The organism is Pseudoselenomonas ruminantium (assembly GCF_900104055.1).
Classification (GTDB): Bacteria; Bacillota; Negativicutes; order Selenomonadales; family Selenomonadaceae; genus Selenomonas_A; species Selenomonas_A ruminantium_C.
Genome location: NZ_FNJQ01000001.1, coordinates 115344 through 173014 on the forward strand (window position 1 = coordinate 115344; position 57671 = coordinate 173014).

The 57671-nt window shown below is 52.3% G+C and carries 57 protein-coding genes, 1 tRNA gene and 1 other RNA gene (2 of these 59 cut by a window edge); 16 read left to right on the forward strand and 43 right to left on the reverse strand.

Annotated elements, in window-relative coordinates:
- The 3 genes in view from BLQ59_RS00515 to BLQ59_RS00525 are tightly spaced (at most 52 nt apart) and all read right to left on the reverse strand, a layout consistent with a single transcriptional unit that may run on beyond the window.
- Positions 1–347: the 5' portion of a LysR family transcriptional regulator gene (locus BLQ59_RS00515; RefSeq protein WP_074570680.1), read on the reverse strand. Its footprint begins 559 nt before the window's first position; 347 of the gene's 906 nt are visible here — the first part of the coding sequence; its start codon is at positions 345–347; its stop codon lies off the left edge, out of view.
- A 52-nt stretch (positions 348–399) separates the two neighbouring features.
- Positions 400–768, reverse strand: a complete 369-nt coding sequence (locus tag BLQ59_RS00520; RefSeq protein WP_074570683.1) for a Sec-independent protein translocase subunit TatA/TatB — start codon at positions 766–768, stop codon at positions 400–402.
- A gap of 26 nt (positions 769–794) precedes the next feature.
- Positions 795–1754 (reverse strand): polyprenyl synthetase family protein, encoded by a 960-nt coding sequence (locus tag BLQ59_RS00525; RefSeq protein ID WP_256324559.1) that lies wholly within the window; start codon positions 1752–1754, stop codon positions 795–797.
- A gap of 161 nt (positions 1755–1915) precedes the next feature.
- Here BLQ59_RS00525 and nadE point away from each other — a divergent pair, with 161 nt between their 5' ends.
- A complete protein-coding gene (gene nadE, locus BLQ59_RS00530) occupies positions 1916–3808 on the forward strand; it encodes an NAD(+) synthase (protein ID WP_074570686.1) in 1893 nt (630 codons plus the stop codon).
- On the opposite strand, the gene BLQ59_RS00535 is transcribed toward nadE, so the two are convergent.
- Entirely contained in the window at positions 3797–5020 is a 1224-nt protein-coding gene (locus tag BLQ59_RS00535; protein ID WP_074570687.1) for a type II secretion system F family protein, read from the reverse strand. The two genes, nadE and BLQ59_RS00535, sit on opposite strands and share 12 nt — an antisense overlap.
- Positions 5017–6126 carry a type IV pilus twitching motility protein PilT gene (locus BLQ59_RS00540; protein WP_371118262.1) on the reverse strand — a complete coding sequence of 370 codons (1110 nt, stop codon included), beginning with the start codon at positions 6124–6126 and terminating at the stop codon, positions 5017–5019. Before BLQ59_RS00540 ends, BLQ59_RS00535 begins: the two co-directional genes overlap by 4 nt.
- Before the next feature lie 152 nt (positions 6127–6278).
- Here BLQ59_RS00540 and BLQ59_RS00545 point away from each other — a divergent pair, with 152 nt between their 5' ends.
- The 4 genes from BLQ59_RS00545 to BLQ59_RS00560 all read left to right on the forward strand — a co-directional run bounded on the left by BLQ59_RS00545 (position 6279) and on the right by BLQ59_RS00560 (position 12349).
- On the forward strand, positions 6279–7325 hold the full coding sequence (locus tag BLQ59_RS00545) for an HD domain-containing phosphohydrolase (RefSeq protein WP_074570691.1): 1047 nt from the start codon (positions 6279–6281) through the stop codon (positions 7323–7325).
- A complete protein-coding gene (locus BLQ59_RS00550) occupies positions 7322–8440 on the forward strand; it encodes a BMP family ABC transporter substrate-binding protein (protein ID WP_074570694.1) in 1119 nt (372 codons plus the stop codon). The genes BLQ59_RS00545 and BLQ59_RS00550 overlap by 4 nt, the downstream gene beginning before the upstream one ends.
- Entirely contained in the window at positions 8433–10943 is a 2511-nt protein-coding gene (locus BLQ59_RS00555; protein ID WP_074570695.1) for an ATP-binding protein, read from the forward strand. The genes BLQ59_RS00550 and BLQ59_RS00555 overlap by 8 nt, the downstream gene beginning before the upstream one ends.
- 83 nt (positions 10944–11026) lie before the next feature.
- Entirely contained in the window at positions 11027–12349 is a 1323-nt protein-coding gene (locus tag BLQ59_RS00560; RefSeq protein WP_074570698.1) for a Na+/H+ antiporter NhaC family protein, read from the forward strand.
- A 62-nt stretch (positions 12350–12411) separates the two neighbouring features.
- On the opposite strand, the gene BLQ59_RS00565 is transcribed toward BLQ59_RS00560, so the two are convergent.
- Entirely contained in the window at positions 12412–13548 is a 1137-nt protein-coding gene (locus BLQ59_RS00565) for a GspE/PulE family protein (RefSeq protein WP_081342379.1), read from the reverse strand.
- A gap of 147 nt (positions 13549–13695) precedes the next feature.
- Here BLQ59_RS00565 and BLQ59_RS00570 point away from each other — a divergent pair, with 147 nt between their 5' ends.
- From BLQ59_RS00570 to BLQ59_RS00580, 3 genes are read left to right on the forward strand one after another with little or no spacing between them, the layout of a single operon-like run.
- Positions 13696–14544 carry an AraC family transcriptional regulator gene (locus BLQ59_RS00570; RefSeq protein WP_074570702.1) on the forward strand — a complete coding sequence of 283 codons (849 nt, stop codon included), beginning with the start codon at positions 13696–13698 and terminating at the stop codon, positions 14542–14544.
- 30 nt (positions 14545–14574) lie between these two features.
- A complete protein-coding gene (locus BLQ59_RS00575) occupies positions 14575–15270 on the forward strand; it encodes a TVP38/TMEM64 family protein (RefSeq protein ID WP_074570703.1) in 696 nt (231 codons plus the stop codon).
- Between the two features lie 6 nt (positions 15271–15276).
- A complete protein-coding gene (locus tag BLQ59_RS00580; RefSeq protein WP_074570705.1) occupies positions 15277–16536 on the forward strand; it encodes a purple acid phosphatase family protein in 1260 nt (419 codons plus the stop codon).
- 40 nt (positions 16537–16576) lie between these two features.
- Here BLQ59_RS00580 and BLQ59_RS00585 read toward each other — a convergent pair whose 3' ends face one another.
- On the reverse strand, positions 16577–17530 hold the full coding sequence (locus BLQ59_RS00585; protein ID WP_074570707.1) for a magnesium transporter CorA family protein: 954 nt from the start codon (positions 17528–17530) through the stop codon (positions 16577–16579).
- Positions 17531–17765: 235 nt separating this feature from the next.
- On the reverse strand, positions 17766–19751 hold the full coding sequence (locus BLQ59_RS00590; RefSeq protein ID WP_074570709.1) for a methyl-accepting chemotaxis protein: 1986 nt from the start codon (positions 19749–19751) through the stop codon (positions 17766–17768).
- 179 nt (positions 19752–19930) lie between these two features.
- Here BLQ59_RS00590 and ssrA point away from each other — a divergent pair.
- Positions 19931–20269, forward strand: a transfer-messenger RNA (tmRNA) gene (gene ssrA, locus BLQ59_RS00595).
- Positions 20270–20338: 69 nt separating this feature from the next.
- Here ssrA and BLQ59_RS00600 read toward each other — a convergent pair.
- Complete coding sequence (locus BLQ59_RS00600; protein ID WP_305367194.1) at positions 20339–21406, reverse strand: type II asparaginase; 1068 nt, start codon at positions 21404–21406, stop codon at positions 20339–20341.
- Between the two features lie 173 nt (positions 21407–21579).
- Here BLQ59_RS00600 and BLQ59_RS15845 point away from each other — a divergent pair, with 173 nt between their 5' ends.
- Together BLQ59_RS15845 and BLQ59_RS00605 are read left to right on the forward strand one after the other, a co-directional pair.
- The gene (locus tag BLQ59_RS15845) at positions 21580–21726 is read left to right on the forward strand and encodes a hypothetical protein (protein ID WP_176756679.1); all 147 of its coding nucleotides are present in this window, start codon (positions 21580–21582) and stop codon (positions 21724–21726) included.
- Between the two features lie 2 nt (positions 21727–21728).
- A complete protein-coding gene (locus BLQ59_RS00605) occupies positions 21729–21902 on the forward strand; it encodes a hypothetical protein (RefSeq protein WP_218122843.1) in 174 nt (57 codons plus the stop codon).
- A 71-nt stretch (positions 21903–21973) separates the two neighbouring features.
- Here BLQ59_RS00605 and BLQ59_RS00610 read toward each other — a convergent pair whose 3' ends face one another.
- The 10 genes from BLQ59_RS00610 to cpaB form a co-directional block, all read right to left on the reverse strand.
- Positions 21974–23416 (reverse strand): pilus assembly protein TadG-related protein, encoded by a 1443-nt coding sequence (locus BLQ59_RS00610; RefSeq protein WP_074570714.1) that lies wholly within the window; start codon positions 23414–23416, stop codon positions 21974–21976.
- 236 nt (positions 23417–23652) lie between these two features.
- Complete coding sequence (locus BLQ59_RS00615; RefSeq protein WP_074570716.1) at positions 23653–24597, reverse strand: type II secretion system F family protein; 945 nt, start codon at positions 24595–24597, stop codon at positions 23653–23655.
- The gene (locus tag BLQ59_RS00620) at positions 24597–25994 is read right to left on the reverse strand and encodes a TadA family conjugal transfer-associated ATPase (protein WP_074570718.1); all 1398 of its coding nucleotides are present in this window, start codon (positions 25992–25994) and stop codon (positions 24597–24599) included. Before BLQ59_RS00620 ends, BLQ59_RS00615 begins: the two co-directional genes overlap by 1 nt.
- Positions 25995–26008: 14 nt before the next feature.
- Complete coding sequence (locus tag BLQ59_RS00625; RefSeq protein ID WP_074570721.1) at positions 26009–26455, reverse strand: TadE/TadG family type IV pilus assembly protein; 447 nt, start codon at positions 26453–26455, stop codon at positions 26009–26011.
- Between the two features lie 22 nt (positions 26456–26477).
- On the reverse strand, positions 26478–26660 hold the full coding sequence (locus BLQ59_RS00630; RefSeq protein ID WP_074570722.1) for a Flp family type IVb pilin: 183 nt from the start codon (positions 26658–26660) through the stop codon (positions 26478–26480).
- Positions 26661–26730: 70 nt separating this feature from the next.
- The gene (locus BLQ59_RS00635; RefSeq protein WP_074570725.1) at positions 26731–27711 is read right to left on the reverse strand and encodes a type II secretion system F family protein; all 981 of its coding nucleotides are present in this window, start codon (positions 27709–27711) and stop codon (positions 26731–26733) included.
- Positions 27708–28838 carry a CpaE/TadZ family protein gene (locus tag BLQ59_RS00640; RefSeq protein ID WP_074570727.1) on the reverse strand — a complete coding sequence of 377 codons (1131 nt, stop codon included), beginning with the start codon at positions 28836–28838 and terminating at the stop codon, positions 27708–27710. Before BLQ59_RS00640 ends, BLQ59_RS00635 begins: the two co-directional genes overlap by 4 nt.
- Positions 28839–28849: 11 nt before the next feature.
- Complete coding sequence (locus BLQ59_RS00645) at positions 28850–29683, reverse strand: CpaE/TadZ family protein (protein WP_074570729.1); 834 nt, start codon at positions 29681–29683, stop codon at positions 28850–28852.
- 19 nt (positions 29684–29702) lie between these two features.
- Positions 29703–31256, reverse strand: coding sequence for a type II and III secretion system protein family protein (locus BLQ59_RS00650; RefSeq protein WP_074570731.1), 1554 nt, complete (start codon positions 31254–31256; stop codon positions 29703–29705).
- A 1-nt stretch (position 31257) separates the two neighbouring features.
- Entirely contained in the window at positions 31258–32214 is a 957-nt protein-coding gene (gene cpaB, locus BLQ59_RS00655; RefSeq protein WP_081342382.1) for a Flp pilus assembly protein CpaB, read from the reverse strand.
- Positions 32215–32571: 357 nt separating this feature from the next.
- Here cpaB and BLQ59_RS00660 point away from each other — a divergent pair, with 357 nt between their 5' ends.
- Complete coding sequence (locus tag BLQ59_RS00660) at positions 32572–33240, forward strand: C40 family peptidase (protein ID WP_074570862.1); 669 nt, start codon at positions 32572–32574, stop codon at positions 33238–33240.
- A 106-nt stretch (positions 33241–33346) separates the two neighbouring features.
- Entirely contained in the window at positions 33347–34192 is an 846-nt protein-coding gene (locus tag BLQ59_RS00665; RefSeq protein ID WP_074570734.1) for a polysaccharide deacetylase family protein, read from the forward strand.
- A gap of 50 nt (positions 34193–34242) precedes the next feature.
- Here BLQ59_RS00665 and BLQ59_RS00670 read toward each other — a convergent pair whose 3' ends face one another.
- From BLQ59_RS00670 to BLQ59_RS00680, 3 genes are all read right to left on the reverse strand, one after another.
- The gene (locus BLQ59_RS00670) at positions 34243–34512 is read right to left on the reverse strand and encodes a hypothetical protein (protein WP_081342384.1); all 270 of its coding nucleotides are present in this window, start codon (positions 34510–34512) and stop codon (positions 34243–34245) included.
- Between the two features lie 64 nt (positions 34513–34576).
- Complete coding sequence (locus BLQ59_RS00675; protein ID WP_074570735.1) at positions 34577–35179, reverse strand: phosphoribosylanthranilate isomerase; 603 nt, start codon at positions 35177–35179, stop codon at positions 34577–34579.
- Positions 35180–35359: 180 nt separating this feature from the next.
- The gene (locus tag BLQ59_RS00680; protein ID WP_143005231.1) at positions 35360–36109 is read right to left on the reverse strand and encodes a Tat pathway signal sequence domain protein; all 750 of its coding nucleotides are present in this window, start codon (positions 36107–36109) and stop codon (positions 35360–35362) included.
- Positions 36110–36347: 238 nt separating this feature from the next.
- On the opposite strand from BLQ59_RS00680, the gene BLQ59_RS00685 reads away from it, so the two are divergent.
- Positions 36348–36554 (forward strand): hypothetical protein, encoded by a 207-nt coding sequence (locus BLQ59_RS00685; protein WP_074570741.1) that lies wholly within the window; start codon positions 36348–36350, stop codon positions 36552–36554.
- A 51-nt stretch (positions 36555–36605) separates the two neighbouring features.
- Here BLQ59_RS00685 and nadC read toward each other — a convergent pair whose 3' ends face one another.
- The 13 genes from nadC to BLQ59_RS00750 all read right to left on the reverse strand — a co-directional run bounded on the left by nadC (position 36606) and on the right by BLQ59_RS00750 (position 48639).
- Positions 36606–37448, reverse strand: coding sequence for a carboxylating nicotinate-nucleotide diphosphorylase (nadC, locus tag BLQ59_RS00690; protein WP_176756680.1), 843 nt, complete (start codon positions 37446–37448; stop codon positions 36606–36608).
- Positions 37449–37464: 16 nt separating this feature from the next.
- Positions 37465–39108: an L-aspartate oxidase gene (locus BLQ59_RS00695; protein ID WP_074570746.1), complete on the reverse strand. Its 1644-nt coding sequence runs from the start codon at positions 39106–39108 to the stop codon at positions 37465–37467.
- Positions 39093–40022: a quinolinate synthase NadA gene (nadA, locus tag BLQ59_RS00700; protein ID WP_074570748.1), complete on the reverse strand. Its 930-nt coding sequence runs from the start codon at positions 40020–40022 to the stop codon at positions 39093–39095. The genes BLQ59_RS00695 and nadA overlap by 16 nt, the downstream gene beginning before the upstream one ends.
- Before the next feature lie 161 nt (positions 40023–40183).
- Positions 40184–40576, reverse strand: coding sequence for a 30S ribosomal protein S9 (gene rpsI, locus BLQ59_RS00705; RefSeq protein ID WP_073088428.1), 393 nt, complete (start codon positions 40574–40576; stop codon positions 40184–40186).
- Positions 40577–40596: 20 nt separating this feature from the next.
- Entirely contained in the window at positions 40597–41037 is a 441-nt protein-coding gene (gene rplM, locus BLQ59_RS00710; protein WP_014425018.1) for a 50S ribosomal protein L13, read from the reverse strand.
- A gap of 204 nt (positions 41038–41241) precedes the next feature.
- Positions 41242–42384 carry an RNA polymerase sigma factor RpoD gene (gene rpoD / locus BLQ59_RS00715; protein ID WP_073089319.1) on the reverse strand — a complete coding sequence of 381 codons (1143 nt, stop codon included), beginning with the start codon at positions 42382–42384 and terminating at the stop codon, positions 41242–41244.
- Positions 42385–42425: 41 nt separating this feature from the next.
- Positions 42426–44228, reverse strand: a complete 1803-nt coding sequence (gene dnaG / locus BLQ59_RS00720) for a DNA primase (RefSeq protein WP_074570750.1) — start codon at positions 44226–44228, stop codon at positions 42426–42428.
- A gap of 159 nt (positions 44229–44387) precedes the next feature.
- A complete protein-coding gene (locus BLQ59_RS00725) occupies positions 44388–45404 on the reverse strand; it encodes a deoxyguanosinetriphosphate triphosphohydrolase (RefSeq protein WP_074570753.1) in 1017 nt (338 codons plus the stop codon).
- A gap of 100 nt (positions 45405–45504) precedes the next feature.
- Positions 45505–46104 carry a nitroreductase gene (locus BLQ59_RS00730; RefSeq protein ID WP_074570755.1) on the reverse strand — a complete coding sequence of 200 codons (600 nt, stop codon included), beginning with the start codon at positions 46102–46104 and terminating at the stop codon, positions 45505–45507.
- Positions 46105–46112: 8 nt separating this feature from the next.
- A complete protein-coding gene (dhaM, locus tag BLQ59_RS00735) occupies positions 46113–46499 on the reverse strand; it encodes a dihydroxyacetone kinase phosphoryl donor subunit DhaM (protein WP_074570757.1) in 387 nt (128 codons plus the stop codon).
- A gap of 46 nt (positions 46500–46545) precedes the next feature.
- Positions 46546–47169, reverse strand: a complete 624-nt coding sequence (gene dhaL / locus BLQ59_RS00740; RefSeq protein WP_074570759.1) for a dihydroxyacetone kinase subunit DhaL — start codon at positions 47167–47169, stop codon at positions 46546–46548.
- Between the two features lie 15 nt (positions 47170–47184).
- Positions 47185–48174, reverse strand: a complete 990-nt coding sequence (dhaK, locus tag BLQ59_RS00745; protein WP_074570762.1) for a dihydroxyacetone kinase subunit DhaK — start codon at positions 48172–48174, stop codon at positions 47185–47187.
- An 84-nt stretch (positions 48175–48258) separates the two neighbouring features.
- On the reverse strand, positions 48259–48639 hold the full coding sequence (locus BLQ59_RS00750; RefSeq protein WP_014425027.1) for a universal stress protein: 381 nt from the start codon (positions 48637–48639) through the stop codon (positions 48259–48261).
- 190 nt (positions 48640–48829) lie between these two features.
- Between BLQ59_RS00750 and BLQ59_RS00755 the strand changes: the two genes are divergently transcribed.
- A tRNA-Pro gene (locus tag BLQ59_RS00755) sits at positions 48830–48906 on the forward strand.
- 148 nt (positions 48907–49054) lie between these two features.
- The gene (trxA, locus tag BLQ59_RS00760; RefSeq protein WP_074570765.1) at positions 49055–49363 is read left to right on the forward strand and encodes a thioredoxin; all 309 of its coding nucleotides are present in this window, start codon (positions 49055–49057) and stop codon (positions 49361–49363) included.
- Positions 49364–50044: 681 nt separating this feature from the next.
- Here trxA and BLQ59_RS00765 read toward each other — a convergent pair.
- The 8 genes from BLQ59_RS00765 to BLQ59_RS00800 form a co-directional block, all read right to left on the reverse strand.
- Entirely contained in the window at positions 50045–50728 is a 684-nt protein-coding gene (locus BLQ59_RS00765; protein WP_256324560.1) for a Crp/Fnr family transcriptional regulator, read from the reverse strand.
- A 92-nt stretch (positions 50729–50820) separates the two neighbouring features.
- Positions 50821–51768: a ribose-phosphate diphosphokinase gene (locus tag BLQ59_RS00770; protein ID WP_074570771.1), complete on the reverse strand. Its 948-nt coding sequence runs from the start codon at positions 51766–51768 to the stop codon at positions 50821–50823.
- 148 nt (positions 51769–51916) lie between these two features.
- Positions 51917–53281 carry a bifunctional UDP-N-acetylglucosamine diphosphorylase/glucosamine-1-phosphate N-acetyltransferase GlmU gene (gene glmU / locus BLQ59_RS00775; protein WP_074570774.1) on the reverse strand — a complete coding sequence of 455 codons (1365 nt, stop codon included), beginning with the start codon at positions 53279–53281 and terminating at the stop codon, positions 51917–51919.
- Between the two features lie 21 nt (positions 53282–53302).
- Positions 53303–54016, reverse strand: a complete 714-nt coding sequence (locus BLQ59_RS00780; RefSeq protein WP_074570776.1) for a GntR family transcriptional regulator — start codon at positions 54014–54016, stop codon at positions 53303–53305.
- 24 nt (positions 54017–54040) lie between these two features.
- Positions 54041–54910, reverse strand: a complete 870-nt coding sequence (ispE, locus tag BLQ59_RS00785) for a 4-(cytidine 5'-diphospho)-2-C-methyl-D-erythritol kinase (protein WP_074570780.1) — start codon at positions 54908–54910, stop codon at positions 54041–54043.
- Between the two features lie 18 nt (positions 54911–54928).
- Positions 54929–56317 (reverse strand): aminopeptidase, encoded by a 1389-nt coding sequence (locus BLQ59_RS00790; protein ID WP_074570783.1) that lies wholly within the window; start codon positions 56315–56317, stop codon positions 54929–54931.
- Between the two features lie 54 nt (positions 56318–56371).
- The gene (gene dusB / locus BLQ59_RS00795; RefSeq protein WP_074570867.1) at positions 56372–57343 is read right to left on the reverse strand and encodes a tRNA dihydrouridine synthase DusB; all 972 of its coding nucleotides are present in this window, start codon (positions 57341–57343) and stop codon (positions 56372–56374) included.
- Between the two features lie 8 nt (positions 57344–57351).
- A protein-coding gene (locus BLQ59_RS00800; RefSeq protein ID WP_074570786.1) for a type III pantothenate kinase crosses the window boundary here: on the reverse strand, positions 57352–57671 show its end. Its footprint extends 475 nt past the window's final position; only the last 320 of its 795 coding nucleotides appear in the window; its start codon lies beyond the right edge, outside the window; the stop codon is at positions 57352–57354.

Consider the following 57671-nt stretch of genomic DNA (forward strand, 5'->3'; position numbering starts at 1 on the left):
CGATGGAACTCGATGATTGGCTGCGTCAGATAACAGGATGACCGGGTACGGGAACTGCCGATGATGAGTGTCCCCGTCTTCAGCCCCGTGAGATCTGCGGTTTCCTGCATCAGCTCATGATAAATCCGCTGCATCTCCTTGGCCTTGCGCACATAGATTTCTCCGGCCGCCGTCAGCTGCAGCGGCGTCTGGCTGCGGTCAAACAACGGCAGGCCGATTTCCCCCTCGATTTTCTTGATAGACTGCGATAAAGATGGCTGCGATACGAAAAGTCTCTTGGCCGCCGCCGAAAAAGTCCCCTCATTGGCTGCCTGCAAAACATATTTCCACTCGTGTTCGTCTATCAACGCGATTCCTCCTCAAAAAGCCCCCTTGCAAGAAGAAGGGGGCATTTTTTCCTTATGCTTCTGTTTTCTTCGTCTGCTCGGCCAGCTGCTGACGCACACTTTCCTGGGTAGGAGCCGCATAAGCAGGCTGAACCGGCTGCGATGCCGGGGCTGCCTCCGGCTGGGCAGCAGCAGGTTGCTGAGCTGCTGCCTGCTGCTGTACGGGCTGCGCAGGCTGCGGTTGTGCCGGCTGGGTGCTCTGCTGCTGCACCGGCGTTTCCAACGGAGCATTAAGCGCCTGCGAGAAAACACTCGTGGCCTTCTTGAATTCCCTTATCCCTTTCCCCAACGAACGGGCAACTTCCGGCAGTTTGCCGGGGCCGAAAACGATCAGACCTACTACCAATATCAAGATAAGTTCCGGTACACCGATTCCAAACATGGTGAATCTCCTCTCATCTGTTCCTGTCAAAAATCACGGTCGCCGATAAAATCTGCTACCTGTACGAAAGCGTCTTTGATCTCCGCGGGCAAACTTTCCGGAATCACCTGACGCGCCCGCTGCAGATATTCATCTGCCTTGGCCTTGGCCACATCCACACCATCCGTAGCCCGGACAATAGCCAGCGCGCGGTCCACCATCGGACTGGTCATCTCCGGATTGGTGACGATATCCGCCAGTTCTGCCGCATCCTCACTGACATTCAAGGCATGGATGACCGGCAAGGTCACAATGCCCTGACGGATATCATTGCCAGCCGGCTTGCCGATCTTTTCCGATGTCTGCATGATGTCCAGCACATCATCGGTAATCTGGAAGGCCATGCCAATGCAGTGCCCATACTCAGCCAATTTTTTTGTATCTTCCAGAGACATACCGCCTACAAGGCCGCCCAATTCACAGCAGATTTCCAGGAAATCCGCCGTCTTCTTTTGAATGCGTTCATAGTAATTATCCAGATCCTTGACCGCCTGATAAACGGTATGGTCCTGAATGATTTCCCCCACGCTGAGATTGCATACGAGCTCCGCCAGCCGCTTAGACACATAATCACCATAGCCGCCTTCGGCAATCAGCCCGAAAGCCCGTGCAAAGATATAGTCCCCGCCTAAGATTGCGATCTGATTATCCCACTTGGCATTGGCTGTGGGTTCTCCCCGGCGGGTATCCGCCGCATCGATCACATCATCATGTACCAGAGATGCCGTATGAATGAGTTCCAGCGCCTCCGCCAACGGCAGGACACGATCCAGAGAAAAGTCCTTTCCACCTCTGGCAGAAAGCAGGCACAAGGCCGGACGGATTCGCTTGCCGCCAGCCGTCACCAAATGGGTGCCAACTTCATTCACCAATTCCACGGAAGAAGAAACTGCCCCGATCAGTCCCTCATTCAGCACTTCCAAGTCACTCTGTATTACATCAAACATGGGGTTTGACACATCTATCACCTACATTAGTCTTTTTCGCATATCACGCATTTTACTATTGTACTACATTTTTGTCCGTTTGTCATTATTATTTCTCCCTTTGACTTGCTCCCCGTTATGACGTATCATTGTAAGGAAATGAAAATTAAGGAGTGAAGGCTTTGCTGAAAATCACCATGGCCCAGATGGAAGTCATCCCTGGGCATCCCGATAAAAATGCCGCCACCATGCTGCGCATGATCAAGCAGGCAAAAGAAGAACAGTCCGCTGTCATCATCTTCCCGGAGATGGCTATTCCGGGTTACCTTTTGGGAGATACCTGGGAGCAGACCAGCTTCCTGGCCGACTGCGAGCATTATGGCCAGGAAATCATTGCCGCCGCACAGGGAATCACCGTCATGTTCGGCAACATCGCCATGGATTGGGATAAGACCAACAACGATGGCCGGGTGCGCAAATACAATGCCTTCTTCACGGCCCAGGACGGGCGGCTGATTACGCCTGCCGGGCAGGATTACCCCTATGTCATCAAGACTCTGATGCCCAACTACCGCGAATTTGACGACACCCGCCATTTCTACAGCCTGCAGCAGTTGGCCCTGGAACAGGGCAAGAGCCCGGCTGATCTGATTGCTCCGGTCCATATCACCATCGAAGGAAGGGAATACCGCGTTGGCTGCCTGCTCTGCGAGGATGGCTGGAGCGACAACTATGCATTAGAACCGTTTGAAGTCCTGCGTGAAGGCGGCACGATCGACTTTTTCGTCAATATCTCTGCCTCCCCCTATACGCTGGGCAAAAACGGCAAGCGCAACCGCGTTTTCGGCGAACAGGCCCAGCGGGCAGGCAAGCCACTCTTCTACGTCAATGCCATCGGCCTGCAGAACAACGGCAAGACCGTCTACACCTTCGACGGGGCCAGCACGGCATACAATGGCAAGGGCATGGTCTGCGCCATGAGCCAGGAATATCAGGAAGAGCTCACCAGCGTTAATCTCGATGAACTAAGTACTCTCCCGTCTCTGCCCGAGGACTCGGAGCCGGATATCGCCCATATTTACCGCGCCCTGAATTACGGCGTGCGCCGCTTCCTCGAAAATATCCATATGAAAAAAGTGGTCATCGGCATTTCCGGCGGCATTGACTCTGCTGTTGCCGCTGCACTATATGCAAAAATCGTAGGCCCGGAAAACCTGCTGCTCGTCAATATGCCCAGCGTCTTCAACTCCGCCACGACCAAAGGACTCAGCAAGCAGCTGGCTGATAACCTCGGCTGTCAATATGCCGTAGTTCCCATCCAGCACTCCGTGGACCACACGGTGGAACAGCTTTCCACCACGCCCATCACCTATCTGACCGATGGTTCCACGCAGAACCTCACCGTGTCTTCCTTCGTCACGGAAAACATCCAGGCCCGCGACCGCAGTGCCCGTGTGCTGGCCGGTGCCGCAGCAGCTTTTGGCGGCGGCTTCACCTGCAACGCCAACAAGGCCGAGACCACGGTGGGCTACTCGACGCTCTATGGTGACCAGTCCGGCTTTCTCGCCGCTCTGGCTGACCTTTGGAAACATCAGGTCTATGCCCTGGCCCACTATATGAATGATGTGATCTATGGGCGGGAAGTCGTGCCACAGGGCATCATCGATATCGTGCCCAGTGCGGAACTCTCCTCGGCACAGAATGTCGATGAGGGCAAGGGCGATCCCATCAAATACCCCTACCACGATCATCTCTTCCGCTCCTTTATCGAACGTTGGCAGAAAGCCGCACCGGAAGATATACTCGAATGGTATGCCACCGGCACGCTTGAAGAAAACCTCGGCTGCGAAGCAGGACTCGTCGCAAAATACTTCCCCACGGCACAGGAATTCATCGCGGACCTTGAGCGCTGGTGGAACCTCTTCACAGGCATGGCCGTGGCCAAGCGCATCCAGGCCCCGCCAATTCTCGCTATCAGCCGCCGGGCCTATGGTTTTGACCATCGCGAAGCCCAGAACGGCCCTTACTATACCTTGAAATACCGTCAGCTGAAAGAAAGATTATTACAGGCTTAAGGCATCCATGGTGCTTAATAGTGGCATGATCACGGCCAGCACCAAAAAGAACACCAGGCCGCCCACGATAAAGATGGCGGCTGGTTCAGCCAACGCCTGCAGGCGAGCGGATTCATTTTCAGCCTGTACCTGACAGAAGGCTGCGGCCTTTGCCAGCATAACTTCCAAATGTCCGGCCCTTTCTCCCGCCTCCAGCATTTCCGTGAGGATGACAGGAAAGGCCGGACATTTTGCCAGTACAGCCATCAACGAACTTCCCTGTTCCACCTTCAGCTGCACCTTCAGCAATTGCTGTTCCAAATAGCGGTTCCCGGCCACGGGAGCCGCCATTTTTATGCCTGCATGCAGGGCAATTCCCTGTTCCAGTATCATCGCCAGCGTACTGAGGACAAGAGCCCAGGCAGAATTACGCGCCAGAGAGCCCACCAGAGGCAGATGCAGTACCAGCTGATGATAACGGTAAATAAAACTGGACTGACGGACCATCAGTAATATGGTCAAAACCAGCACAATCGCGCCAGCCAAAGTTTCGCCCCCATAAACCTGCAGGAAATCTGCCAGCGACAAAAGCACTCTTGTGGGCCAGGGCAATTCCACCTGCAGGTTCTGCAGCATAGATGCAAAGGACGGCAGGATGAACACGGCCATAAAGATGAGCATCCCCAAAGCAGTCAGGCCGAGAATAGCCGGATAAAGCAGCACCGATTTCAGCTGTTCCCGTGCTTTCACCGTCTGCGCCAAAAAATCCGCCAGCCGGCTGAAAACAGTCTCCAATGTACCAGCCTGTTCCCCAGCTGCCACCAGTCGCACGATTCGCGGGGAAAAATTCCCCGATTCCTCCATGGCCGCCGCCAAAGATTTTCCCTGCAAGACCAGCTGATACAATTTGTCCAGCAACTGGGCATAATTATCCCTGCGCCCTCCCGCCAGCAGCGCCTTGAGACCTTCATGGACGGGAATCCCGGCACTCAGGAGCACTGCCAGTTGCCGGCAAAAGAGTGCAATCTGCGTATCGTCCACCTTGCGGCCGGACAGATAATGGCCAAACTTTTCGCTGCCCGCCGCCTGTTTTTCTTCTTCCGCCCATAAGGGTGCCGTAATCCAAAGTCCCTGCCGTTTTATCTGCCGGGCGGCCTCCTGGCGGTTTGCCGCCGCTACCGTGCCCCGGAAGATCATCCCCTGCCGGTTGCTGGCTTCATAATGATAAGTCATAATCTGCCTCCATCTGCCTGAAATTGACTGGTCAAATCAGCAAAAACTGACGCGTCAATCCGGCCCGCCTGCCGCAGTTTCTGTACCGCTGCGGAAAACGGTTGCATGCCCTGTTCCTGTCCGCTGAGCATCACCGAAGATAATTGGCCGTATTTGCCCTGACGGATCAGGCTTTTGCTCGCGGAATTGGCCAACAGGACTTCCACCAAGCCTGCCCGCCCGCCGCCAACAGACGGAACCAGCCGCTGGGCAAATATGCCCCGGAGCACTTCAGCAAGCAGCGAGCGCACACTCGCTCGTTCCTCCAAGGGAAACAATCCCTCCACACGCAGGATGGCCTCTGCAGCGCTGGCGCTATGCAGTGTCCCCAACACCAGCATCCCCGCCGAAGCCGCCATAAGCGCCGTCGCCATTGTCTCCCTGTCGCGGATTTCCCCCACGAGGATCAGATCCGGCATCTCGCGCAAAGCCCCGCGCAAAGCCGCCGCAAAATCATGGAAATCACGCCCCAGCTCCCGCTGGCTGATAAAGCATCGATCCGGCTGGAATACATACTCGATTGGATCTTCCAGCGTAACGACATGGTAAGATTTCTCCTGGTTGAGTTCCTCGATAAAGGCCGCCAGGGTGGTCGTCTTGCCCGAGCCTGTCCGTCCCGTGACCAGGACCAGCCCCTGGTCAAGCTCCTTTATCTTCTGCCAGGCCGCTGGCACCCCCAGTTCCGCCAGTGTCGGAATCCGCTCCGGCAGCAGACGCAGAGCCAGTGCGAGAAAGCCCTGCTGATAATAGGCATGCACGCGGAACCGCCGCTTCGCATAAGTCCACGAAAGGTCAATTTCCCGTTCCCTTGCCAACCGCTCCTTCTGGGGCTCGTTCATAATGACGGAGCCAAATTCTGACATAAAGCTCTCTGTCAGCGGGGCTTTGTCCATCGCGCTCAGTATCCCCTGACAACGCATATGCGGGCGCTGCCCCACTGTCATATGTATATCTGAAGCTTCGTTCTCTATCGCCTGGCCGATAAGACTCTGCCAATCGCTATCATCGCACATCTCATCCTCACCTCTGCTATCCTGACAACAGCGTACAACCTCAATAAGATTCAAAATAATTTCTTTATTGTCTATTTTACCACTTATACTATATTTCGGCTACTTTTGCAAAAACATTGATAAAAGTGATAAATTAGGCTAAAATTAAGAATATGATAAGTTTTTATTCAATTCAGATTAAACAGTAAAGGAGGGCGAACCTCATTATGAATATCCCACCGCTTAAACGGCGCTGCATAATGGCTGTTGACGACGATGACATCAACCGGCTGACGCTGGAGGCCATCCTCAGCATCGACTACGATTTCACCGCCGTATCCAGTGGCCCTGAAGCACTCACGCGGCTTGCTGAGCAGCCTGTCGATCTCATACTCCTCGACATCAATATGCCGGAAATGAACGGCTTTGAAGTGCTGGCAGCCCTGCAGCAGGACAAAAAGACCTGTGCCATCCCCGTCATCATGCTGACTGGGGATTTGGATCAGGAAACTGAGGTTCAGGGCATCCAGGCCGGTGCCTTTGACTTTGTTCACAAGCCCTTCATTCCCACTCTGATCCTGCGCCGCATCGAACGTACCTTGGAACTCAAGGCCCTGCAGCACCACATGCAACAGGAAATCGACCGGCAGACCGCCATCGCCCAGGAACGGCTGGCCTCCACCCAACGCCTGTTTCAGGAGATGGTGGAGACCTTGGCTGACACCATCGATGCCAAAGACAAATACACCCACGGTCATTCCCACCGCGTAGCGGATTACGCGCGGGAAATCGCCCGTCGGCTGGGCAAGTCCGAAGAATACCAGCGCGCCGTCTACTATATGGCGCAGCTTCACGATATCGGCAAGATTGGCATCCCCTCCAGCCTGATCAACAAAAGCACGAAACTCACGGATGAAGAATACACTGCCATGTGCCAGCACACCAATATCGGCAGTGATATTCTCGCCCATGTCAAGGAAATGCCTGAACTTTTAACAGCCGCCCGCAGCCATCACGAACGCTATGACGGCACCGGCTATCCGGACGGACTCGCAGGCACTGCCATCCCCGAGAAAGTTCGCATCATCGCCGTGGCAGACGCCTACGACGCCATGACATCTAAGCGCAGTTATCGGGACGCCCTGTCTCAAGATGTGGTCCGCCAGGAAATGCTTGAGGCCCGAGGCACGCAGCTCGATCCGCTCTTTACCGATATCATGCTGCAAATGATGGCCGAAGATGTTCACTATCAGCTACGGGAGGAACCGGTATGAACTTCTGGCAATATCACAGCTTGTCCCAATGGGCCACACGGCTCATCGTCAGCTTCATCTTGATCGTGTTAGCCGCCGCCTGCTGGATCTTTTCCAGCAGCACCTTCGACCAGCCACGCCCCAAGGCCGGCATTGTCCTGTTGGGCGGCATCGACGAGGAGGGCTGGAACGCCCCGCAATACCGCGGCATCCACAAAGCCTGCAAGGCCATGGGCATCGAGCTCATCACCAAGGAACGCATCATCGGTGACGGCGCCTGCACGCAGGCCGTCAATGAGCTGGTCAGCGATGGCGCGGGGATGATATTCCTGGCCAGTTACTCCTACTCACAGGAAGCGCAGCAGCTGGTCCGACAATATCCTCATATTGCCTTTGGCACCAACTCCGCGGAATGTCATGCGCGCAATATGACATCTTATTTTGTCCGCATGTATCAGGGCCGGTATCTGGCCGGTGCTCTGGCTGGCATGCATACCAAAAGCAACGTCATCGGCTATGTGGCCGCCATGCAGAACTCCGAGGTCAACCGCGGCATCAATGCCTTCACCCTCGGCGTACAGCAGACCAATCCCGCAGCCCGCGTAGTTGTCATGTGGACAGGCAACTGGCAGGACGAGGAGAAGGAAGCCGAGGAAGCCCGCCGCCTGATCACCGAAGCCGGTGCCGATGTCCTCACCTATCATCAGGATGAACCGGCTGCCGCTGATGTGGCTGAGCAGCTTGGCATTGACTACATCGGCTACTATGAGGACCTGGGCAGGCATGGCTGGCGCTCGGATCATGCCCTGACCTCCGTGGTCTGCAATTGGGACCGCTACTATGAAGACATCATCCGCCGCTATCTCAAGGGAGAACTCAACTACATGGACAAACAATGGGTGGGGATGGAAGCCGGATTCGTGGAACTATGCGATTTTTCTCCGGCTGTCACAGAAGCAGAAAAGGTCCGGCTGGCTCAGATAAAAAAAGACATGCTGGCCGGACACTTCGTCTTTGCTGGGGAAATCTACGACCGGCAGGGCAGGCTGCGCTGCCGTCCGGATGAGTCCATCCGGGATGACCGCCTGCTCCAGCATATGGACTGGCTGGTAAAGGGGGTGGAGATCCTTGAATAACCGCAAGAAAATGCTATTGACCATCCTGATGACACTGTTCCTGATCTTCCTCTCCGGAGTCTTTATCCAGCAGCGGATCGTGAATATGCTCAACAAAGCAGCGGAACATTCCGTTGCGCGCCAGACCGAGGACCTCTCCATGCTGGCCGGAGAACGCTTCCGCCGCTTCCTGACACCGCTCCAGACCGCCGCCAAGCATCTGTCCGAACACGAGGAAGATAAAGCAGACATGCTGAAAATGCTGGTTCAGCAGAATCCGCTGGGACAGGCCGGCCTCATTGACTTCCAGCATCATACGCTGGGGCGATCTGTTTCCAACAGTTCCTTCCCCCGCCTGCAGCTTGCCTTCCATGGCAATACCATCATCGATTACAATCCCGATATCGGCATTCTGCTGGCCACCCCGGTCATCTATGGCGACAATGTCCGCTATGTGCTATACCAGATCTACCCCATCAGCATACTGCCCCAGTTGTTTGCCCTCTCCGACTACGATGCCTTCACCCATGTCATCATTCAATACCATGACGGCACCTTGGCCGTCCCCTACGAAAACTACACCACGGAAGATACCAAGTTCTGGGCCGATGACACCATCCAGGAAGGGATGCGGGAAGTACATCGCCGGCTGGAGCGGAATAAGGCAGCCGCAGTCTATACCGAAGGGGCGGAGGGAAAATACTTCGTCTTCGGTGCAGATCTGCCCCAGACCGATTTTTCCCTGATCGGCTATATGCCCTGGTCAGCGGTAGCCGGCCAGATCATCAGCATCTACCAGCGCGTGTTCTTCCTCTTCACCCTGATGCTGATCCTCTTTGCCTGCCTGAGCATCTATCTGCTCATGGCCCAGACTAGTGTAGCTGAAACCGAGGAACTGCGGCAGGCCAGACAGGCTGCCGATGCCGCCAATCAGGCTAAAAGCCAGTTTCTCGCCAATATGAGCCACGAGATCCGCACGCCCCTGAATGCCATCAGCGGCATGAACGAGATGATCCTGCGGCAGGAACTGCCGCGAGAAGTACGGCAATACGCCAGCAACATCCGCTCCGCCACGACGGCACTGCTGACCATCATCAATGAGATCCTGGATTTTTCCAAGATCGAGTCTGGACACATGGAAATCGTGCCCACGGACTATCAGTTGACGCAGGTGCTGCGGGAAGTCTGTACCTTGGTGGGCGTGCGCGCGCAGACCAAGAACCTGGACTTCCGGATCAACGTTGATGCGGAACTGCCCAACGGCCTGCATGGTGATGCGGGACGCCTGCGGCAGATCCTCATCAATCTTTTGAACAATGCCATCAAATACACGCCCTCCGGCTCCGTCACCCTGGATATCAGCGGCCAGCAGCTGAAAAACACGCTCTATCTCCAAGCGGCCGTCACGGACACCGGCATCGGCATCCGCGAGGAGGATAAAGACAGGCTGTTCCATGTATTTGAACGCCTCGACCTCAAGCGCAACTGTCAGATTGAAGGCACCGGCCTGGGACTAGCCATCACCCACCGCCTGCTGACCATGATGAATGGCAGTATCAAGGTGGACAGCACCTATGGCCAAGGCAGTGTATTTACCATCGAACTGCCACAGGAGATCCACTCCTTTGAGCCTGTAGGTGCTTTCAGCGTCAATGCCCAGCCGGACCTTGACGCAGGTCTTCGCCATCAATCCAGTTTCATCGCGCCGGCCGCGCAGGTGCTCATCGTCGATGACAACGACATGAACTGCTTCGTAGCCAGCAGCCTGCTCAAGGAAACCCAGATGCAGACTGTCATCGCCCACAGTGGTGCTGAAGCTCTGAAAGCCCTACAGGAGAAACACTTCCATGTCGTGCTGCTGGACTACATGATGCCCGGCATGAACGGTGTGGAAACCCTGCATAAGGCCAAACAGCTGCCCAATATCGGTGCCACCCGCTTTATCGCCCTGACCGCTACGGCCATCTCCGGGTCCCGGGAAAAATTCCTCCGCGAAGGCTTTGACAATTATCTAAGCAAGCCCATGACCGGTGACGAACTCTCAGTCATGCTGCACCAGTATCTGCCGCCAGAGCTCATCCAGCAGCCATTGCCCAGCCCCGCACCAGCACCAGTCGAGGTGAAAAAGCCCACAAGCACAGCAGATGCAACGCCGCTTATCGATCCTAAGCTCGGGCTTACCTACTGCAACAACATGCAGGCAATCTACGACAAAGTGCTGACCTTGTTCCATGATCAGTCCGCCGACAGGATTGCCCAGATGGACCAGGATCTGGCCAGGGATAACTGGCAAGATTACCGGATCAATATCCACGCACTCAAATCCACCGCCCTGACCATCGGCTGCCGCACGCTCAACCAAAAAGCCAAGGAACAGGAGCAGGCTGTCAAAGACTATCTGGCAGAAGATGCCACCGCCAGTCAGCAGCAGCAGGCTATGGACTACATCCGGCAAAACCATGCAGATATCATGAACCTCTATCGTCAGGCAGCGGCATTGGCCACCTCACAATCAGCAGAGTGAAAGCCACGCTGGATTTGACAAGCATGCCCCATATTCACTATAATGTTCAAGTTATTTTAATTCTTGACAAAGGATGTGAAATTATGGAACAAGCTGCAAAACAGCCCCCAGCACGCGCGATGGCCCTGCTGCCCATATTGGTTTTCCTCGTGCTCTATTTAGGCGCGGGCATCTGGTATGAATACATTGCACCGGTAGAAGGCCAAATGGGCTTCTATGTCATGTCCGTGGTGGTGGCCTTCGGGCTGGCCCTGATTGTGGCCTTCATGCAGAACCGCCAGCGCCTCTTTGTGGAAAACATCCAGCTCTGCGCCAGGAGTATCGGCGATGTGAACATCACCATCATGCTCTTCATCTTCCTGATGGCCGGTGCCTTCAGCGGCATAGCCAAAGCCGCCGGCGGCGTGGAAAGCACGGCTCACCTGTTGCTGAATTTCGTACCGGGAACGCTGGCTGTCCCCGGGCTCTTCCTCATTGCCTGCCTGATATCCATGTCCATGGGTACCAGCGTGGGCACCATTACGGTGCTGGTGCCCATCGCCGCTTCCGTAGCGCAGAATGCAGGCCTGAGCCTGCCCCTGACCGTTGCCTCGGTAGTGGGCGGCGCCATGTTCGGCGATAATCTTTCCTTTATCTCTGACACCACCATTGCCGCCACCCGCACCCAGGGCACCCGCATGCAGGATAAATTCTACGCCAACCTCAAGCTGGCCCTGCCGGCAGCCCTGATCACCCTGGCTGTGCTCTTTTTCCTGTCGCTGTCCAGCGATGCTGCCGATTTAGGCCAGTTTGATTACTCTCTGCTGCTGGCCCTGCCCTATTTTATCGTCCTGATCATGGCCCTTACCGGGCGCAATGTATTTCTGGTTTTAGGCACAGGTATCGTACTGTTCTTCGTCCTGGGGCTCGCTACGGGGACCACGGACCTTTCCCAAGCCTTTTCCGCCATGGGCACTGGCACCAACGGCATGTTCGAGACCATGATTGTCACGATCCTGGCCGCTTCCATCAGCGCCCTCATGCGGGACGGCGGCGGCTTTGCTGCCCTGCTGGCCTTCATCCGCCAGCATTTCAAGGGCAGAAGCGGCGGCCGTCTGGGCATTGGCCTGCTGACCATCCTGATGGATGTAGCCACGGCCAACAACACGGTAGCCATTGTGGTTGCCGGCCCCATCGCTAAGAATATCAGTGAAGAATACGGCATTGAACCCCGGGAAAGTGCGTCCCTGCTCGATACCTGCTCGTGCATTGCCCAGGGCATCATTCCCTACGGCGCACAGCTGCTGATTGCCTCCGCCATTGCCGGCATAACCAGCCTCAGCATCATTCCCTATCTGTTCTACCCCTTCTTCCTGGCCATTGCGGTCCTCGTCTGGATTGCTATGGACACACAGAAGAATCACTAAAACCTACAGGAAAGCCTCCAAACCACAAGATGGTCTGGAGGTTTTTTATGCGCAGATGCCGGCTATAACACGCGTGCCACTTCTGCCATGGTGGTCATTCCTGCCTCAGCTTTGGCCTCGCCATCAGCCCAAAGCGTCTGCATTCCACCTTGCAAGGCCAGTTCTTCCAGCCGTTTCTGACTCTGACCAGTCAATATGGCCTCCCGGATTGACTGGTCAACAATCATCAGTTCATGCAGGGCAATCCGCCCGCGATAAGTCCCCTGCTCCTTATCCACACAGCGCCGGACCAAGCGCTGGGCCAAAACGCCGGACAAGGTGGCGGCCAGCAGATATGGCGGCACTTTCATTTCCAGCAGGCGCAGGACAGCAGCAGCCGCACTTTCCGTGTGCAGCGTAGTCAAAATAAGATGGCCTGTAAGAGCCATGCGCACAGCCAGCATGGCTGTTTCTTCATCCCGAATCTCCCCAAGCAATATCCCCTGGGCATCCATGCGCAGGACAGCGCGCAAGCCCGTGGCATAGCTGAGCCCGGCCTGCGGGTTGACCTGGATCTGATTCACGCCCTGAATGCGCCGCTCAATCGGATCTTCCAAGGTCAGCCAATTTTTCTCCGGGCTGTTGATTTCCCGCAGGGCCGCATAAAGGCTGGTCGATTTGCCGGAGTTCATCGGACCGCAAACAATGATCAGGCCGGCAGGCCGCTGGATCAGGCCGCGGAATTTCTGCTCGTTTTCTGCCGTGAACCCCAACTCACCCAAGGTCAGCATCTCTTCCTGCATATTCATCAGGCGCAGCACGAGCATCTCCCCGCCATCCACAGGCATAGACGCCACGCGGATATCCACACGCTGCCCCTGTTCCTGAAAGATAAAGGCACCATCCTGCGGCTGCTGATGCCTGGCAATGTCCATGCCCGCCAACACCTTGAGCCGGGATACCAGCATGGGCGCCAGCTCTCCTGGCAGCTGCCAGGGCATGACCTGCAGCAGGCCATCGATGCGTAGGCGGAAGCGCAGCCCCTGCTGCCAGGGCTCGATATGCAGATCGCTGGCCCCGGCTTCCACCGCCTGCAGGATCAGGAAATCCGCCAGCCGCACCATGGCCGCGCTGCCTCCCGCCGTCCCCTCTCCGCCCACAGTCTGTTCCTGACGGCATTGATTGATCAAAATACGCCAAAATGTCTCCTCTGTTTGCATATCACCCCGACCTTTTCCTGCTAAATCATGAAACAATTATCTTTTCGCGAAACACTGTTTTTTCTCCTGCCATATTCCGCCTGATTATTTGCCACCTGCTCCATAATGTACTATACTTAGAACAAGTTCTATCCGGAGGTATGTTATATGAGCGACTATGAGAAGAAAGGCTATCTGGTCAGTGATTTCCGTGTCTTTCGCCTGAAGGACGCCGCACTCAAGCCCATTCCTTTTCATTATCACGATTTCCATAAGATCATCATGTTTTTGGACGGTGCCGTGGACTATGTGATTGAAGGCAAGACCTATCACCTGACGCCGCGGGACATTGTCTTTGTTACGGCCGGCGAGATCCATCGGCCGGTCTTTACCGATGACCAAAAAGATTACGAACGCATTGTCATCTATGTTGCCCCGGACTTCCTTGCCCGCTGGCAGGAACAGAATGCCAAACACGTTGACCTTGCCCAATGTTTTTCCTATGCCCGGGAAAACAGCAGTGTCATGCACCAGCCTCCCGGCACGAGCCATGACCTACTCTTCCATATGGACAAGCTCGAAAAGACCGCTCATGGGCAGGGCTTTGCCAACGACCTGTTCACCGAAATCATGTTCATCGAGTTCATGATCCTGTTGAACCGCTCTCTTCATGAACACGAATTGTCCGGCCTGAACAACGCCGTCTATGATCCCAAGATCCAGGAAATCCTAACCTATATCAATGCGCATCTGGCGGAAGAACTTTCCATCGATGACCTGGCCGCCCGCGCCTACATCAGCAAGTTCTACCTGATGCGTAAATTCAAAGCCGATACCGGCTATGGCATCCATCAGTACATCCGCAGCAAGCGCCTGCTGCTGGCCCGGGACCTTTTGAAGACCGATCTGCCGATCACCTCCATCTGTGAGGAAGTAGGCTTTGCCGATTACTCTACCTTTTCCCGCGCCTTCAAGGAAATGTTCAAATGCGCACCGCGGGATTATCGGAAACAATGATTACTAATTTGCCTTAGGGAGGAAATTCTTTTGCAGTTCACGAAATCTTTAAAAGTAGTCAAGCTCGGAGCGCTGGCGGCTATTATCCTGCTGTTCGTCATCATCCACCTGCTCAATCCGGCATTCCTGCCACATATGTGCGGCCTGCTGGCCCGAGGGGACATTCAGGAGACCGCAGAATATATTGCCTCCTTCGGTTCCGGAGCCATTGTTTTCAGTTTCCTGCTGACGCTTTTTGTCAATGCGCTGGGCTTCCCGCCGGCCATCATCTTTTCCACGGCCAACACTTTGATCTTCGGCATCGGCTGGGGGATTTTCCTGTCTGTAGTGGCCGAAACCGTCGGCGTGGCCATCAGCTTCATCCTGCTGCGGTTCTTCTTCCGGGATGCGGCCGAAAAGATCATCAGCAAGCATAAGACCTTATCCGATCTGGATAAGTACAGCGGCAACCGGGGCTTTGTAGTCATGCTGATTGCGCGCATGGTTCCCTACCTGCCTTCCGTGATGCTCAATGCCATAGGTGCTTTGTCCGCCATGCGCTTCCGGGATTACGTTGTGGCCTCCTTCGTGGGCAAATTTCCCTCCACAGGCATTGAGGCCATCATCGGGCATGATGCCATCACCCACCAGGAAGATCCCACCCGCATGATCGCAGTGATCATCCTGGCCATCCTGCTGATTGTCGGTGCCTGGCTCTATGAGCGCCATGAACAGAGAAAGAAGTGATATATCGTGACACTTTCAAGGCGAAAGTTTTTGACATTGGCGGGGAAGGTTATCCTCTTCCTGGGGCTGAGTTCTTCCTTCCCCCGCCTGGCAGCTGCGGCCAGCGGCACTTTGCCCATTGAGGCCCTGCGCCAGCTGATAACGGCAGATCCGCGCCATTCGCGCACCATCATGTGGCAGAGCAAGACGCCGCTGGAGGGCTGCCGCCTGCAGTATCAGGGCCCTGACGGCGCCATGAAGAACCTGCCGGTCAACATGGAAAGCCTCGACGAAGACCGCGTGGTCAATTACTACTATACCTGCTATCTGAAAGACCTGGCCCCCGACAGCACCTATCACTACCGCATCTGGCAGGGCAATATCGCCACCCCCTGGCAGAATTTCAACACAGCTCCAGCAGAGATTGATGCGTTCTCCGCCCTCATCTTCTGCGACTCCCAGTGCGGGAAAACCTATGCCGGCTGGGGCCAGGCCTTCCGCACGGTCTGGCAGCGCCATGCCAATGCCCACTTCTTTGCCATCGTGGGCGACATCGTAGACAATGGCCAGCAGGAATGGCAATGGCAGAATTTCTTTGCCAATCTTGAAGGCGTGCTCCCCCAACACATCTATGTGCCGGTCATGGGCAACCACGAATGTTACAGCCTGATCTGGAAATTCTGCCGCCCCCGCCGCTATGAGCTCAGTTACAACCTGCCGGCCAATGGCTCACCGGAATTGCAAAATCACTACTATTCCTACGACTATGGTCCGGTGCATTTCATCGTGCTCAACACCCAGATGCTTGAGCTCAAGGATATCCATCCGGATCTGCTCGAAAAACAAAAAACCTGGCTGCGTCAGGACGTAAAAAACCACCGTGCCAAATGGCAGGTGGTACTGATGCACAAGGACATCCTGGCTTATGATGAATATCAGGAAGGCTCCAAGACCATGATGAGCATCAGCGATGTTGGCTATGCCCTTATGCCTGTTTTCGACGAACTCGGTATCGACCTGGTCCTGACCGGTCATATGCACACCTACCGGAACCGGGGACATATCCATCATTTGCAGCCAGCCGAAAAAGGCCCGGTCTACATCATGAGCGGGCCTATCGGCAATCAGCAGTATACCGTCCCTGCCGATAAGACATTTGATCGGTCAGCCATCTATCAGCCCACACCGGAAAACTATCTGCTGCTGAATGCCAGCAATGAAAAGCTCTCCGTTACCTGTTATACCGTAAACGGAGAGCTGGTAGAAACATATGAGATCAAAAAATGACCTACCCTGCACCTTCCCCCTCCAGGGGAAGGCTTTTTTATCAGAACATATCCTTCTTCCATAACGCATAAGCCCCGGTGATGCTGATGCCAAAGGCAATGACCATCACATAGAAAAAGCCATGATTGCTTTCAGCAAACGGCACCGGCACATTCATGCCGAAAAAGCTGGATACCACCGTGGGAATAGCGATGATGATGGTCATAGCTGCCAAGAATTTCATCACTAAGTTCTGGTTATTGGCAATGATGGAAGTGAACGTATCTGCCATCCGGGCGAGAATCTTGCTGTACATCTCCACCATTTCCTTGGCCTGCTTGTTCTCGATGATAACATCTTCGAGCAGGTCCTCATCCTCCTCATAGGCCTTGAGGATGGGCGTCAGTGCCGGATTGTTGCGCATCCGCAGCAGCTTATCGAGCACCGCACCGTTGGAACGGATTGCCGCATTGAAATAGGTCAGGCCTTTCTGCAGTTCCAGCAGACGCAGGATCTCACTGTTCTTCATATCATGGCGCAGCTGGTTCTCGATATCATCCGAAAGCTTGCTTATCTGGCGCAGATAACGCAGATAGAATGTCGCAGACTTGTAGAGGATCTGGAACAGGAAGCGCGTCTTTTTATAGGTGCGGAAAAGCTTGGCCGTGCGCTCGTTGAATTCGGCCATGACGGGCGTTTCTTCCAGGCAGACCGTGATGATATAATCCTCACTGATGATGATGGCCAGAGGCAAGGCATCATAGCTGTCATTGCCACGGTTCACCGCCACATTGGTCAGGACCATGACGGAATCATCTTCGATATCCGTATGGGAACGTTCCTCGTCATCCAATGCGGAGCGCAAAAAGTCAGGATCAACTTCCGTCAGGTTACTGACTACCTTCAGCTCATAGGGAGTAGGATCGACAATATTGATCCAGGCCCCCTTCTCCAGCGTTTTCAAGGTCAGTTCCTGCAGAGGACCGCTCTCCAGGGATTTGTATATCTTTAGCATGGATATCTCCTCTCTATATAGGAAGACTCCATGCCCTTATGCCGTCAGGATAATGGAACAGGAGCTCCCTGCTGTTTGTGTGCATCGCTTTGGGTTTGCCGTATCAGGGTGATCGTCCATTATCCTCACCAGCCTTTCTGTCAAGTATTTTTCCGGATACCATTATAACGCGAATTCATATATTTTGCCACAAAAATTTGACCGGTCATTCCGACCGGTCAAATGGTTCACCTGCTTATAATTTGAATCGATTGATAGCCTCCTGCATATCCGAAGCCAGATTAGCCAGTGCCTGCGACGCTGCAGCAATCTCTTCATTAGATGCCGACTGCTCTTCCGTAGCCGCCGAAATGGAGGATGTGTGGTCAGCAGTCTTGCGGCTGACACTGTCGATGGAATCCACCGCATCGACGATATTGCCTGCACCAGAGGATACCGAATTGACCGAGGTCGTGATCTCGTCAATCTGTTCCTTGATACCATTGACCTGTCCCATGATATCCTGGAACTGCACGCCTACATCGCGGATAGCCTTTGCCCCCAGCTGCACTTCCGTCTTGCCTTCTTCCATCGCCTTCACAGCCTGCGCCGTATCATTCTGGATGGTAAGGATGCGTGCCTTGATCTGCTCAGCAGATTCCTGGGATTCAGCGGCCAGCTTGCGGACTTCATCTGCTACGACCGCAAACCCGCGGCCATGCTCACCGGCACGGGCAGCCTCGATAGCCGCATTGAGGGCCAGCAGGTTCGTCTGGTCCGCAATGGAGGAAATTGCTTCCACGATCTGTCCGATCTGCTGGGAGCTTTCCCCTAACGTACGCACGACGTCAGCAGAGTTCATGACACTTGTCTCGATATGCGCCATCTTGGTTGTCGCATCCTTCATCAGCAGTTCGCCCTGTTTGGCCGCATCTGCAGTATTGATTGACGCTTCCGAAACCTTCCTGGTCTTTTCCGTCATCGCCGTGATATCGATAAAGACGCTGTCTACATTCTTCTTGGCACCATCGATATCCACCAACTGCTTATCCATGCCTGCAGATACTTCTCCAATGGTTTCCGCCACATGCACCGCGGCTTCCGCCGACTGCTGGGCGTTGGCGGTGAGCTCTTCCGACGCTGCCGCCACCTGCTCTGACGTAGAAGCCATCTTGCCGATCAGGTCATGCAGATTCGTCTGCATCTTGTTGAACGCATTGGTCATGGAGCCGATCTCATCACTGGAAGTAACGGCCAGCTGCGGTACGCGCAGGTTGCCATCAGCCAGCTGCGAAGCCTGCCCTTCCAAAGCCACGATTGGGCCCGTGATACGGCCGGCAAAGAACAGGCACATGCCAACCACCAGCAAAAAGCCGACCACGATCAGCACACCATAGATTACCCGCAAGCGATGGATTGGAGCAAACACGAAGTCTGTCGGCACAGCCATAGCAATCAGCCAGCCGGTTGAAGGAACTGTCGTGTAGGCACAAAGCTGCTCCACGCCTTCGCCATCTTCATAGGTGAAATAGCCATTGCCACTTTGGAACATGGAATCCAGCTTCTCACCTACGCCCTTGATCTCTTTTGCCTCGGACATAGGCTGCTCCTTGCCGGAAGTAGCCAGCAGTTTGCCAGTCTTTTCAATGATATAGCCGATGCCCTGATCACGGTATTTGATCTTCTGCACCTGTTCCTTCAACACGTTCAGCGTGATATCACCGCAGATGGCACCACGGAACTGCTTGTTCTCCCCATAGAAAGGTGCCACCGCAGACACGACGAGGTCTCCGGTGCTCTTGCTGGTATAGACTTCGGTATAAACCGTCTTGCCAGCATCACGGGCCTGCGCATACCAGGGACGCTTGCGCGGATCCGTCTTGCCCGTTTCATCCGGACTGTTATAAGGCAGGAACATACCTTCCTCATCACCGCGCGTCATCTCCTGATAGTCCTTGTCCGAAGATGCCACGCCGAGCAAGTATTTCATTTCCTCATTGTCAAGTTCGAGCTCACTCTTTTCCACATCCGTCATCAGATTTGCCTGAGCCGTGACTGCATTGGCTTTTTCCTTGAGCCAGCCATCCACAAGCTCCCGCTCGGTACTGACATTGGCCACGATTTCTCCGTTCACCGATTCAGACAGATTATTATAGGCGGTAAAGTAACCCGTAGCCGAGACCACAATCAGGATAATGCCGACTATGCCTGCCAACATGATGAACTTCTGCTTGATTCCCATGATTTCACTCCCTTAAAGATTTTCCTGACACCAACCATCCAATATCAACCACAAGAGATAACCATTTGAATCAATTATTTCTACACGCTATTAAAAATCTCCTGCCGGAATCTGACCGGTCAAAAATATATTTTTCTTGCTTTTAATCATTAAAAATGATATACTAAATAAACATTCTTGGGGATGTAATGGTTTCGACGGGGTATTGAAGCCACGAGGTTCGCAGGCCAATGGTTACGAAGCCTAACTCTTAACCGCTAAATGTAATTGACGAATTCGATTACGCATACGCTGCCTAAGCTTCGGCTTAGCAGCCCCCTCGGTATCACTAGCTGCGGGCAGGGCTGAGGGTTTCAAATAAGCGCAGCAGTTTTTCCCCTTTTCGCAAAAGAGGATGGTGGAGAACTCTGAATCCCAGAGTTGCGCTTCTATGATGTTAGCATACTCTAACTATTGCGATAATGCCTTGTGATGTGGATGTATTTCGGACAGGAGTTCGATTCTCCTCATCTCCACCATGATAAAAATTCAGCGCTGACTGGTCAATTGACCGGTCAGCGCTTTTTGTCTTGGGGAATTATATTCGCTTAATACTTATGGAACATATCCTGAATCGTCTTGAGATCCTTGGTCTTGGTCAGGGCCAGCTGCAGGAGCACGCGGGCTTTCTGAGGATTCAGGGAATCGCCATCCAGGAAGTGATAGTCGATATAGCTCTGCTCTGCCGGAATGACAGAACCGTTGCCTACGCGGGCACTGCGCACTACAACGATGCCAGCCTTTGTTGCCTTAGCCAGTGCTGCCTCAGCATCCTTATGGACAGAACCGTTGCCGGTACCAGCATAGACAATCCCCTTCACACCGCCTTTGATGGCTGCATCCACAAAAAGAGCATCGTCATTGGCCGTACCATAAATAACCTTCACATAGGGAAGTTCATTGAGCTTCGTCACATCAAATTCGCTCTTGCTGGTATTGAGGCGGGTGGAGGCGCGATAGAATTCGGGCACACCGTCATTCACATAACCGAAAACCCCCAGTTCCGGAGCTTTGAAGGTATCCACAGACGTGGTATGCGTCTTGGTCACGTCACGAGCACCGTTGATGGCGTCGTTAAGGACAACCAGCACGCCACGGCCAGCAGCTTTCTTATCGGAAGCCACACGCACTGCATTCAGCAGATTCATGGGGCCATCGGCACTGATAGCCGTTGCCGGACGCATTGCACCAGTGATGACTACCGGCTTGTCGCTCTTGACCGTCAGATTCAGGAAATACGCCGTTTCTTCCAGCGTATCCGTACCGTGCGTGATGACAATGCCGTCCACGTCCTTGCTGGCCAGCAGTTCATTGCAGCGTTTGGCCAGTTTCAGCCAGACATCATTGGTCATATCCTTGCTATCAATGCTGCAGATCTGTTCGCCGGACACGTTGGCATAGTTTTTCACTTCCGGGACAGCATTGATCAACACATCGATCCCGAGTGCACCAGCCTTATAGCCAGTAGTCGCCGTATCGGACGCTGCACTGCCGGCAATCGTTCCCCCGGTTGCCAGGATCTTGATGTTCGGTTTGGCCTGCGCAGCAAAGGCACACTGTACCCCCACCAACAGCATAGCCAGTGTCATAAGGATTGCAGAAACTTTTACCTTCACAAAGATTCCTCCCTTTCCGCCCATGACATTCCCCAAAATCACAGGCATAACACAACTATAGAATCATTATAGCACCAATCCTAACACAAAGACTAGGCAATCCGACAAAATCCGACAAAATCCGACAGCAGGTTCACTTCATCTCCAACATTAAGAATACAAGGCCTAGTACGATGGCTATCATTTCTCTGATGGCCGGTGAGCAGCGAAAGATTGATACAGCAAATTTTGCCAACGATATGACCACCTTCCACAGTATGGATGATGTGCTGACCTTGTTTTCCTGCCCAAGCCCAAGTATGCTGATATGCCAGCCATGATTTTGGAACTAAAATGGGATAAGGATGCTAATACTGCCATCAGGCAGATTAAGGAAAAAGCCTCCCCCAAAGCAATTGAAACCTACACAGGCAAAATCCTTTTGGTTGGCATTAACTATGATAAACAGTCCCGCAAACACTCCTGCCTGATAGAAACTTTCGCCATTTCCACATAAAAATTCAGCGCTGACTGGTCACTTGACCGGTCAGCGCTTTTTATCCCTCTATATTCACGGTGTGACAACATTTATTGCCATTTTATTCCATCCGGCGGACTCACCAATGAGATGCCATCTGCACTAACAGATGATGTACTGCCAGCTCCACTGCTACCACCAACATAATCTTTATATTTATACGTACAATGATCACCATTAAGATTCAGATAAGATGTAACTATCGTCCCTATAAAGGTACTATTAGTTGCATTTACTAATAGGCCTTCTATTCTATCACCATATTTTACTGCTTTACAATATGGTGCATAGATAACCCCCTTAAAAGTATGGCCATTCAAAGCAAAAGTAACCTGAGGTCTGTTATTATCATCACCATCAATGCAAATAATCAAAGGTCTTCCCGTATCAGTATCAAGTTTTATATTTACAACTCCCATTCCCGACTTTATGTAAACGTATATGGGAACATCGCTATCACCGAGTTTTTTATTTACAGTTATATTCACATTTGGAATACGATTCGTATTTGGTACCACTATAACATCGCTCTTAAACAAATTACTATCAGTATATATATTCTGGTCGTCAGCAATATTTTTGCAATCCTTTGCTTTGTCTCTCACAAAATCATAGAACGTTTGAAATTTATAATTGTAATAGCCCGCCTTACTCCAATTGCCACTCTGCAATTCACCATTGTCATCAAATTTCGCAACCGGATTATCTTTCTCCTTATCTGACATTAAAACCTTGATGCTCGTATCCTTATTTTTCTTTTTACCATATGAAGTATAGAATCTATCTAAAGGGTGTAAAAACTCTTTTCCTTCAGTCTGCACACTATGTCTTATATTCTCTTTAGGATAATAACTAGGATTATTAATTCCATCGCCTTTGGTATAGACTATACGTCCATCAAAGACATCAGAAATCATATTCTTACCACGATTAAGATCATCATAAATAGCATTATCTTTCAAAACGCCCAAATCATTCACTGTATTTGTGGCCGAAAATCCGTCCTTAAATATAAAAAGATTTTTAAACGAATTATTTGTTGCACCGCCTTGCATAGACGCAATACTCACAGCTGTAACATCTACACTTTTCTTTATACTCCCCAAGAAATACAACGGTACTTTTTTTACTAATTTCACTCTATAATATACTGCATCATCAGCTTTTCCAGCCATAAAAGAGTCATCATTATAATCAACATTTTCTTCATTCTCATCCAAATTATGATATTCACCTTTTATATATTTTTTTGCCATTTTGTCAGCATTCCCATGATTTGCAAGAGTATCACCTTTAACTGCATACTCATGAGCTCCTGCCAAAGCTGCTGCATCAGCTGCATTCTGCAAACGACTATACTGCACATAAACATTCCCAAGATCGACGGCCAAACCTGTCCCTACCACAATCATTGGGAGCAACAGTGCCGAAAGTGCTAATACAGCCCCTTTTTGCCACCATCTCTTTGCTATTGACTTCATATATGATTGCATAGCTTTTATCTCCTAACGAACAGACTTTCACAAAATAATATATCTTATCAATCATTACTTCTAGCATGATATAAACAATATTCTCCATTCTCATTAACCCTGTAACTAAACACCGGTTCATTTGGACAATACGTAATGATTAATCACAAAATCAAATATAAAAGAAACTGCTCCCACCACGGCATAGCGGAACAGTTCTAAACAAATCTCCTTATATTACTTCTCGTATAACGATATCACATATTTCTCATTAGGAACAACAGCGTGGGCACCAATGTCACCACAAACAGCGCCGGAAAAATAAACAATACGAGTGGAAAGACAATCTTTACCGGTGCCCGCATAGCTTCGGCTTTTACATATTGTCTTCTCCGCTCCCGAATGTTGTCAGCCTGATTTTTGAGTGTCTTGCTCATACTGGTACCCAAGCGTTCTGCCTGAATCACCGATGTCATGAACAGAGATACGTCCTGCACGTCACAACGGCTGGCCAGATTCTTCATGGCGGTACGACGTACCATTCCCATGCGGATATCTTCCTGCAGGCGTTTGCACTCACTGATAAGTGCGCCCTTCATGCGGTCCGTAATCTTACTCAATGCCGCATCAAAGGACAAGCCTGCCTGTACACTGACACATAACAGATCCAAGACTTCCGGCAACTGACGAGCGATTTCGGCCTGACGATTCTGCACCATGGTATTAAGGCAAGCCACAGGCATCATTCCGCCTAAAATCCCCCCCAGTAACAGGAAAACTACCTTTTGAATCAAAATATAATTGCCATCTCCAACAAAAGTGAACGTTATAAACCACATAGAAAGCGCACCGATCAAGATAATCACCATAAATTGCGGTGCCGTACATTCATGAGCTTTCCCTGCCATAACCAGACGCTTTTCAATAAGTGCCAAAACCTGTTTTGGTGCCATATGGCTGATTGTATCTGCTATATGCTCGCCCGCCGGCTTCACCACACGTTCCATGAAAGGGATCTCACGAATTTTACGCTGGCCATCTGTTTTGACCACTGTCGTCCCTGGCACAGGAGCATTATTCTGATCCAAGGCAAAGATACGCTGCCGCACGCTGGTCTGTGGCAGAATCACTTTGCGGATTACCGCAAAAAAAATCATAAACACAGTCAAAGCCAGAACCATGGAGAATAAAAATATCAACATCAGAACATGCTCCTCCTAGTCTCCGGCTCTGCCGCAAAGAAATCATCGGGCAGATCTACATCATTGATTTCAAACTTATCCATAAAGTCCGGTTTGAGTCCTGTAGCAACATAATGGCCAATGGCCTTGCCATTTTCATCATATCCCTGCTGCTGATAGCGGAAAATATCCTGCATGGTGATGGTATTGCCCTCCATATGCTGGACTTCCGTCACATGAGTAATCTTGCGGCTGCCATCCCGCAAACGGGATTGCTGGATAATCAAGTCAATAGCCGAGGAAATCTGCTCCCGGATAGCCCGTACCGGCAATTCCAAACCAGACATCAGCACCATTGTCTCCAAACGAGAGAGTGCATCACGCGGACTATTAGCATGCGCCGTGGTCAAAGAACCATCATGACCGGTATTCATGGCCTGCAGCATATCGAGAGCCTCACCAGAACGCACCTCACCGACAATAATACGGTCAGGACGCATACGCAGGGCATTGCGCACCAAATCGCGGATGGTAATCTGACCTTCACCTTCAATATTTGCCGGGCGGGATTCCAAAGTCACCACATGTTCCTGCTGCAGACGCAATTCTGCCGCATCCTCGATGGTGACAATACGTTCTTCCTCGGGAATGAATGAGGAAATCACATTCAAAGTCGTCGTTTTACCAGAACCGGTACCTCCGGACACGAGGATATTGATTCGTGCCTCGACACAGGCCCGCAGGAATTTGGCCATTTTCTCATCGATTGTACCAAAAGCAATCAGGTTATCCACCGTCAAGGGCTTCTTGGAGAACTTACGGATGGTAATCGACGGACCATTGAGCGCCAGCGGCGGAATGATGATATTCACGCGGCTGCCATCTTCGAGGCGAGCATCCACCAACGGCGAAGACTCGTCAATACGCCGCCCCAATGGTGTCAGGATGCGCTCGGCAATATTCATGATATGCGCATTGTCATGGAACTGCACATCCGTACGTTCCAATTTGCCCAAGCGCTCCACAAAGACCTTCTTAGGGCCGTTCACCATAATTTCCGTGATACTGTCATCCTGCAGTAACGGCTCAATCGGCCCTAAGCCCAGCATTTCATCCCGGATATCGGCAATCAGCCGTGCCTTTTCTCCACGCGGAACATTGAAGGCCGTATTCATATCCAACACCCGTTCGCAATAGCGGGTGATAACTTCTTCGACCTTGCGGGGATCCTGGTTCATACTGGACAGCAATACCTGTTCCGCTGGTGTCATTTCATCGATGATACGCTGATGAATACGATGCTTCACCGCCTGATAGGAGCGTTCTTCCGCCATCTCCTGCGCTTCATCCTGCGCGGCAAAAATCCGTACCTGACTGTTACGACCATTCTTACGCCCCAGTCGCGTCAATAAAGACATTCTATTCCCTCCGCTTACTCCAGTTCATGTTCACTGAACATCGTATAGGTAACATTCAGCTCCATGTTTTTCATATTACTGCCAGCTATGCTGTCCATCACACTGGCCACCTTATAACCAACCTTTTTTTTATTTAAATCAGCCTTTATTTCCACTTTAACATTCCGGCTGTTTTTTTCGTAAGTAATTTTAAAATATTTATCCTTAGTAGGATCCCATGTAAAAATATCTACTGGTAATTCCTTATTACTATAATTGCTTATTACTGTCGAATACTTGCTTTGTTTATATTTCTCTGTGCTTATAACTGCAGCCTCCCTCGCACTGCTGCGAGCCATGCTGCTCAGTGTCAGGTAGTCGGCCATAATCATGCCTGTATATAATATACCAAACAATAGAATTAAAAAGAGAGGCAACAATAATGCAAACTCCACTATGGCCTGTCCCTTCTGGAATCTCATATTGTTACCTCCCTTCAATCAATTATTTACCGAATGCATTCGTTACATTCTGGAATACCGTGCTGATTTTAGTCGTCAGCGTACCATCACCACCAACATATGTAGCAATTGCTACAACGAAAGCCAGAATCAGTGCATACTCCACAATGCCCTGACCATTTTCATTGCAATAACGAACTTTCAAATACTCCATGATTTCCTTCATTCTGAAATCCTCCCTAAAAATAATAAATAATATATTTATGAAAATCCCCAATAAGGATTGACATACAAAGTTAAATCTTGATATTGACAATTCTCTGAATCACCAAATAACCAACAATTTCCAAAATTACAGCTGCTGCAATACACATGCGGCCTATCGGCTCTGTAAACAGGGGCTGTAAATATGTAGGATTGATTACGGACAATAAAAATGCCAACGCAATCGGCAGAGATGCCAAAACAATACCAGACGCCCGGCCCTGCGCCGTCAATGCCATAACTTCCCGCCGCATCCGGATGCGTTCGCTGATCGTGTCACTGATTGTGTCCAATATCTGTGCCAGATTACCACCGACCTGCCGTTGTATCAGCACGGCCGTGACAACTAACTCAAAATCAGGGCTGTTAACCCGCTTCTGCATATTGTCCAAGGCCGTTTCCAAGTCCACGCCGATATTGACTTCACTTACAACCTTCTGCACTTCCCGGCCAATGGGAGCATCCATCTCCCGGGCGATGAGTTCGAAGGCCTGCATGAAACTGAAACCGGCCCGCAGGGCGTTGGCCACCATGGTGAGCATATCGCCCAACTGATTGGTGAAGGCTTTCTGCCGCCGCTTGATGTAGATATTCAGGAACATCACCCCGAGCATCACACCGCCGGCGAAGGCTGCAATAGCCCATAACAGCTCAAGCGTAGCGGCCAAAGTGATGGCCGCACACAGTCCGCCTATAAGTCCAAGAATAACCTCAAACTCCGAACCCAGCAACGGCCAGTCAGCCTGCTGCATCTTGAAATCCAGGGGATTCCCCCGGTGCTGGATGTGTTCCAGCCAGGCACCTGCCCGCTGAACGAAGTTACGGATGCCATCCCTGGCGGCAGTCTTGGCCCGCTGACCGCGCAGTTCCTGCTGACGCAGGCGCATGGCGGCACCGGAGAAATACTCCATGCGGTTCACCAAATCTGTACGCTGACGCATCCTGATGCGAATCAGCATCAGGAACAGGCTAAGGCTTAATAACGTGACGGCCAAAGCTAACACAATTCTCATGAGGCAGCCCACCTTATGCGATGCTGCCGGCCGATGATGTTGTCAGCCAGGCGGTCAACCTGCCGCGACAACGGGCTGTCCGGACGGATATCCGTGGCCATCTTGCCTTTGTCAGCGGCATCAGAAACAATGGTATATTCATTGGGTATGATCTCAGTAACGGGATACCCAAGTTTCTGCGATAATTCAAGTTTGGAACGGGAATCACAGGGTTCGACACGGGTGAAGATGGTCTTAACCCGCGTCTCCATATCCTCCCAATCACGGAAGATATCCAACGCCCGCTTCATATGGTCAATCTCATAACCTCCATTGATCATACTCATCACAAATGTAGTCGTGGAGGCTTCTGCCGCCGCAATGGATGTAGGATTGAATCCCGCCGGCACATCAATCAGGATGTAACGGAACAAGCTGCGGCTCATGGCAATGAGATTTTCCAGCCGATGGATGGAAACCTTGTCAATCATGTTCGGTGTCTTCGTACCGCAGAGCACGCTGACATTGGGTGCCACCGGCATATAATAGGAACTCAGCGATGCCGGCGACAGGAACTTCGTATCCCGCACGGCCTCCACGATCGTGGTCTGCGGCGCGAGGTTGAAGAACACTGCCATATCACCGAACTGCAAATCCGCATCGATGATGCCCACCGGTTCTCTCGTCTTACGGGCCAGTGCCATGGCAAGGTTCGCAATCAGTGTTGTCTTGCCGCTCTTGCCTTTTGGACTGAAGAACACCAAGGTCTCAGATCCGGCTTCACTGCCCAGACGCGAGAAGGTATCCACCGTCTCCTGCAGTTCCACGCCCGTGAACGGCTTGATGATATAGCCCTTGGCTCCGGCTTTGACACTATGGCTGGCGTTTTCAGCCTGCCATTTCTCCCCCATGCAGAGGATGGCTGCTGTCGGATAGACCTTCTTGAACTCATCAATCAGGCCCATGCCGCCGGGCTGCTCGATATCGAGCAGAATCAGGTTGGGGTTGAATACAGTCCCCTGCCCCAAGGCGTCGCTGACATTTTGGAATTTGGCGGCCAAAGTAAAGTTTGGGGTATCATTTACCACCTGACCAAGCCGTTCCAGCATCAAGCGATCCGACTCCGCCAGTAATACGCGGTATTCCATAACTTACCTCCTCAGCCAAAAATCCGGGACAACCAGGATTCTGACACTCCTTCGTCCTCATCCATGGTCACATCATCATAAGCGCGATTGGTATAACGAGCTACCAGATCCCGCAGGGCATCGCCCAACTCGCTGCCGCCGGAGCGGAGCACCAACGGCACACCATCCTGTATGGAACGGCTGGCCGCCTGGAAATCGTTGGGCAGAATGTGATAGAACGGTTCTCCCAGCAGATTTTCCACATCGGCGATACTGATACGGGTTTTCGCATTGCTGCGGTTCAGGATCAAGCGGATCTTGTTCTTGTCGTAGTTCAGCTTCTTCAACGTATCCGTGCCGATTTTCATATTCTTGATTGTCGGAATGAAATCCACAATCCCCAGGAAGCTGACAATCGTGGACAAATCCAGAAGTTCCAGATTCAATTTGCTGAACATGGATGTCGTATCCACCAGCACATAATCAAAGACATTCTGCAGCTGCCGGATCATCCCTGCGGCCTTATCCGCATCAATATTGTAGGATTCTTCCAGCTTCGTGGGAGCCGCCAGCACATAGAATACCACATTATGGTATTCATAAGGCGTCAAGTACTCCTCGGCCCGCACATTACTGCCCTGCAAGGCCATTGCCTGCTGGAGGTCAAAAGACGTACACTGGGGCAATATCTGCAGATAGTTACTGACATCCCCAAACTGCAGGTCAAAGTCCACGAGACAGACTTTCTTTCCCTGCCGGGCCAGTTCCGCAGCCATATTGGTACTGATAATGGTCTTGCCTACCGCTGACGCGGTACTGAAAAAGGTTATGACAACGCCGTGTATTTCCTGTGTAAATCCTGGCATAATGTCTCCTTCTTAATTCTTAGTTGTTACCTACAGGCACGATTACATCCAGCGGGCTTTGTTCTTCACCACGCAGTTCCTGGTCTGCCTGTTCCTCCCGGGCTTTCCGATCAGCCTTGGCCTCTTTTTTCGTCATCTTGTCATGAACCCAGCCATTGGGATTGACGTTCTTCATGGTCTTGTATTCCCGGCGGCTGTCCTGGAAAGTTTCTTCCATTTTCTCGGACATCTTCACATGAGTGCGTTCATTGACAACACGCGGCGTAATCAGAATCATGATTTCGGACTTCTGCCGGCTGTCATTATGATATTTGAAGAGTTCGCCCAAAATGGGAATATCCCCCAGCAAAGGCAACTTCGTAATCGACTTGCTGTCTTCAGAATTCAGCAGTCCGCCAATAGCCATAGTCATGCCGTTAGGAATCGTCACTTCTGTCTGGGCTGAACGAGTGGACAGGCCCGGCATCTTATAGCCATTGGCCGTAACGCTGTTCGTCCAATCCAGACGGCTGACTTCTGCATTGAGTTTGGCCTGGATATTTCCCTGACGGTCTACGGTAGGATTGAGTATGTTGAGCGAAATACCATAGGGTTTGTATTCCACGGTGATATTGTTGCTGGAACTGGAAACGGACGGATAAGGAATCTGTCCGCCTACGAGGATTCCGGCAGACTTGCCACTCATGGTTGTAATGTTCGGCCGGGACACGATACGTGCTTTCCCCTGTTCAATCATCAGGTGCAGCTGGGCATTGATCTGCGAGAAATGGGTAAAGAGCCAGTTCTTGGTATACCAATGGCTGCCCTTGTTGCGCTGTGCACCGAAAGTTTCGCCGCCATAGAACACCCCTGTATCGCCCAAAGTCACACCTTGGGTATCCGACGATGTGGATGTAACAGGTGATGCATAGGTCACGCCCAACTGCTTGGCTGCATCGGAATTGATCTCGATAACAAGAGCTTCCATATTTATTTGGTCAGGATTCTCCATATCCAAAAGGTTAATAACCCGCGCACTGCTTTCAATCTGCTCCTCTGTCGTTACTTCCGTTTTTACTTTTGCGTCTGAACCAGTGCTGTCCCCTAGCTTGATATTGCCCTTCTTGGCAGCAGTAGGATCTTCACCCACATACAGGCAGGCAATCTTGAATGCCAGATCCTTTTCGTACTGATTCTTGACCTGACCGCGCAGGAGGACCCGGTTCTCCACCATCTGCACGGTAACGCCCGGCAGATTGATGGCACGTTCGATGGCTGCTGCCAGTCCCTTGTCCTCTTTGCTGACGCTGACCGTAAAGTCCTGACGCATGCCGTTTGACGTCCAGACATTGATTGTCGTGGTCCCCTGACCAACGGCTACGATATTGATGGCATAAGGCCCCAATTCCTGCACATCTGCAATCTTGGGATTGCCAACTGCCACGCGGGTGATTGCGCTGCCCGGGCTCAGATAATAGGACTGATTGACTCCCAGCCAGATCGGCTGCATATAGGCATAAGCCGGTGCCGGTGCCACGATAGCGGCAGTTGTGAGTCCCAGTGCAATAGCCGCTACTTTCTTCCCTGTGAACAAATTAGTTTCCCCCTGTCGATCTTGTACCACGGATTATCTTCATACCGCCGTTTTCATGTGCGCTGGCCGATGCCGGCTGCACAGCAGGGGCAGGGGCCGCAGCAGCTGCAGGCGCTGGCGTTGGAGCCGGAGCCGATGCTGCCGGGGCACTATTCTGGGGAGCCGGATTCACACCGCGCTCAGCAGGAATCATATAGTCCGTATTGATGGTAAAGATATCCGTCGGGGCTACAGGCCGAAGCACCAGATAGATGGTGCCCTTCTGGGAGGCCGTTGCCACCTTCAAAGCCTCATCCAATGGCAGGGCCAGGGTTGCGGTTGCCATAGCATCGCTGCTCCCCTTGATAGCACCTTCCTCACCATTCTTATTATCAGAAGACTTGTTGTCTTTGTTCTCTTCAGCACCCTGACTGCCGGTCTTATTGATAGCCAACAGCTGTACATTCTGTAACAGTATTTCACCCTTGAAACCAGCCTCCTTGGTTCCGGAAACCACCATTACATCCACGAAATCGCCCGGCTTGGCAAAGCCGGATACACCAGTGATATCCGTGATTGCAACCGACACTGCCCGGCAATTTGCGGGAATGGTTCCTGTAAAGCCGGCCATACGCACGTCCGCGAAAATCTTTTTCGTGGTCATGATATCGCCCTGCTGGATAGCTACGCTGGTGGGATTGCCGGTGATCTCACTGACATCATGCACCGCTTCAGCCGGGACTACGTCCACTGGCATTTCCACCACTTTGAGCATATTGTCCTTAATAATAGTACGCTCAGGAATATCCTGCTTGGCCACTACCACCTTGACCAGTTCCACCTGATTCGTATCTTTCGCTGCCGTTTCCACACTGGACAGCGATAAATAGACCAGGACTCCTAACAGACAACTGACTCCCACTGCCAGCATCACCCATTGTTTATAGGTCAGCTTGGCATCCAGCATCCACTTCTTCACGTTTTGACCATCCTTACTCATCAATTCAATCAACCAAATGAATTTACCCGGGACATGACACTCAGTTTAGGGCATCCGTCCCAACTTTTATGACTTTTTAAACTTGCTTTAACAGTCCTTTAATGAACTGTTAACACTATAACACATGACATATTATGAATTCAACCCCTTTTTGGTAAAAATGAAGCAGTATTTCACACGTTTTGTGTAAAAAAAATCCAAAGTTCCTAAAAGTTTGGGACTGCAGTCCTAAAAATACATACAAAAATTATTAGCACCTGATTGACCTGCCAAGTGCTAATATGCTATAATTTACCTAGTTTTGTGTACAAGATTAAGGGGGTTTTTTACTTGCGTCTGACAAAACCAGGCTGCCTGCTTGCAGCAGCAGCATTTTTTCTGAGTTCCACATCGATTACCCAGGCCGCCAGTTTCCAGCTGGGCGATACCGGCCGTGAAGTCATTGAGATCCAACAAGCTTTGGCCAGCCGTGGCTATGATGTAGTCGTGGACGGTGATTATGGCCCAGCTACCAAAGCAGCTGTCGCCGATTTCCAGAAGGACAACAATCTGGAAGTAGATGGACAGGTCGGCTCTAATTCCTATCAGGCTCTTTTCCACCGCGCTATGCCTGAACATCAGCGCAAATCCTACTTTGCTGACGGTCATGGTATCATCGACCTTGCACAGCAGTTCTTAGGCGTTCCTTATGTCTGGGGAGGCAGCAGCCCGCGAGGCTTTGACTGCTCCGGCTTTGTCCAGTACGTCTACGCTCAAAAGGGTATCCATCTGCCCCGCACGGCAGATATTCAGGCAACCGCCGGACGGCCAGTTGCCAAGGCTGAACTTCAGCCAGGCGATCTGGTTTTCTTTGCCGGCGATTACGTGAATATCTCCCACGTCGGTATTTATGTAGGCAATGGTCAGATGATTCATGCCTCATCCACCCACGGCATCGCTTACGATAACCTGAACCGTGATTACCGCGTAGCTCACTATGCCGGTGCCTGCCGTGTACTCAACTAATATTTTTGCCTTAAAAGCCCCCGCATGGGGGCTTTTATAATTGACAGAAACAGGCCATTGTTATATAGTAGTCAATATGCGAAAAAATCAAAGGAAGTGTCTTTCTATGACAATATGGATAAAGCGGTTGCTGCTTCTACTGGCGACCGTTGTCTTAGCGGTTTTGGCAGCCTGCTTCTATCTCCTGCACAGCGCAGATCAATCGGTGCCTGTGCTGAACTATCATCAGATCAATGACCGGGATGAAAATGCCCTCACTGTGCATACCGATCAGTTTGAGGCACAGATGAAGTACCTGGCAGAAGAGGGTTATCACGTCATCACACCGGAAGAGATGATCAATGCCTGGGAAAACAACGAAAAATTGCCGGAAAAACCCGTCATCATCACCTTTGACGATGGTTATGCAGATAATTACCGCAACGCCTTCCCCATTTTGCAGAAATACAATCTCAAAGCTACCATCTTCCTGATTTCGGATTATGTCAGCACCTATCCGAACTATCTGACCTGGACGCAGATCAGCGAAATGCAGGACAGCGGCCTGATCGATTTTGAAAGCCATACGCTGTCCCATGAGCAGCTGGACAGCACCAGCCCGGAAGATACCTGGAACCAGCTTGACGGATCGAAAAAAGCCTTGGAATGGCACCTGCAGAAGGAAATCAACTTCCTGGCCTATCCCTGCGGCTCTTATGATGAAGAGTTGCAGCAGCTTGTGAAAAAAGCCGGTTACAAGGGTGCCTTCACCGTCAACTATGGACTGGCCGACAAAGGAGAAAACCACTACATCCTGGATCGGGTGCCCATCTTTGGCTGTACCAATCACACTCTGATGCGTTTCAAGCTGCGTCTGCAGTACACGCCCATCTTCGCCCCATTAGCCAAACTAAACAGAAAACTGTTAGCAGGAGGTCACAACTTCCTGGCAAGGTTCATTCCCACACCTTGAATAACGTAAAAAGGAGCCGCATTGCGGCTCCTTTTTACGTTATGATGGAATCAGGAAGGCATCCCTACATTGATTTCCTTGACAATCTTGGCCTCATCCCGGCCCATACACCAACCCAGCGTCTTGATTTCTGAGTAGAGCATCACCCGCTGCTCCCGGTTATCCACCTCAGCCTGCATCAGGATGCGATACTGCTGGATGGCCTGACCATAACGGGCGCTTATCTCGTGGTAGCTGCGTGGCTTTTCCGGCCGCTCCCCCTTATGACGGCGAATCAGATCCTCTGCTGCGCTTACCGTTTCATTATCCGTGACTATCATGACGAATCTTCCTTTCTGTCCAGCTTTTCTATATTAGATTTCGTCATCCAGCCGAAAAATCCTCTTATTTGATCCGGCGCAAAAATGCCTGAATCTTGTCCAAGGATTTTTCGCCGTTCTCCTCCACCCCGCTGGACACATCCACAGCATAGGGATGGAGCAGTTTATTGACCTGCTTGACATTTTCCCGATTGATGCCGCCTGCGACCAGCACGGACTTGTGAATCTGGGCGATATCCCGGGCCGCCTTGCGCCAGTCGAACTGCCTGCCGGTGCCGCCGGGAAGCGAGGGGTGCGGTGTATCCAGCAATACCATTTCCGACGGATAGGCATTGGCTTCTTCTACGGAAAATTTCTCATCATACGGATAGGCCTTGATCACCGGACAGTTGACCTGTTCCGCATAGGAAGCAGACTCATGACCATGAAGCTGTACATAATCCAGGCCTACCTGTTCGGCAATCTCATTGACCGTTTCCAGATCTTCATCCACAAAGACACCGACACAACGGGACTCGCGAATCTGCTGGCAGATGACCGCCGCTTTCTGCGGATCGATATAACGCGGGCTGGACTTATAAAAAACAAAGCCGATGAAATCTGCGCCTGCCTCCTCCGCCACCTTGGCAGCAAACAAATCCTTAATACCACAAATTTTTGCTCTCATAGCGACTCCCTCTTGTATTCCCATAACATTTTTTTGTATAAATCATCATCAATGACTATTATGTTACAGGCTTTTGTCCTTATTGTCAAGACATAAGTCCAAATCGTTAGGGAAATTTGTGTATATTTGTTAAGAAAAAGAGCAGCTTGACCACTACAGTCAAAACTGCTCTTTTTATCTTTATTTGGCTTTGTCAGCGCCATCCATTTCCGGTGGTGCCATCTCTCCGCCCATATCCTCTGCTGGCGGCGGCCCCCCCTGCGGGCCATGGCCACGGAAGCCGCCCTCGCCACGCTGCGGACGGAGCTTATCGCGATCAACACCTAACTGCTGAGCCACATCGCCCCAACGGTTGTTGATCTTCTTCATCCCCAATACCGTCTGGATATCCTTACCGCTGAGCTTGGCCAGTTTAGCTGCCATGCCGATATCATGCGGACGATAACCCTCGTTCATGAGCTTCAATGCCGTGTCCTTATCCACATCGCCCTTCTCAGCCATGCGTACAGCGGTCATCTCATTCATCTGAGCACGAATCTGCTCATTGGTAACGCCCAGTTCTTTACCGATTTCCGGCCAGTGTTTGTCATCCGTCTTCATGGCCAACACGTCCTTGAATGACTTACCACTGATCTTGGAGAGCATCGCCGCCTGGCCGATATCACGGAAATCCTTATGTTCATCCAGCGCAGCTTTTACTTCCTTCTCGCTGACACCAAAGGTCTTGTTGATCTCCTTGGCCATGTCATCCGAACTCATGTGCATCATCGGCGCCTGACCACCGCGATGGCCTTTCATCATCGGAGGCGGACAGGGCTGTCCATTCTGTACATTCTTATCTGCGGCCTGAGCCTGCCCTTCGAGAACACCAAAACCCATGCCCACCATCAAAGCACCGGCCACGATACCTGCTAACATTTTCTTACGCATAATATTTACCTCCATTCAAAATACCTCTTGGTTAACTTCATCTGCTATGGTTATAATATAACGCATCATTCTTATAGTTGCTTTAGATTACTATTAATTTTTCCTAAAATTTCAATGAAATTAAGCTGAAAGATCATAAGTATAAATATTTTTTATTTTGTTCTGCCAAAAAGAAGGATATTTTTCCTGATATGTCGTATAATATAACGTGTGATAATTATGGAAAGAGGTGTATTCGATGACAGATCAGGAAATCGAGAAACTCGTGCAGGATAAACTCAACGAGGCTTATCAGGCAGAAGAACATCCCAAGAAGTTCTTCATTACGGAAAATGGCCGTGGTGTCTGCGATGGCGGCGACCTTTACAACGCGCTGCTCGGTGACATGATGCGCATTTCCCAAAAAGCCCTGACCAGCATTCTCAAAGAAGCGCTGAAGAAATAAGGCATAAAAAACAGCCTCCCGTCATACCAGCGGGAGGCTGTTTTTTATGCCTTATTTTATTTCCCCGATATCCATGCTGATATCCAAGGCCTTGACGCTATGTGTCAAAGCGCCGACAGAAATCACATCCACGCCGCTTTTGGCAGCTGCCGCCAAAGTCGTTTCATCAATGCCACCTGAGGCTTCCACCACGGCCCGATGGTCGATCAATCTGGCCGCCTCGGCCATCAGCTCCGGTGCCATATTGTCGAGCATGATCACATCGGCCTTACCAGCCAGTGCTTCCTCAACACCAGCCAGATCCTCTACTTCAATCTCAATCTTCGTCATATGGGAAGCATAGGCTCTGGCCCGCCCCAATGCTGCCGTGATGCCCCCAGCCACCTGGATATGATTGTCCTTGATCAGGATGGCATCATAAAGCCCCAGACGATGGTTGGCGCCGCCGCCGACTTTTACCGCATACTTATCCAGCAAACGCAGGCCCGGCGTGGTCTTACGCGTATCCACAAGCTTTGCCCCGTAAGGTGCGGCAATCGCAGCCAGCTTATGCGTGCGGGTTGCCACACCGGACAGATGCTGCAACAAGTTCAGAGCCAGCCGTTCCCCCGTCAGGATAGCCCGTGCCGGACCATCCAGCGTCGCAATCACCGAAGTCGGCGTAAGTTCCGCGCCATCTTCCAGCACTTTGTTGAATTGGATATCCGGCTCCAGCAGGGCGAAAACCCGCTGCGCCACATCCACACCAGCCAGAACCCCCGTATCCTTGGCATGGATGATCGCATGGGCTGAAGCCCCTTCCGGAACCGTTGCTAAAGTAGTGATATCGCCGCTGCCCACATCCTCCTGCAGCCAGCCTTTGATTTTCTCGTCCAATCCTAATATATTCATCATTAACATCCTTCCCCTTTTATACCATGCCCAACGTAACTGCCGCGGCAATATTTTCTTCTCCGAAGCGTTCTGCTTCATCATAAACCTTGCGCCGATCCCCAAAATGCTGGCGCAGGAATTCATCCTTATCCGGATAATCGGAACGGTAATGAGCGCCACGGCTTTCCCGCCGGCGCTGGGCCCCATGGAAAATCAACGCACCGCAGAGCAATGCCGAGCGTAGATCCAGTTCGGCAGGCGTATCTGCACTGGTCCCCTCATAGCTTGCAGACAACTGACTTAACTTTTCTTCCCCCACGCTCATTTCCTGCGCCTCACGGGTAATCCCCAGATAACGACTCAGGATCTGCTGACCGGCTTCCCGGTCAGCCAACACACCAGCATGTTTTTCCGCAGCCAAAGACTCTTCCCGCCAGAAAAGCCCTGCCTCAGCCTGTGGCAGTCTCGTCTTGCCGATAATCGTCGCTACCCGGCGGCCAAAGACCAGCCCTTCGAGGAGGCTGTTGCTGGCCAGACGGTTTGCCCCCTGCAGACCAGTGCAGGCTGTTTCCCCGCAGGCATAGAGCGCCTCGATATTCGTGCGTCCCCAGATATCCGTATGCACACCGCCCATCATATAGTGGGCCGCCGGAGCAATGGGAATCAGGTCTTTCTCGATATCCACACCATAATCCCGGCAAGTCGCCGCAATCATCGGGAATTTCTCCGTCACCTTTTCGATATGGCGGGCATCGAGCCAGATATGGCTGGTTTCGGCCCTGGTCATTTCCTGGAAAATGCAGCGGGCCACCACATCACGCGGCGCAAGCTCCGCCAGCGGATGGCGTTCCGGCATAAAGCGTTTGCCTTCACTGTTCAAAAGATACGCCCCGGCACCACGCACGGCCTCGGAAATCAGGAAATTCGGGCAGCCTTTGAGCGCCAGCGCCGTGGGATGGAACTGCACGAATTCCATATCCGTAAGTTCCGCCCCGGCACGAGCCGCCATGGCCATGCCGCTGCCCGTAGCCCCCTCCGGATTAGTCGTATGCTGGAACAAGCGCCCCAAACCACCTGTTGCCAGTACCGTGTGTTTGGCCCGCAGGCAGATCTTGCGCCCATGCCAGAGAGCCGTCACCCCATAGCAGCGTCCTTGATGCACCAGCAGATCCACCACATAGCAGCCTTCCAATGTGCGGATATTTTTCTCACGGGCTGCCATCGCATTGAGTGCCCGCGCTACCTCTGCACCTGTGGCATCCCCATGGCTATGGACAATGCGGTTGCGGCTATGGCAGCCTTCGCGTCCCAATGAAAGCGTGCCATCTGCATTGTGGTCAAATTCCGCCCCATTTTCGGCCAGCCAGCGGATATCCTGCGGCCCTTCCGTCACCACCATACGCGAAACGGACTCATTGCTGAGCCCCGCACCTGCGACCAGCGTATCAGCCAAATGCAGCTCCGGATTGTCATCCATTCCCAGGGCTGCCGCGATACCGCCCTGTGCTTTACTGGTATTGCTGTCCTGCAGAGTATCCCGCACCACCAATAACACATGATGACCATGACGGGCCAGCTGACAGGCCGCTGTGAGTCCGGCCACGCCGCTGCCAATCACCAGGCATTCCGTCTGCCGCGTTTCCATCCGTCGGGTATCGAAATTCATCAAATAGCGCTGCATGCTGTTTCCCCCTTTATTGCCAGCATCCGTTCCAAGGCCGCTACAGATTTCAGGCGGATATCCTCCGGCACCACCACTTGCGGCTCCATCGTCAGCAAAGCATCCCGTACCTTTTCCAAGGTCGTTTTCTTCATATTCACGCACAGCAAGCGGCGGGAAGCCAGATGGAATTTCTTCTGCGGGCAACGCTCGGTCAGTTCATACATGACACCCTCCTCAGTGGCAATGATAAACTCCTCCGCTTCGCTCTCCTCGGCAAATTTGATGATACCGCTCGTACTGCCCACATAATCGGCCAATGCACAAAGTTCAGCCCGGCATTCCGGATGCATCAGCACTAGCGCCTGCGGGTACTTTTCCTTGGCCGCCTGGATTTCTGCCACGGTAAGGTTCCCATGAATCGGACAACCGCCCTGCCATTTCAACAGCTTGCGGCCGCATTGCGTTTCCGCCCAGGAGGCAAGATTGGCATCGGGAACAAAGATAACCTCCTTATCCCGAGGCAGAGAGGCCACCACGGCGGCAGCATTGGAAGAAGTACAGCAGATATCGCTCATGGCCTTGACCGCAGCCGGCGTATTGACATAGGAGACGATCAGCGCTTCCGGATGCTCTTCCCTGGCCTTGCGCACCTCTCCCGTAATGGCATCGGTAAACATCTGACAGCCGGCATCCACAGCGGGCAGCAGGGTAATCTTGTCCGGCGACAGGATATTGGCCGTCTCGGCCATAAAGCGCACACCGCAGAACACGATCACCTCAGCATCCGTAGCTGCTGCCTTCTGGGACAAACCGAAAGAATCCCCGCTGAAGTCCGCAATCTCCTGAATCTCCTCCGGCTGATAGACATGCGCCAGGATAATCGCCTTGCGCTCCCGCTTCAGCCGCATAATTTCCTCAATGATATCTTCCATACGTAACTCCCCATAAAAAAAGTAATAGCATTGCTTACTGTCATGACAGTAGACAATGCTATTATAAACGCAATCAAAACATCTGGCAAGTGAAATGAAAAAATTGTACCAAAAAACCCGCCAGCAAAATGCTGACGGGCATAATTCCAACGGTAATGAAATTAACGCTTGGAGAACTGGGAAGCCTTGCGGGCTTTCTTGAGACCGTACTTACGGCGCTCTTTTTCACGCGGGTCACGCGTAACAAAACCAGCTTTTTTCAGAGCCGGACGGAGTTCAGCGTCCATTTCCATGAGTGCACGGGTGATACCGTGACGGATTGCGCCTGCCTGACCAGATACGCCGCCACCTGCTACGTTAGCGATAACGTCATACTTGTCAACAGTTTCCGTGAGGTTCAGAGGCTGACGAACGATGAGTTCGAGAGTCTTCAGACCAAAATATTCTTCCATGCTACGACCGTTGATCGTAACCTTGCCTTCGCCTGGAACCAGACGAACACGGGCAACGGAAGACTTTCTGCGGCCAGTGCCGTAATAGCTTACTTGTGCCATTTATATGTTCCTCCTCCAGATTAGCGAATGTTCAGCTCGAGCTTTTCCGGCTTCTGAGCTGCATGCGGATGCTCGCTGCCAGCGTAAACGCTGAGCTTGCGGTACATCTGAGCACCGAGACGGTTATGCGGCAGCATGCCTTTTACAGCGTGCTCAATAACGCGTTCCGGGAACTTTTCGAGCATCAGGCCAGCGGACGTGAACGTCGTGCCACCCTGATAACCGGAATGACGGAAGTACGTCTTATCCGTAAGCTTCTTACCCGTAAATTTAACCTTCTCTGCATTGATGACGATGACATAATCACCCGTATCAACGTGCGGAGTAAAGGTCGGTTTATTTTTACCGCGAAGAACTTTAGCAACTTCAGCTGCGAGACGGCCGACAGTCTGCCCTTCAGCGTCTACAACATACCATTTACGCTCAACGTTGGATGCATTTGCCATAAACGTTGTCTTCATGCGTGTTTCCCCCCTAATAAGTTCAAATAATATTCGATATGTGATACTCTCGTGACTGGCTTCCGGGGCTAATGGATGCCATGCCCGTAACATCACAAAGAACATTTTACGCAAAAACGGCCAACAAGTCAAGAACTTTTTCTGATTTTCCTAAGAAAAATTTTTCAAAGTTTCCTGACCTGCCGGCCGTCATCTATTCATTCCTTAATCCAGGAAATCCTTCAACTTGCGGCTGCGGCTCGGATGGCGCAGCTTGCGCAGGGCCTTTGCCTCAATCTGGCGGATACGCTCACGAGTAACGCCGAAGCTCTGGCCTACTTCCTCGAGCGTGCGTGCCCGGCCATCATCGAGGCCGAAACGCAGGCGCAGGACCTTTTCCTCACGCGGCGTCAGCGTATCAAGCACTTCTTCGAGCTGCTCCTTGAGGAGCATGAAGGAAGCTGCATCGGCCGGTGCCGGTGCATCCTGGTCTTCGATAAAGTCGCCCAGATGGGAATCTTCCTCTTCGCCGATTGGCGTTTCCAGCGATACCGGCTCCTGGGCAATCTTCATGATCTCCCGGACGCGCTCCACACTGATATCCATTTCCTTGGCGATTTCTTCCGGCGACGGTTCGCGTCCAAGCTGCTGCAGAAGTTGACGTGATACGCGAATCAGCTTGTTGATGGTCTCGACCATATGCACCGGAATGCGGATAGTACGAGCCTGATCGGCAATGGCGCGGGTAATGGCCTGACGAATCCACCAGGTAGCATAGGTACTGAATTTATACCCCTTGGTATAGTCGAATTTCTCAACGGCCTTAATCAGACCTAAGTTGCCTTCCTGGATCAGATCCAGGAACAGCATGCCGCGGCCCACATAGCGCTTGGCAATGCTGACAACCAGTCGCAGGTTGGCTTCTGCCAGACGCTTCTGGGCGATTTCATCGCCTTCCTGCATGCGCTTGGCCAAAGCCACCTCTTCATCAGCCGTGAGCAGAGGCACGCGGCCGATTTCCTTCAGATACATGCGCACGGGATCATCAATGCTGATGCCCTCGGGCACGGAGAGGTCAATCTCGACTTCTTCCGCGTCCTTGTCGTCAATATCAATATCATCATCCCCTACATCCGTAGTAGAGGAGTCATCCACAATCTCGATACCCTGCTGGCTGAAGGTATCATACATGCGGTCGATTTCGTCAGGGGTGAGGTCTTCCTGCTGGAGAGCTTCTACGAGTTCTCCATAAGTCAATGTACCACCGTTTTTGTTTCCTTTGGACAAAAGATTTTCCACAATCTGCGAACTGTGGTTCTTACTGCCAGCCTCAGCCTGCGCGACACCCTTCTTTTTCGCTTCAGCCATTCAGCATACCCCTTTCCACGACCTTAATATTCCATACGATTTCACTCAAGTTGCAATTCTTCCATTTCGGTTTTAATTTGCTGGGCCTTATTGAGTTCCTCAATATAACCCGTATCCCCGGCCTGGGATAATTCCATGGCCCGTTGGGAATGTCTGATGTAGCACAGGTTCAAATATGCCTTGCGCAACACACCTACTGCCTTGGTATAGGCATCGGTTTCACTGAGGACGCCCAAGTCCTCCACCATGGCCCTTGAGAGTTCGGCCACAGCTTCCTCGCTTAACTTGTCAGCGACCTCAATATCATTAGTTTTCTGCCCTTGGGCGGCTAAATCCTGCAAGTAAAGAAAAATTTCCCGCTGGGCCTTGTCGCCGATTGACTCCAAGGGCACCATCGCAGCCAGATGCTGCAGGATACCGCTGTCCTGCCAGGCCAGACGGATGGCTATGCGCCCCGCCCGCTGCAGGGCCGTATCCGTGCGCCGGCTGACCTGCCGGATGGGCGCCCGTGGTGCTTCCGCCTCCGGCAGTGGCAGAGGCTGACGGCTGAACCTGCGCAGTTCATCCCGCACGATGCCCTCATCCAAGAGCAGGGCCTGCGCCAGACGCTTGACATACTCGCCAAGCAGTGCTGGTTCCCGAATTCCCGACAGCACCGGCAGCATGGCATGGAGGGCCTTGACCTTGCCCTCCAACGTATCATAAGCAAAATGCTTCAGCACATATTGCAGGCGGTATTCCACCAGCGGCAAAGCTTTTTTCACCAACTCCTGAAAAGCCGGTGCACCGTGCTTGCGGATGTACTCATCGGGGTCCTTGCCATCCGGCACCACGATGACCTTCACATCCGCACCTGTGCCCTGCACGATGGATAAAGCTCGGATAGTAGCCTTCTGTCCCGCCTCATCACTGTCATAGCAGAAATAGATGGCAGGCGCATAGCGCAGCAGCAGCTTGCCATGTTCCGGCGTAAAGGCCGTCCCCAGGGAAGCCACCACATTTTTCACGCCGGCGCTGAAGACGGAGATGGCATCCATATAGCCTTCCACCACGATGGCAAAGCCGGCATTCTTTATCGCCCGGTGCGCTCTGTCCAGCCCGAAGAGGATGCGCCGCTTATTGAAGATGACCGTTTCCGGGGTATTCAGATACTTTGGCGTGCTGTCATCGAGGACGCGCCCGCCAAAGCCAACCACCCGGCCCCGTTCATCGGCAATCGGAATCATGACGCGGTTGCGGAACCGGTCATAGACGCCTTCACCATTCTTGCGTTCTGCGGCCAGCCCCCCTGAGAGCAAATATTCCTGCTTCACTCCACGCTTCAAAAAGGCGGTGGACAACTTATCCCAGGCATTAGGGGCAAACCCCAGTTTGAATTCTTCAATGGTTTCCGCTGAAATGGCACGGCCTTCGAAATAAGCCTTCCCCGGCTCACCCAACCTTGTCATGGTCAGGCAGTTATGAAAAAAGTCCCGCGCCATCTCATTGACCTTGCGCAAATCTGCAATCTCCCGCTCCCGGGCCAGCTCCTGCGGCGACTTCTGCCGCTGCGGCATCGGTATGCCGAGCTTTTCTGCCTGCAGCTTAATAGCTTCAAAATAGGAAATGTTTTCAATCAAAGATAAGAACTTGAACACATTCCCTCCGGCGTGGCAGCCAAAGCAATAGAAAAAGCCCTTGTCGGGAACCACGGAAAAAGAAGGGGTTTTCTCGCCATGAAAGGGGCAGCAGCCCCAATACCGGTTACCCTTGCGCTTCAAGGGAACATAGCTTTGCACAACCTGCAGGAGGTCTGACTGAGCATTGACTTGCTCGACAAACTCATCCATTTCCTCTCTGTGCATAAAAACCCCTCTTCTAGTCTGACCATGCTGATTTGCAAGATACTCGTATACAATTCGCTATTTTTTAGCAATATCCTTCTTTTTTTCGAAAATTTTCTGCGTTTACTATAACATTTTTTGCATACAGTTCTTTTACATTATAGTATTCTACCCGCTTTGTCAATATCCTTTTTTATTTTTTTCCACCGTCCGGCCCATCGGCGGCATGAAAATCTCTTCAAAAAGAGCCACCGCATAGCTGTCTGTGAGCCCGGCCACATAGTCCGTGACGATCTGCTGCCGTCCCCAGCGGGCTTCGCGCTGGATGAACTCCACCGGCAGTTCTCCTGTATGCTGCAGGAAGTAATGATAGAGCTCCTTCAGGACAAAGGAAGCCTGCTCACGTTCCCGCGAAAGCTGGTCCGAATGATAGATATGCTCGAACATGAAGTTCCGGAATACATCCATGACCTGCTTGATGGCCGGCGACTGCAAGATTTCGCCGGTGCCCTGCGAGGTCATGATCATATCCGCCACCATGCTCGTAATCATCCGCGAAGTATCCGGTCCCAATTTCGCATAGACCTCTGCAGGCAGATCACCGGGCTTCAAAAGCCCCGCCCGCAGGCTGTCATCATAATCATGGCAGAGATAGGCAATGCGGTCAGCCGTGCGCACGATACGGCCTTCCAGCGTCTTGGGCAAATGCCTGCCCGTATGATTGACAATGCCGTCCTTGACCTCAAAGGTCAGATTGAGCCCCTGACCGCTCCGCTCCAGATACTCCACCACCCGCAGGCTCTGCTCGTTATGGGTGAAATGCCCCGTTAGCTCGGCCATCACCGACTCACCGGCATGGCCAAAGGGCGTATGCCCCACATCATGTCCTAATGCAATGGCCTCTGCCAGATCCTCATTGAGCTGCAGCCCCCGGGCAATGGTCCGGGAAATCTGCGCCACTTCGAGGCTGTGCGTCATACGGGTGCGGTAGTGGTCACCGGCCACGATATAGACCTGCGTCTTATGCTTCAAGCGGCGGAAGCATTTGGAATGGAGGATGCGGTCCCTGTCGCGTTGGAATTTCGTGCGAAAATCGCATTCCTCCATGGGGTATTTGCGTCTTGCCTCCCGGCTCTTGGCTGCCAGAGGCGACAAAATCCTATATTCCTGTTCCTCCGTGCGTTCCCTGATTTTCATTTCTGTCACCTCCGTTAATTTGCTGAAATTCTCACTCAATATTATACACGAATTGGCGCAAATGAAAAGCGGAGGTTATCCCTCCGCCCTGCATACGGCCTCAGCCGATATAAGTCACTTCATTGCCTTTGATATTCACGATATTGCGGTTGGGCAGCCCATCCGGCATATCCGGATAGCCCAGGCTCAGGGAAGCAAACACCCATTCATTCTCAGCCATGCCCAGTTCATGCAGATAGTCCAGCAGCACTGGATTGTCCTGCAGCCAGCGCAGCTGATTGATCCAGCAGGCGCCCAGGTCCAAAGCATTGGCCGCCAGCAGCATGTTTTCCATGGCCGCGCAGGCATCTGCCATATTATTGCCATAGTCTTTCTTATTGGCTACCACAATCAGCACCGGGGCATTGTACTTGAAGACGTAATTACCCTTCTTGGACAGCTTGATGGCGCCGCCAATATTGGCTTCATTATCCGGTGTAATCTCCATCTTGGCAAACTCGGACTGCACGAGCTCCACCAATCTATCCAATACTGCGGCATCGCGGATCACCAGAAAGTGATTCGTGTTCTTGCTCTTACCGCTAGGTGCCCGGCGGCCTGCTTCGATAACTTTCTCCAACAAATCATCGGCCACCATCTCCGGTTTGAACTTGCGGGTACTGTGCCGGGTAGCAATTACATGCAATGCGTCTTTTTCCATGATATCTCCTATTCCGGGAACTTACGGACATTGTAAGCTTCCTTGATCTTGACCGCCAATTCTTCCAGGGTAATGCCGCCGGTGGATTCCACGGCTGCCAGCACGGCGCCTTCCACCAGAGGACAATCCAGCATCATGACCTTCTTGTCCTCCATATCCTCCACCACGATTTCCGTGGTCATCACGGCACTGCCCATATCCATCAGCACGGCTACGCCGTCTTCTGAATAGACTTCTTCCACAGCCGCACTAATCCTGGCATAGCTTGTCCCCAGCTCCCCATCTTCCAGACCGCCAGCTGCTGCCAGTGGCGCGTTTGGTGCCATCATCCTGGCGATTTCCACCACTCCTGCTGCTAATTTTTCGCTGTGTGATACGATTACTATCCCGACCAAATTTCTCCCCCCACCGAGAAAACTTCTACATCCTTTTCAAAAAGGCCTATAGACATTTTACCATTTCTTCGAGCATATATAAAGAGGATGTTGCCCCCGGGTCCTGATGGCCAATGCTGCGCTCACCTAAATAGCTGGCCCGGCCCTTGGTGGCAATGATGGTCTTGGTGTATTCCACGCCCTCTTTGGCTGCGGCCACGGCTTTTTCCAAAGCTTCCTTGAGTTCCGCGCCGCCATCTATGGCTTCAGACAAGGCCTTATAAGCCGGACAAAGGGCATCGAGCATGGTCTTTTCGCCAGGTTCGGATTTGCCCCGCATCTTGATGCCGCCAATGGCTGCTTCCATCGCGGCGGCAAAGTCGGCGGCGCTGGCCTCCGTCTTCCCCTTGAGAATATTGCCTGCTTTCATGAACGCCGTACCATACAGCGGGCCCGAGGCGCCGCCCACATGGGAAACCAGCTGCATCCCCACGCCCTTGAACAGGCCGCCGATATCGCCATTTTCCACTTCCGGTAGTTTTTCCAATACGGCTTTAAAGCCCCGCTCCAGATTGATGCCGTGGTCGCCATCACCGATTTCATTGTCGAGCTGCGTTAAAAAGTCTTTTTCTGCTTCCATCCGTACGGCAATGGCCCGGATGATTTCTGCTGCTTTTGCTGTGTCTAACATGATCTTTCTCTCCTCTTAGCGTTTCAGAGCCGGCGTATCTGCCTTGGCATCATAAAGGGTCTTCATTTCCCCATCGAGCCGCAGGAGCGTCAGGGAAAACCCTGCCATCTCGATGGAGGTCATATAGTTGCCGACCATCGTGTCATAGACCTTGATGCCCTGTTCCTTTAGATAATCCTGCACGAAATTGTTGATGATATAGAGTTCCATCAAAGGCGTAGCGCCCATGCCATTGACCAGCACCACGACTTCCTGCCCCTTGTAGTCAATATCGGCCAGGATCTTGTCCAGCAGTTTCTTGGCCGTTTCATCAGCCGTGCTGAGCTTCTCGCGCGTCGTGCCCGGCTCGCCATGGATGCCGATGCCGATTTCCACTTCATCCTCGGCCAGTTCAAAGCCCGGTTTACCAGCGGCAGGCACCGTACAAGGAGAAATAGCCATCCCCATCGTGCGGACATTGGCGATGACCTTTTCCGCTACGGCTTTGACTTCCGCCAGGCTTGCCCCGGTTTCGGCCTTGGCCCCAGCGATCTTGTGTACCAGCACAGTCCCGGCCACACCACGGCGCCCCGTCGTATAGAGGCTGTCCTTGACGGCCACATCATCATTGACCACCACATAATCGGCTTCGATGTCCTCATCTTTTGCCATGTCGATGGCCATCTCAAAATTCATCACATCACCGGTGTAATTCTTGACAATGCAGAGTACGCCCTTGTCCGCAGCCACGGCCTGAATCCCGGCCAGAATCTTATCCGGCGTCGGTGAGGTAAAGACCGCACCAGCCACTGCGGCATCGAGCATGCCCTCGCCGACGAAGCCGCCATGTGCCGGTTCGTGCCCGCTGCCACCGCCACTGACTAAAGCAACCTTACCTTCTTTCTTCTGCGCCCGGACGACGATATTGCCCTCCGCCAATTTCTTCAGTTTCTGGGGGGCTGATTTCACCAGGCCGAGAATCATCTGTTCCTCTACTGAATCTACACCGTTGATCAGTTTCTTCATTATCCATATCCTCCCTTGGGCCTGCTGCCCTGTTTATACATAACAACAGACAGTTCCCCTCCAGAAACTGCCTGTCTGGTATGTTTATTTGATGACCATTACAGGAATAGGTGATTCCTCAATGACCTTCTGGCTCACGCTGCCAATCAGGGCACCTTTGAAAAGGCCGAGGCCGCGGCTGCCCATGATGATCATATCGCTGTGTTCCTGTGCAGCCACGCGAATGATGGCCTTGTGGATGCTGCCAGTCTCCACATGCTTGGCAGCCCGCAAATCTTCCGGAATCTTCTCCCAGATGCGGTCAAAGACTATATGACTGGGAATGTCCTTGTTGATATTGCTGGACACATAGACAAAATCCAAATCGGCTTTGCATTTCTCTGCGAGAAAAATCGCCTCATCCACCGCCTTGCAGCCATTAACCGAACCGTCAACGGGCACGAGGATTTTTTGAATCTTCCCCATACTAAAACCTCCCCACGAGTTTATTCATCACTTTGTTTATTATTTCGCGCCTGCCCGGTATAAATCCTGCAAAACAGCCTGAGAAAATCCACGCTGCACCGACTTTTTCACGCGCTGTAATTTTTTTGCATATTTAAAAAAAAATGCTTGACAGGAGTAGTGATTATCCGTATAATATTTCTTGTGATTGCGGGATGTGGCACAGTTTGGTAGCGCGCTTCGTTCGGGACGAAGAGGCCGCAGGTTCGAATCCTGTCATCCCGACCATTGAGAGGTCAAGCCAGTAACTTCGGTTGCTGGCTTTTTTGCTATATTGTTTTAAATTCATTGTGAGCCAATCACATACAAGCAGCCAGCCAGATGCTATAATCAAGGCAATAAGAAAACATGACGCAAATACAAGGAGGAAACGATTATGGCAACGACAGTCATTACGAAAGATAATTTCCAAGGCGAAGTGCTCGACCAGCAAGGTACGGTACTGATTGACTTCTGGGCAGAATGGTGCGGCCCCTGCCGGATGCTCTCCCCCGTCATCGATGAAGTCGCCGCAGAGAACCCGTCCATAAAAGTCGGCAAAGTCAATGTGGACGAACAGCAGGAACTTGCCGCCCAGTTCGGCATCATGAGCATCCCCACCCTGCTCGTATTCAAGAACGGCCAGAAAGTCAACGAATCCCTGGGGCTTATTCCCAAGGAACAGGTGGAAAAACTTATCGGCTAAAAAGGAAAGTAAAATAATCCCTGATATCTCAAAATCCCGCCGGCACTAAATGCCAGCGGGATTTTGTAAATTGCAGTTTATGCGAGCTTAAAATAACTTGTTACAACGCAGTGGGGCGGAGGTGGGAATACTTTTGCGCCGCTCGCTAAAATGACCCGCCAGCATAAATAGTGCTTTCTAGTCACCTGCGCCGGGCAGGCCGGCGGCGCGTATGTTCAGCTCAGTATCTAGCAACTAATGCTTGCGGGCCATCCCTCACTACGTTCGGGCAGTCGCTCGTTTGCGCAAAAGCATCCCCACCTCTGCCCAAAGTTACGATTGTATCTGTCTGCCACGTTTCGGCTAGAAGCTGCAATCACATCGATGTTCTTGTTACGGGAGCAACGGTTCGTGTCGATTGCAAATTCCGTATCTTGGGGCGAACGGGGGCGTGCTTTTGCTGTGGGAGCGACAGTCTGAGCGCAAGCGAAGACCGGCCCGACGCAGGTAATATCTAGAAAGCACGCTGAAAGACGCGCCGTTGGCCTGCCCGGCGCATCCAGCTAAACAACTCTAAAATTGCAGGGAGGGACGTTTAGCGGAAACAGCAAAAGTACGCCCCCGTTCACCCCTGACTACGTATGAACAAGATACTATTCAGCACGTACTAATCAACAAACTGCAATTTATATGCGCGCTCTTTTATTTTCCAGCCAATTGTTCCATCGCTTCCCGGTCGATGATCTTGATGCACCCGCGGGAGTTTTTGATCAGACCTTCCTGATTGAAATACTTCACGAGGCGGCTGACCACTTCCCGGGCCGTGCCCATAAAGCGGGCAATCTGCTCGTGCGTCAGATGGATTTCCTCTGAGCCGTTTTTCTCGCTTTCTTCCAATAAGAAGATGGCGAGCCTGCGGTCGGCGGAGAAAAACAGGACCTGCTGCATCTTCCAAAGCATATCGGACAGGCGGCTGGTCGCCATCTCATAGCCATAGCATCGCACCAAGAGATTGCTATCGGATAATTTGCGGAAAGTCGGGGACTTGATCAGCAAAGCTTCTGTATCCTCCTCTGCATCCACATAGACATCAAAGGTCAGGGAATCCAGCACACAAGGAGCAGACAGGACGCCCACATCATTGGCAAAGAGCCGATAGAGCGTGACTTCCCGGCCATCTTCCGACATGGTATAGACACGAAGCTGTCCTTTCTTCAACAGATGCACACCAATGCAGTCCAAAGTTCCCTGATGAACATGTGTTCCTTTAGGATAATGCACAATTTTCGATCCTTCTATCAATCGTTCCTTCTCCGCCGTTGACAATTGCGGCCAAAAGTCAAAATGCTTGATAAACAGATCCATGAACTCTGATTCTGAGGCCACGAAAATCCCCTCCCCTGTTTAATATCACGTAAAAAAAGCGCCCCCGTAAAGGGGGCAACTTTCTGCTGCGTTCTTCCCAATCCCGATAAATCTTAGCGGAAGAGCTGGCTTACAGAGCGGTGGCTCTGGATGCGCATGATGACATCACCGATTGCATCTGCCAGGGACAACGTCACGAACTTGTCGGAATGTTTTTCCGGCGGCAGCGGAATCGTGTTGGTGATGACCAGCTTTTCAATGCAGGAATCGTTGATGCGCTGCACAGCCGGATCACTCAGGATAGCATGGGAGCAGGAAGCGAACACACGCTTAGCACCCTGTTTTTCCAGAGCCTTGGCACCTTCGCAGAGGGAACCAGCCGTATCGACGATATCATCGATGATGATAGCCGTCTTGCCCTTTACATCGCCGATGAGGTTCATAACCTCAGCGCAGCCCGGTTTCGGACGGCGCTTCTCGATGATGGCGATTGGAGCATGGAGATGGTCAGCCAGTACGCGGGCACGGGTTACGCCGCCCAGGTCCGGGGATACAACGACAACATCATCCAGCTTCTGGGAGCGGAAATAGTTGGCAATAGTCGGAGCTGCTGCCAGATGATCCACAGGGATATCGAAGAAGCCCTGGATCTGGCCAGCATGGAGGTCTACGGTTACAACGCGGGTTACGCCAGCGGTAGTCATGAGGTTGGCTACCAGCTTTGCAGAAATCGGTTCACGGCCGCGAGTCTTGCGGTCCTGACGAGCGTAAGCATAGTAGGGAACAACTGCCGTTACGCTATGAGCGGAAGCGCGCTTGCAGGCATCTGCCATGATCAGCAGTTCCATCAGGTTGTCATTTACCGGATAGGAAGTCGGCTGAATGATGAAGATATCCTTGCCGCGAATGCTCTCGCTGATCATTACCTGGGTTTCACCATTGTTGAAATGACCGACATATGCATCGCAAAGATTCACGCCGATGTGATCAGCAATCTCTTTTGCCAGCTGCGGATTAGCGTTACCGGTCAGGATGCATAAGTTTCCAGTGTCTAAAGCCATTTTGTAAAAGTCCTCCAAATCTTTCTTTTCCTAAAAGTTAACACATCTTGGGGAAGTGACACATGTCACTTTCTATCTACAACAGTATAGCACTGTTTGTATTTAACATAAAGCCCTATTTATGCTTGTTTCGCCAATTATTTGCAACTTATTTGCGCTTGTCAGCCCAGCCTTCGATATTCGTCTGGCGTGCACGGGCGATAGCCAGGTTGTTGCTGGGCACTTTCTTGGTAATCGTGGAGCCGGCACCGATATAAGCACCATCCTCTACTTCCACAGGTGCCACGAGGTTGGAGTTGCAGCCAACAAAGGCATCGTTGCCAATCTTCGTGCGGAATTTGGTCTTGCCATCGTAGTTGACGGTAATCGTGCCGCAGCCCATGTTGACGCCGGAACCCATGTCCGTATCGCCAATGTAGGAAAGATGCGGCAGCTTGGAGCCTTCGCCTACTACAGAGTTCTTGACTTCCACGAAGTTGCCCATCTTGACGCCAGCCATCAGGTGGGAGTCCGGACGGATATGGTTGAACTGGCCGAGGATCACGCCGTCATCGATCACGCAGTCATGGTAGTAACCGAACTGTCCCATGACGTTGTTTCCCATCTTGACATCCTGCAGGCGGACGCAGGGGCCCACTTCACAGTCCTCACCAATCACGGTATTGCCTTCAATCCAGGTCTGCGGATAGATAACCGTATCGCGGCCGACCTTGACATCAGCATCCACATAGGTGGTATCCGGGTCCATGATCGTTACGCCTTCAGCCATCAGTTCTTCATTCTTGCGGCGGCGCAGGATTTTCTCGGCGCCGGAGAGCTGCAGGCGGGAGTTGATGCCCAGCGTAGACTCATAATCATCCGCAGCCACGGCCCAGATCTTTTCGCCCTGCTTCTGGAGAATTTCCAGCACGTCCGGCAGATAGTATTCGCCCTGGGCGTTGTCATTGGTCACCTGCTTCAGGGAGTCAAACAATGCGCGGGCATCAAAGCAGTAGATACCGGAGTTGACTTCCTTCACGGCGCGTTCTGCTTCCGTCGCATCCTTATGCTCCACGATCTTGAGTACGCTGCCGTCTTCAGCACGGATGATGCGGCCATAGCCCGTGGCATCCGGCATGATGGCCGTGAGCACCGTAGCCTTGGCCTCTGCCTTTACATGGGACTCGTAGAGATTCTTGAGCAGGTCGCCCGTCAAAAGCGGCGTATCGCCGCAGAGTACCATGACCGTGCCCTGTTCGTCTTTCAAGAGATCTGCGGTCTGCAGGACTGCATGGCCTGTGCCCAGCTGTTCCTTCTGCTCGGCAAATTCAATCTCGCTGCCCAGAGCCTTGCGGACTTCTTCACCGCCAAAGCCCGTGACCACGATATTGCGCTTGGCACCGGCAGCCTTGGCAGCATCGATGACATGCTGCACCATGGACTTGCCGGCTGCCTTATGCAGCACTTTCGGAAGCTTGGATTTCATACGGGTGCCCTTGCCGGCGGCAAGGATTACAGTTACTAAATCAGACATTTTATCAGTGTCTCCTCACATTTATTTCTTGGCTTTTTTCGCCTTGGCCTGCTTTTCATGTTCCAAAGCCTCCATGGCTTTGAGCAGCGTCTTTTCCGAGTTTTCCATATGGAGCTCCGCCGCCTTGCTGGCTGCCTTGCGGTCACCGTTGGCAATGGCCTCCACGATTTTCTTGTGCTCTTCCAGCGTCTCTTCCAAACGTCCCGGATAGGACATGGACAAAGTGCGGAAGCGCGTCAACTGGTCGCGCAGATTCGAGATGATTCCCACCAGGCGCTCATTGCGGGCTGCATGATACATGGTATCGTGGAATTCGATATCGGTTTCCACGATTTTATCAATGTTGCCGTCCTTGATATAGCCGCCAATAATCACCAACAGACGCTGCAGATGCTCCAGCTCATCATCCGTGATATGATCCGCCGCCAAACCGTTGGACAGAGATTCCAACGCCGTGCGGATCTCGAAGATCTCATTGATATCGCGAATGGACATGCTGGCCACATAGGTGCCCCGGCGGGGCATCATCACCACATAGCCCTCTAATTCCAGCTTGCGGATGGCTTCCCGCACCGGTGTGCGGCTGACGCCCAATTCCTCAGCCAGCTGGATTTCCATAATGCGCTCACCAGGCTTCAATACGCCATTGCGAATGGCTTCCCGCAGGGATTCGCACACTACTTCCCGCAAAGGCTGGTAGCTGTCAAGTTTTATCGGAGCTAATCTGTTCTTCATATAGGCCTACCTCATTTGCAAAAATTACGCTTTTATGCGGTTCATCTGAAAGGTACGGGTGACAAAGACATCCGCATTGGTTTCCTGGCGCAGGACATTGGCGATGGCCTCTGCCTGTTCCCGGCTGCGAGCCAGGCCAAAGACAGTCGGGCCGCTGCCGGACATCATGCTGGCCATCGCGCCGTTATCGAGCATCATCTCTTTGTATTCCGCAATCACATCATACTTTTTAATAGTAACACTTTCCAGCACATTACACAATAACCCCGCCACGGCTTTTCGGTTCTTGCGGGCAATAGCTCGCTCAATGGCCTTATTGTCCGGATGTTTTTCCGCGCCCTGCTCATCATAATTTTGATAAGCCCAGGCCGTGGATACGGAAATGCGGGGTTTGGCCAGCACCACCCAGGTCTCGGGCATATCGGCAAGGCGCGTGAGCACCTCGCCACGCCCCGTGGCCAGCATGGTGCCGCCCATGATGCAGAAGGGAATATCCGAGCCCAGCTGCGCGCCGAGTTCACAGAGTTTCTGCTGCGAAAGACCGAGGCCATAGAGCTCATTCATGCCCTTGAGCACGGCCGCCGCATCGGCACTGCCGCCCGCCAAACCTGCCGCCACGGGAATGCGCTTCGTCAGTTCGATGCGCACGCCGCCCTGCAGGCCGCATTCCTGGCGGATAATCTCTGCCGCCCGCCAAGCCAGGTTCTTTTCGTCGGCTTTGAGCCAGGGCACATTGATTGAAAGTTCAATGGCGCCATCCGTCTTTTCCAAGGTCAGCGTATCGTGCAGGCCAATGGTCTGCATGACCATGGCTACCTCATGGAAGCCATCTTCGCGCTTGCCCAAGATATCCAAAGTCAGATTGATCTTGGCATTTGCTTCAACTGTTACCATCGTTTCTCTCCCTCAAGCTCAGGCTTCCTGCAGGAAGGCCATATAGCCCTTCTTCACTTCATACACGTCAATCTTGCTCGTGACTTCCCAGGGCGCATGCATGCTCATGACGCCTACGCCGCTGTCAATCACCTGCATGCCGTAAAGGCTCATGATATAGGCAATGGTGCCGCCGCCGCCCAAATCCACCTTGCCGAGCTCGGCCAGCTGATAGTGGACATTATGCTTGTCCATCATGGCACGCAGCTCGCCGAGGTATTCGGCATTGGCATCATTGGAACCGGATTTACCGCGGGCGCCCGTGAACTTGTTGAACACCATGCCCTTGCCCAGATAGGCGACATTCTTCTTGTCATAAGCACTGGCATAAAGCGCATCATAAGCGCTCGATACATCCGAGGACAGCATCTTGCAGTTGGCCAGCAGACGGCGCAGACCGAGTTCGCTATACACACCGCAGGCATTCATGACCTCAGCCACGGTGTTCTCAAAGAAGCGGGACTGCATGCCCGTAGCACCTACGCTGCCAATCTCTTCCTTGTCCACGAGCAGGCAGCAGGAAGTGCGCTTGACCTCTTTCATATCGAGCATTGCCCGCAAAGATGTATAGGAGCAGACACGGTCATCCTGACCATAGGCCAGGATCATGCTGCGGTCAAAACCCAGTTCCCGGGCTTTGCCAGCCGGTACCAAGCAAAGTTCTGCAGACTGGAAATCTTCCTCTTCAAGACCATATTTATCCTTGATCAGCTGCAGCACGCCAGCCTTGACGCTTTCCTTGTCATCTTTTTTCAGCGGATAATTGCCCACGAGGATATCGAGGCTTTCCCCTTCGATGACCTTGGCGGCATTCTTCTTCATTTGTTCCTGGGAAAGATGAATCAAGAGATCCGTCACGCAAAATACCGGATCATTCTCATCCTCGCCGATGCAGATTTCCACCACGGAGTCATCTTTCTTCGCCACAACACCATGCATGGCCAGCGGCAGGGTTACCCACTGATACTTCTTGATGCCGCCATAGTAATGCGTATCCAAGTACGCCAAACCGCCATCTTCATAGAGCGGATTCTGCTTGACATCGAGACGGCAGGTGTCGATATGGGCACCTAAGATATTCATGCCCTGCTCGATCGGTTCCGTACCGATATTGAAGAGCACGAGGGCCTTTTCCATATTGACCGCATAAACTTTGGCACCCGACGTCAGTTTTTCGCCGCTCTTGATGATATCGGCCAGATTGCGGTAGCCGGCAGCTTCTGCCTGTTTGACCGCTTCTTTGACGCTTTCCCGCTCCGTCTTGCAATTCGTCAGGAATTCACGATAGCCCTGGTTGAGTTCTTCCAGTTCCTGCTTTTCCTTATCGCTGTACTGGCTCCAGATGGAGTCTTTCTTTTCTTCGCTCATATGTAAACCTCCTCAACTTTCCACCTCATCCGCCCCTTACAGGGCACCTTCCCCTCAAGGGGAAGGCTTTAGCAGATATTCGTTGATTATGTTGATAAAATCTTCTCTTTTCTCGGCATGATTGAATTTATCCCGCAGGATTGCACCATGGGTGATGCCTCTGGTATACCAGGTCGCATGCTTGCGCATTTCCCTTGGCCCGATATAATCGCCCTTGTATTTGAGCAGCAGATCCAAATGGCGGATAATGACCTCCGCCCGCTCCTGCATGGTGGGCTGCGGCAGGATTTCGCCGGTCCTGAGATAATGCGTCAGCCGCTTGAAGATCCAGGGATTGCCCTGAGCGCCGCGGCCAATCATCACGCCATCAGCACCCGTGACTTCCAATATCTTTTTCAAATCCTGACAGGTGCGCACGTCGCCATTGGCAATCACCGGCACCTTGACAGCCTGCTTGACCTTGGCGATGATTTCCCAATCCGCATTGCCGCTATAGAACTGCTCGCGGGTGCGGCCATGGACGGCAATCGCATCCACGCCCGCAGCTTCCGCAATCCTGGCGATTTCCAACACGTTGACATGCTCGTCATCCCAGCCCTTGCGCATCTTGACCGTCACGGGCATCTTGACCGCCTTGCGGATGGCCGACAGGATCTCATAGACCTTATCGGGCGCCAGCATCAAAGCCGAGCCTTCGCCATTCTTGACGATCTTGGGCGCCGGACAGCCCATATTGAAATCGAGGATATCGGCCGTACCCAGCTCCTCCACGTATTTGGCCGCCTCGGCCGCCATATCCGGCGAATTGGCAAACAGCTGCATGGCCAGCGGGCGTTCACCCAGCTCCGACTCCAGCATGGTCAGGGTACGCTCGTTGCGGTAGTGGATGCCCTGACAGCTGACCATCTCCGCATAGCATAAGGGGCAGCCCATGTCATGGGCAATGATGCGGTAAGCCGTATCCGTAACGCCAGCCATCGGCGCGAGGAACACCGGTGCGTCAAAGGTAAAGTTTCCGATTTTCATAGTCATGCTCAGGCGTTCCTCTCCGCGTTGTCCCGCTTGTCGGCATTGCGTTCATAGAGTGCCTGCAGGCCCGTCAGCGTCAGGAAGTGGTCAACCTTGTCAATGGTGGCCGATTCCTTGGCAATCATACGCGCGAGGCCGCCCGTCGCGATAACCTTCATATCCTTGCCGTATTCCGCCTTGATGCGGCGCACGATCTCGTCAATCTGCCCCACGTAGCCGAAGATGATGCCCGCCTGCATGCCCTGAATGGTATTGCGGCAGATGATCTGCTTCGGCGGTACCAGTTCGATACGCGGCAGCTGAGCCGCGGTCTGGAACAGGGCAT

Bases quoted from the DNA above. Each gene is read 5' to 3' on its own strand.
- BLQ59_RS00520 (WP_074570683.1), bottom strand. From the start codon at position 768: ATGTTTGGAATCGGTGTACCGGAACTTATCTTGATATTGGTAGTAGGT.
- BLQ59_RS00525 (WP_256324559.1), bottom strand. From the start codon at position 1,754: ATGTTTGATGTAATACAGAGTGACTTGGAAGTGCTGAATGAGGGACTG.
- BLQ59_RS00535 (WP_074570687.1), bottom strand. From the start codon at position 5,020: ATGACTTATCATTATGAAGCCAGCAACCGGCAGGGGATGATCTTCCGG.
- BLQ59_RS00545 (WP_074570691.1), top strand. From the start codon at position 6,279: ATGAATATCCCACCGCTTAAACGGCGCTGCATAATGGCTGTTGACGAC.
- BLQ59_RS00550 (WP_074570694.1), top strand. From the start codon at position 7,322: ATGAACTTCTGGCAATATCACAGCTTGTCCCAATGGGCCACACGGCTC.
- BLQ59_RS00560 (WP_074570698.1), top strand. From the start codon at position 11,027: ATGGAACAAGCTGCAAAACAGCCCCCAGCACGCGCGATGGCCCTGCTG.
- BLQ59_RS00565 (WP_081342379.1), bottom strand. From the start codon at position 13,548: ATGCAAACAGAGGAGACATTTTGGCGTATTTTGATCAATCAATGCCGT.
- BLQ59_RS00570 (WP_074570702.1), top strand. From the start codon at position 13,696: ATGAGCGACTATGAGAAGAAAGGCTATCTGGTCAGTGATTTCCGTGTC.
- BLQ59_RS00585 (WP_074570707.1), bottom strand. From the start codon at position 17,530: ATGCTAAAGATATACAAATCCCTGGAGAGCGGTCCTCTGCAGGAACTG.
- BLQ59_RS00590 (WP_074570709.1), bottom strand. From the start codon at position 19,751: ATGGGAATCAAGCAGAAGTTCATCATGTTGGCAGGCATAGTCGGCATT.
- BLQ59_RS15845 (WP_176756679.1), top strand. From the start codon at position 21,580: ATGGCTATCATTTCTCTGATGGCCGGTGAGCAGCGAAAGATTGATACA.
- BLQ59_RS00610 (WP_074570714.1), bottom strand. From the start codon at position 23,416: ATGCAATCATATATGAAGTCAATAGCAAAGAGATGGTGGCAAAAAGGG.
- BLQ59_RS00615 (WP_074570716.1), bottom strand. From the start codon at position 24,597: ATGTTGATATTTTTATTCTCCATGGTTCTGGCTTTGACTGTGTTTATG.
- BLQ59_RS00620 (WP_074570718.1), bottom strand. From the start codon at position 25,994: ATGTCTTTATTGACGCGACTGGGGCGTAAGAATGGTCGTAACAGTCAG.
- BLQ59_RS00625 (WP_074570721.1), bottom strand. From the start codon at position 26,455: ATGAGATTCCAGAAGGGACAGGCCATAGTGGAGTTTGCATTATTGTTG.
- BLQ59_RS00630 (WP_074570722.1), bottom strand. From the start codon at position 26,660: ATGAAGGAAATCATGGAGTATTTGAAAGTTCGTTATTGCAATGAAAAT.
- BLQ59_RS00635 (WP_074570725.1), bottom strand. From the start codon at position 27,711: ATGAGAATTGTGTTAGCTTTGGCCGTCACGTTATTAAGCCTTAGCCTG.
- BLQ59_RS00640 (WP_074570727.1), bottom strand. From the start codon at position 28,838: ATGGAATACCGCGTATTACTGGCGGAGTCGGATCGCTTGATGCTGGAA.
- BLQ59_RS00645 (WP_074570729.1), bottom strand. From the start codon at position 29,683: ATGCCAGGATTTACACAGGAAATACACGGCGTTGTCATAACCTTTTTC.
- BLQ59_RS00665 (WP_074570734.1), top strand. From the start codon at position 33,347: ATGACAATATGGATAAAGCGGTTGCTGCTTCTACTGGCGACCGTTGTC.
- BLQ59_RS00670 (WP_081342384.1), bottom strand. From the start codon at position 34,512: ATGATAGTCACGGATAATGAAACGGTAAGCGCAGCAGAGGATCTGATT.
- BLQ59_RS00675 (WP_074570735.1), bottom strand. From the start codon at position 35,179: ATGAGAGCAAAAATTTGTGGTATTAAGGATTTGTTTGCTGCCAAGGTG.
- BLQ59_RS00680 (WP_143005231.1), bottom strand. From the start codon at position 36,109: ATGCGTAAGAAAATGTTAGCAGGTATCGTGGCCGGTGCTTTGATGGTG.
- BLQ59_RS00685 (WP_074570741.1), top strand. From the start codon at position 36,348: ATGACAGATCAGGAAATCGAGAAACTCGTGCAGGATAAACTCAACGAG.
- nadC (WP_176756680.1), bottom strand. From the start codon at position 37,448: ATGATGAATATATTAGGATTGGACGAGAAAATCAAAGGCTGGCTGCAG.
- BLQ59_RS00695 (WP_074570746.1), bottom strand. From the start codon at position 39,108: ATGCAGCGCTATTTGATGAATTTCGATACCCGACGGATGGAAACGCGG.
- nadA (WP_074570748.1), bottom strand. From the start codon at position 40,022: ATGGAAGATATCATTGAGGAAATTATGCGGCTGAAGCGGGAGCGCAAG.
- rpsI (WP_073088428.1), bottom strand. From the start codon at position 40,576: ATGGCACAAGTAAGCTATTACGGCACTGGCCGCAGAAAGTCTTCCGTT.
- rplM (WP_014425018.1), bottom strand. From the start codon at position 41,037: ATGAAGACAACGTTTATGGCAAATGCATCCAACGTTGAGCGTAAATGG.
- rpoD (WP_073089319.1), bottom strand. From the start codon at position 42,384: ATGGCTGAAGCGAAAAAGAAGGGTGTCGCGCAGGCTGAGGCTGGCAGT.
- dnaG (WP_074570750.1), bottom strand. From the start codon at position 44,228: ATGCACAGAGAGGAAATGGATGAGTTTGTCGAGCAAGTCAATGCTCAG.
- BLQ59_RS00725 (WP_074570753.1), bottom strand. From the start codon at position 45,404: ATGAAAATCAGGGAACGCACGGAGGAACAGGAATATAGGATTTTGTCG.
- BLQ59_RS00730 (WP_074570755.1), bottom strand. From the start codon at position 46,104: ATGGAAAAAGACGCATTGCATGTAATTGCTACCCGGCACAGTACCCGC.
- dhaL (WP_074570759.1), bottom strand. From the start codon at position 47,169: ATGTTAGACACAGCAAAAGCAGCAGAAATCATCCGGGCCATTGCCGTA.
- dhaK (WP_074570762.1), bottom strand. From the start codon at position 48,174: ATGAAGAAACTGATCAACGGTGTAGATTCAGTAGAGGAACAGATGATT.
- BLQ59_RS00750 (WP_014425027.1), bottom strand. From the start codon at position 48,639: ATGGGGAAGATTCAAAAAATCCTCGTGCCCGTTGACGGTTCGGTTAAT.
- trxA (WP_074570765.1), top strand. From the start codon at position 49,055: ATGGCAACGACAGTCATTACGAAAGATAATTTCCAAGGCGAAGTGCTC.
- BLQ59_RS00770 (WP_074570771.1), bottom strand. From the start codon at position 51,768: ATGGCTTTAGACACTGGAAACTTATGCATCCTGACCGGTAACGCTAAT.
- glmU (WP_074570774.1), bottom strand. From the start codon at position 53,281: ATGTCTGATTTAGTAACTGTAATCCTTGCCGCCGGCAAGGGCACCCGT.
- BLQ59_RS00780 (WP_074570776.1), bottom strand. From the start codon at position 54,016: ATGAAGAACAGATTAGCTCCGATAAAACTTGACAGCTACCAGCCTTTG.
- ispE (WP_074570780.1), bottom strand. From the start codon at position 54,910: ATGGTAACAGTTGAAGCAAATGCCAAGATCAATCTGACTTTGGATATC.
- BLQ59_RS00790 (WP_074570783.1), bottom strand. From the start codon at position 56,317: ATGAGCGAAGAAAAGAAAGACTCCATCTGGAGCCAGTACAGCGATAAG.
- dusB (WP_074570867.1), bottom strand. From the start codon at position 57,343: ATGAAAATCGGAAACTTTACCTTTGACGCACCGGTGTTCCTCGCGCCG.